Annotated in this window: 44 protein-coding genes, 1 other RNA gene and 3 pseudogenes (2 of these 48 cut by a window edge); 34 read left to right on the forward strand and 14 right to left on the reverse strand. The window is 71.4% G+C overall.

Translation table 11 applies throughout. The features are described 5' to 3' along the window. Positions 1 to 725 carry the 5' portion of a hypothetical protein gene (locus ACZ6TU_RS08155; protein ID WP_467680680.1) on the reverse strand. Its footprint begins 589 nt before the window's first position, so only the first 725 of its 1,314 coding nucleotides appear in the window; the start codon lies at positions 723 to 725; its stop codon lies off the left edge, out of view. Positions 726 to 935: 210 nt separating this feature from the next. Between ACZ6TU_RS08155 and ACZ6TU_RS08160 the strand changes: the two genes are divergently transcribed. From ACZ6TU_RS08160 to ACZ6TU_RS08170, 3 genes are read left to right on the forward strand one after another with little or no spacing between them, the layout of a single operon-like run. Then, positions 936 to 1,790: a Nif3-like dinuclear metal center hexameric protein gene (locus ACZ6TU_RS08160; protein ID WP_467680682.1), complete on the forward strand. Its 855-nt coding sequence runs from the start codon at positions 936 to 938 to the stop codon at positions 1,788 to 1,790. Further along, on the forward strand, positions 1,787 to 2,530 hold the full coding sequence (locus ACZ6TU_RS08165) for a zinc ribbon domain-containing protein (protein WP_469547845.1): 744 nt from the start codon (positions 1,787 to 1,789) through the stop codon (positions 2,528 to 2,530). The genes ACZ6TU_RS08160 and ACZ6TU_RS08165 overlap by 4 nt, the downstream gene beginning before the upstream one ends. Positions 2,531 to 2,549: 19 nt before the next feature. Then, a complete protein-coding gene (locus ACZ6TU_RS08170) occupies positions 2,550 to 4,121 on the forward strand; it encodes a bifunctional RNase H/acid phosphatase (protein WP_469547442.1) in 1,572 nt (523 codons plus the stop codon). On the opposite strand, the gene ACZ6TU_RS08175 is transcribed toward ACZ6TU_RS08170, so the two are convergent. The 4 genes from ACZ6TU_RS08175 to ACZ6TU_RS08190 form a co-directional block, all read right to left on the reverse strand. Continuing rightward, a complete protein-coding gene (locus ACZ6TU_RS08175; protein ID WP_467680686.1) occupies positions 4,096 to 4,743 on the reverse strand; it encodes a bifunctional 4-hydroxy-2-oxoglutarate aldolase/2-dehydro-3-deoxy-phosphogluconate aldolase in 648 nt (215 codons plus the stop codon). The two genes, ACZ6TU_RS08170 and ACZ6TU_RS08175, sit on opposite strands and share 26 nt — an antisense overlap. A 74-nt stretch (positions 4,744 to 4,817) precedes the next feature. Further along, on the reverse strand, positions 4,818 to 5,600 hold the full coding sequence (gene yaaA / locus ACZ6TU_RS08180; RefSeq protein ID WP_469547445.1) for a peroxide stress protein YaaA: 783 nt from the start codon (positions 5,598 to 5,600) through the stop codon (positions 4,818 to 4,820). A 43-nt stretch (positions 5,601 to 5,643) separates the two neighbouring features. Next, positions 5,644 to 6,222 carry a hypothetical protein gene (locus tag ACZ6TU_RS08185; protein WP_467680690.1) on the reverse strand — a complete coding sequence of 193 codons (579 nt, stop codon included), beginning with the start codon at positions 6,220 to 6,222 and terminating at the stop codon, positions 5,644 to 5,646. After that, positions 6,219 to 6,974 (reverse strand): MerR family transcriptional regulator, encoded by a 756-nt coding sequence (locus tag ACZ6TU_RS08190; protein ID WP_469547447.1) that lies wholly within the window; start codon positions 6,972 to 6,974, stop codon positions 6,219 to 6,221. Before ACZ6TU_RS08190 ends, ACZ6TU_RS08185 begins: the two co-directional genes overlap by 4 nt. 132 nt (positions 6,975 to 7,106) lie before the next feature. On the opposite strand from ACZ6TU_RS08190, the gene ACZ6TU_RS08195 reads away from it, so the two are divergent. The 18 genes and pseudogenes from ACZ6TU_RS08195 to ACZ6TU_RS08280 all read left to right on the forward strand — a co-directional run bounded on the left by ACZ6TU_RS08195 (position 7,107) and on the right by ACZ6TU_RS08280 (position 24,591). Further along, positions 7,107 to 7,673 carry a Uma2 family endonuclease gene (locus ACZ6TU_RS08195; protein WP_469547449.1) on the forward strand — a complete coding sequence of 189 codons (567 nt, stop codon included), beginning with the start codon at positions 7,107 to 7,109 and terminating at the stop codon, positions 7,671 to 7,673. A gap of 29 nt (positions 7,674 to 7,702) precedes the next feature. Next, positions 7,703 to 8,542, forward strand: a complete 840-nt coding sequence (locus tag ACZ6TU_RS08200; protein ID WP_469547451.1) for a helix-turn-helix domain-containing protein — start codon at positions 7,703 to 7,705, stop codon at positions 8,540 to 8,542. An 82-nt stretch (positions 8,543 to 8,624) separates the two neighbouring features. Continuing rightward, positions 8,625 to 9,341 (forward strand): annotated as a pseudogene (locus ACZ6TU_RS08205) (DMT family transporter); the annotation flags it as partial. Between the two features lie 115 nt (positions 9,342 to 9,456). Continuing rightward, positions 9,457 to 9,874: RNase P RNA component class A (rnpB, locus tag ACZ6TU_RS08210), an RNA gene on the forward strand. Between the two features lie 391 nt (positions 9,875 to 10,265). Continuing rightward, positions 10,266 to 10,440 (forward strand): annotated as a pseudogene (locus ACZ6TU_RS08215) (transposase); the annotation flags it as partial. Positions 10,441 to 11,331: 891 nt separating this feature from the next. Further along, a complete protein-coding gene (locus ACZ6TU_RS08220; RefSeq protein WP_467680907.1) occupies positions 11,332 to 12,351 on the forward strand; it encodes a lytic transglycosylase domain-containing protein in 1,020 nt (339 codons plus the stop codon). Positions 12,352 to 12,405: 54 nt separating this feature from the next. Next, positions 12,406 to 13,497, forward strand: a complete 1,092-nt coding sequence (locus tag ACZ6TU_RS08225) for an RNA polymerase sigma factor (RefSeq protein WP_469547453.1) — start codon at positions 12,406 to 12,408, stop codon at positions 13,495 to 13,497. A 119-nt stretch (positions 13,498 to 13,616) separates the two neighbouring features. Beyond that, positions 13,617 to 14,546 carry an ABC transporter ATP-binding protein gene (locus tag ACZ6TU_RS08230; RefSeq protein ID WP_467680700.1) on the forward strand — a complete coding sequence of 310 codons (930 nt, stop codon included), beginning with the start codon at positions 13,617 to 13,619 and terminating at the stop codon, positions 14,544 to 14,546. Beyond that, positions 14,543 to 15,313 carry an MlaE family ABC transporter permease gene (locus ACZ6TU_RS08235; protein ID WP_010036858.1) on the forward strand — a complete coding sequence of 257 codons (771 nt, stop codon included), beginning with the start codon at positions 14,543 to 14,545 and terminating at the stop codon, positions 15,311 to 15,313. The genes ACZ6TU_RS08230 and ACZ6TU_RS08235 overlap by 4 nt, the downstream gene beginning before the upstream one ends. Positions 15,314 to 15,316: 3 nt before the next feature. Next, positions 15,317 to 16,132, forward strand: coding sequence for an MlaE family ABC transporter permease (locus ACZ6TU_RS08240; RefSeq protein WP_467680702.1), 816 nt, complete (start codon positions 15,317 to 15,319; stop codon positions 16,130 to 16,132). 8 nt (positions 16,133 to 16,140) lie between these two features. After that, positions 16,141 to 17,388 (forward strand): MCE family protein, encoded by a 1,248-nt coding sequence (locus ACZ6TU_RS08245; protein WP_467680704.1) that lies wholly within the window; start codon positions 16,141 to 16,143, stop codon positions 17,386 to 17,388. Further along, complete coding sequence (locus tag ACZ6TU_RS08250; protein WP_467680706.1) at positions 17,385 to 18,422, forward strand: MCE family protein; 1,038 nt, start codon at positions 17,385 to 17,387, stop codon at positions 18,420 to 18,422. Before ACZ6TU_RS08245 ends, ACZ6TU_RS08250 begins: the two co-directional genes overlap by 4 nt. Next, positions 18,419 to 19,579: an MCE family protein gene (locus ACZ6TU_RS08255; protein WP_467680708.1), complete on the forward strand. Its 1,161-nt coding sequence runs from the start codon at positions 18,419 to 18,421 to the stop codon at positions 19,577 to 19,579. The genes ACZ6TU_RS08250 and ACZ6TU_RS08255 overlap by 4 nt, the downstream gene beginning before the upstream one ends. Continuing rightward, positions 19,576 to 20,691, forward strand: a complete 1,116-nt coding sequence (locus tag ACZ6TU_RS08260; RefSeq protein WP_467680710.1) for an MCE family protein — start codon at positions 19,576 to 19,578, stop codon at positions 20,689 to 20,691. Before ACZ6TU_RS08255 ends, ACZ6TU_RS08260 begins: the two co-directional genes overlap by 4 nt. Then, entirely contained in the window at positions 20,688 to 21,992 is a 1,305-nt protein-coding gene (locus ACZ6TU_RS08265) for an MCE family protein (RefSeq protein ID WP_467680712.1), read from the forward strand. The genes ACZ6TU_RS08260 and ACZ6TU_RS08265 overlap by 4 nt, the downstream gene beginning before the upstream one ends. Then, entirely contained in the window at positions 21,989 to 23,266 is a 1,278-nt protein-coding gene (locus tag ACZ6TU_RS08270; protein WP_467680714.1) for an MCE family protein, read from the forward strand. Before ACZ6TU_RS08265 ends, ACZ6TU_RS08270 begins: the two co-directional genes overlap by 4 nt. Continuing rightward, complete coding sequence (locus tag ACZ6TU_RS08275; RefSeq protein ID WP_469547847.1) at positions 23,263 to 23,751, forward strand: hypothetical protein; 489 nt, start codon at positions 23,263 to 23,265, stop codon at positions 23,749 to 23,751. The genes ACZ6TU_RS08270 and ACZ6TU_RS08275 overlap by 4 nt, the downstream gene beginning before the upstream one ends. Before the next feature lie 57 nt (positions 23,752 to 23,808). Beyond that, entirely contained in the window at positions 23,809 to 24,591 is a 783-nt protein-coding gene (locus tag ACZ6TU_RS08280) for a hypothetical protein (protein WP_467680718.1), read from the forward strand. Positions 24,592 to 24,600: 9 nt separating this feature from the next. Here ACZ6TU_RS08280 and ACZ6TU_RS08285 read toward each other — a convergent pair whose 3' ends face one another. The 4 genes from ACZ6TU_RS08285 to ACZ6TU_RS08300 all read right to left on the reverse strand — a co-directional run bounded on the left by ACZ6TU_RS08285 (position 24,601) and on the right by ACZ6TU_RS08300 (position 37,779). Beyond that, a complete protein-coding gene (locus ACZ6TU_RS08285; RefSeq protein WP_467680720.1) occupies positions 24,601 to 35,253 on the reverse strand; it encodes an amino acid adenylation domain-containing protein in 10,653 nt (3,550 codons plus the stop codon). Then, positions 35,213 to 36,694 carry an MFS transporter gene (locus ACZ6TU_RS08290; RefSeq protein WP_467680722.1) on the reverse strand — a complete coding sequence of 494 codons (1,482 nt, stop codon included), beginning with the start codon at positions 36,692 to 36,694 and terminating at the stop codon, positions 35,213 to 35,215. Before ACZ6TU_RS08290 ends, ACZ6TU_RS08285 begins: the two co-directional genes overlap by 41 nt. Positions 36,695 to 36,798: 104 nt before the next feature. Next, positions 36,799 to 37,167, reverse strand: a complete 369-nt coding sequence (locus tag ACZ6TU_RS08295; RefSeq protein ID WP_467680724.1) for a MazG-like family protein — start codon at positions 37,165 to 37,167, stop codon at positions 36,799 to 36,801. A 54-nt stretch (positions 37,168 to 37,221) separates the two neighbouring features. Beyond that, a complete protein-coding gene (locus tag ACZ6TU_RS08300) occupies positions 37,222 to 37,779 on the reverse strand; it encodes a DoxX family protein (RefSeq protein WP_467680726.1) in 558 nt (185 codons plus the stop codon). 148 nt (positions 37,780 to 37,927) lie between these two features. Between ACZ6TU_RS08300 and ACZ6TU_RS08305 the strand changes: the two genes are divergently transcribed. The 3 genes from ACZ6TU_RS08305 to ACZ6TU_RS08315 all read left to right on the forward strand — a co-directional run bounded on the left by ACZ6TU_RS08305 (position 37,928) and on the right by ACZ6TU_RS08315 (position 40,518). Beyond that, a complete protein-coding gene (locus ACZ6TU_RS08305) occupies positions 37,928 to 38,254 on the forward strand; it encodes a nuclear transport factor 2 family protein (protein WP_467680728.1) in 327 nt (108 codons plus the stop codon). Positions 38,255 to 38,314: 60 nt separating this feature from the next. Then, positions 38,315 to 39,301, forward strand: a complete 987-nt coding sequence (locus ACZ6TU_RS08310; RefSeq protein WP_467680730.1) for an aldo/keto reductase — start codon at positions 38,315 to 38,317, stop codon at positions 39,299 to 39,301. Between the two features lie 74 nt (positions 39,302 to 39,375). Continuing rightward, on the forward strand, positions 39,376 to 40,518 hold the full coding sequence (locus ACZ6TU_RS08315) for a D-alanyl-D-alanine carboxypeptidase family protein (protein ID WP_467680732.1): 1,143 nt from the start codon (positions 39,376 to 39,378) through the stop codon (positions 40,516 to 40,518). A 295-nt stretch (positions 40,519 to 40,813) separates the two neighbouring features. Here the strand turns inward: ACZ6TU_RS08315 and ACZ6TU_RS08320 are convergent, their stop codons facing one another. Further along, complete coding sequence (locus tag ACZ6TU_RS08320) at positions 40,814 to 41,572, reverse strand: SDR family oxidoreductase (RefSeq protein WP_467680734.1); 759 nt, start codon at positions 41,570 to 41,572, stop codon at positions 40,814 to 40,816. Positions 41,573 to 41,705: 133 nt separating this feature from the next. Between ACZ6TU_RS08320 and ACZ6TU_RS08325 the strand changes: the two genes are divergently transcribed. After that, on the forward strand, positions 41,706 to 43,346 hold the full coding sequence (locus ACZ6TU_RS08325) for an alkaline phosphatase D family protein (RefSeq protein WP_467680736.1): 1,641 nt from the start codon (positions 41,706 to 41,708) through the stop codon (positions 43,344 to 43,346). Here ACZ6TU_RS08325 and ACZ6TU_RS08330 read toward each other — a convergent pair. After that, positions 43,333 to 44,367, reverse strand: a complete 1,035-nt coding sequence (locus ACZ6TU_RS08330) for a Gfo/Idh/MocA family protein (protein ID WP_467680738.1) — start codon at positions 44,365 to 44,367, stop codon at positions 43,333 to 43,335. The two genes, ACZ6TU_RS08325 and ACZ6TU_RS08330, sit on opposite strands and share 14 nt — an antisense overlap. 85 nt (positions 44,368 to 44,452) lie before the next feature. Here ACZ6TU_RS08330 and ACZ6TU_RS08335 point away from each other — a divergent pair, with 85 nt between their 5' ends. Beyond that, a complete protein-coding gene (locus ACZ6TU_RS08335; protein ID WP_469547462.1) occupies positions 44,453 to 45,868 on the forward strand; it encodes a multidrug effflux MFS transporter in 1,416 nt (471 codons plus the stop codon). 11 nt (positions 45,869 to 45,879) lie between these two features. Continuing rightward, on the forward strand, positions 45,880 to 46,995 hold the full coding sequence (locus tag ACZ6TU_RS08340; RefSeq protein WP_467680909.1) for a serine hydrolase domain-containing protein: 1,116 nt from the start codon (positions 45,880 to 45,882) through the stop codon (positions 46,993 to 46,995). Positions 46,996 to 47,149: 154 nt separating this feature from the next. Here the strand turns inward: ACZ6TU_RS08340 and ACZ6TU_RS08345 are convergent, their stop codons facing one another. Both ACZ6TU_RS08345 and ACZ6TU_RS08350 read right to left on the reverse strand, forming a co-directional pair. Further along, positions 47,150 to 47,710 carry a DUF6415 family natural product biosynthesis protein gene (locus ACZ6TU_RS08345; RefSeq protein ID WP_469547464.1) on the reverse strand — a complete coding sequence of 187 codons (561 nt, stop codon included), beginning with the start codon at positions 47,708 to 47,710 and terminating at the stop codon, positions 47,150 to 47,152. After that, the gene (locus ACZ6TU_RS08350) at positions 47,707 to 48,009 is read right to left on the reverse strand and encodes a hypothetical protein (RefSeq protein ID WP_469547466.1); all 303 of its coding nucleotides are present in this window, start codon (positions 48,007 to 48,009) and stop codon (positions 47,707 to 47,709) included. Before ACZ6TU_RS08350 ends, ACZ6TU_RS08345 begins: the two co-directional genes overlap by 4 nt. 366 nt (positions 48,010 to 48,375) lie before the next feature. Here ACZ6TU_RS08350 and ACZ6TU_RS08355 point away from each other — a divergent pair, with 366 nt between their 5' ends. The 5 genes from ACZ6TU_RS08355 to ACZ6TU_RS08375 all read left to right on the forward strand — a co-directional run bounded on the left by ACZ6TU_RS08355 (position 48,376) and on the right by ACZ6TU_RS08375 (position 55,790). Then, positions 48,376 to 49,623 carry an XRE family transcriptional regulator gene (locus tag ACZ6TU_RS08355; protein WP_467680746.1) on the forward strand — a complete coding sequence of 416 codons (1,248 nt, stop codon included), beginning with the start codon at positions 48,376 to 48,378 and terminating at the stop codon, positions 49,621 to 49,623. A gap of 138 nt (positions 49,624 to 49,761) precedes the next feature. After that, positions 49,762 to 50,067 (forward strand): trypco2 family protein, encoded by a 306-nt coding sequence (locus tag ACZ6TU_RS08360; RefSeq protein ID WP_467680748.1) that lies wholly within the window; start codon positions 49,762 to 49,764, stop codon positions 50,065 to 50,067. A 7-nt stretch (positions 50,068 to 50,074) separates the two neighbouring features. Continuing rightward, on the forward strand, positions 50,075 to 53,809 hold the full coding sequence (locus ACZ6TU_RS08365; RefSeq protein WP_469547469.1) for a trypsin-like peptidase domain-containing protein: 3,735 nt from the start codon (positions 50,075 to 50,077) through the stop codon (positions 53,807 to 53,809). A 192-nt stretch (positions 53,810 to 54,001) separates the two neighbouring features. Continuing rightward, on the forward strand, positions 54,002 to 54,280 hold the full coding sequence (locus ACZ6TU_RS08370) for a hypothetical protein (RefSeq protein WP_467680752.1): 279 nt from the start codon (positions 54,002 to 54,004) through the stop codon (positions 54,278 to 54,280). Positions 54,281 to 54,521: 241 nt separating this feature from the next. Beyond that, a complete protein-coding gene (locus ACZ6TU_RS08375) occupies positions 54,522 to 55,790 on the forward strand; it encodes an MFS transporter (protein ID WP_467680753.1) in 1,269 nt (422 codons plus the stop codon). Between the two features lie 535 nt (positions 55,791 to 56,325). On the opposite strand, the pseudogene ACZ6TU_RS08380 reads toward ACZ6TU_RS08375, so the two are convergent. After that, positions 56,326 to 56,505: pseudogene (locus tag ACZ6TU_RS08380) on the reverse strand (IS256 family transposase); the annotation flags it as partial. Positions 56,506 to 56,566: 61 nt separating this feature from the next. Here ACZ6TU_RS08380 and ACZ6TU_RS08385 point away from each other — a divergent pair. Both ACZ6TU_RS08385 and ACZ6TU_RS08390 read left to right on the forward strand, forming a co-directional pair. After that, positions 56,567 to 57,553, forward strand: coding sequence for a small ribosomal subunit Rsm22 family protein (locus tag ACZ6TU_RS08385; protein WP_469547471.1), 987 nt, complete (start codon positions 56,567 to 56,569; stop codon positions 57,551 to 57,553). An 83-nt stretch (positions 57,554 to 57,636) separates the two neighbouring features. Further along, positions 57,637 to 57,671 carry the beginning of a hypothetical protein gene (locus tag ACZ6TU_RS08390; protein ID WP_467680915.1) on the forward strand. The gene runs 319 nt beyond the window's last position, so 35 of the gene's 354 nt are visible here — the first part of the coding sequence; it begins with the start codon at positions 57,637 to 57,639; the stop codon falls past the right edge of the window.

A 57,671-nucleotide genomic window follows, 5' to 3' on the forward strand; every position in this document is an offset into this window, starting at 1 on the left:
CTGCCCAGGACACCCCAGCCCAGCCGGTCCTGCCCCGGCGAGGGCGCGTCCGAGCGGATGAGCAGCAGGCCGCTGTCGTGGTCGGCCAGCAGCAGCCGGTCATCGCTGTCGGCGGAGATCTGGAGCAGCGGCGACATCTCCCCGCCGCGCTCCAGGTCCACCACGACTGCCTTGGTGGGCCCGCCGGTCTCCCGGTCCAGGGCGAGCAGCCGCCCCGTACGGTCCAGCCAGACCCCACCCGAGCAGCGGCCGGGCAGCTCGGCCAGCGGCTCGGGCCCGAAGGCGCCGCCCGCCACCAGCCACACCGTCGTCGAACGCGGGCCGACGGCCAGGGCGTACGCCCGCTTGCCGCCGGGGGCGGGCGGCAGCAGCCGCAGCCGGGCGGTGCCGTCCGGGCACTCGATCACGCCCAGAGGCAGCTCGCCGGTGCCGGGCCCGGTCGGGTACAGCAGCGAGAAGGCGTGCCGCCCGGCCACCAGACGGTGGATGAGGACCCGCCCGTCGCCCAACGGCTGCACCTCGGTGCCGGGCTCCTCGGGCTGGTTGCGGGGCAGGGGCACCGCGTACGGCTCGGGGCCGTCCAGGGTCCAGCGCTCCGGGAACCAGGAGTCGCCGGCCGACGCGAGGCGCGCGGCGTAGGCGCCGTCCGCGGTGAGTGTGCATCCTGCCGGCGCGGCCGCGTCGTCCTCGTGTCCCGCCGAAGGCTCGATCGCACACGCTGTCATCGTTCGGTCACCTCCAGTGACGAACGTAGTTTCGTGCGCGCGGGCGGGGAATCCGCAGGCTCCCGACTTCACACATAAGGGTGTTCCAGGAACGATTCGCCTGAGGATGTGGGGGCTTCTGTGCTCGGCGGGGCGACAACCGGCCGACGGGGCATGGGGCGGCGGCGGTGGCGGTTCGACGTCACAGATCAGCCGGGTAGCCTTGCACCCGTGCCCCGTCTGTCTGAAGTCATCGCCGCGCTGGAGAACCTGTGGCCCGCCGAGCGGGCCGAGTCCTGGGACGCGGTCGGCACCGTCGTGGGCGACCCGGACCAGGAGGTCACGCGCGTCCTGTTCGCCGTCGACCCGGTCCAGGAGATCGTCGACGAGGCGCTGAAGCTGGGCGCCGACCTGCTCGTCACCCACCACCCGCTCTATCTGCGCGGCACGACGACGGTCGCGGCGACGCACTTCAAGGGTCGTGTCGTCCACACCCTCATCAAGAACGACATCGCGCTGCACGTCGCCCACACCAACGCCGACACCGCCGACCCCGGCGTCTCCGACGCTCTCGCGGCCGCCCTGGACCTGCGGGTCACCGGGCCGCTCGTGCCGGACCCCACCGACCCCGAGGGCCGCCGGGGACTGGGTCGCGTCTGCGCCCTCGACCACCCGCTGACCGTCCGCGAGTTCGCCGCCCGTGCCGCCGAGCGACTGCCCGCCACCGCGCAGGGCATCCGGGTCGCCGGCGACCCCGAGGCGGTGCTGCGTACCGTCGCCGTCAGCGGCGGCTCCGGCGACAGCCTCTTCGACCAGGTGCGCGCGGCGGGCGTCGACGCCTTCCTCACGGCGGACCTGCGCCACCACCCCGTCTCCGAGGCCCGCGCCCACAGCCCCCTCGCGCTGCTCGACGCGGCGCACTGGGCCACCGAGTGGCCCTGGTGCGAGCTGGCCGCGAGCCAGCTCGACGAGATCTCCGACCGCCACGGATGGGACCTGCGCGTCCACGTCTCGAAGACGGTCACCGACCCCTGGACCGCCCACGCGGCCTCTGCCACTTCTGACCCCCTGGGAGCCCCGAACTGAACGCCGCGCCCGCCGACCAGATCCGACTCCTCGACGTCCAGGACCTCGACGTCCGCCTCCAGCAGCTCGCCCACCGGCGGAGGTCGCTGCCCGAGCACGCCGAGATCGAGTCGCTCACCAAGGACCAGACCCAGCTGCGCGACCTGCTCGTGGCCGCGCAGACCGAGGAGAGCGACACCGCCCGCGAACAGACCAAGGCCGAGCAGGACGTGGACCAGGTGCGCCAGCGTTCCGCCCGCGACCAGCAGCGCCTGGACTCCGGCGCCGTCACCTCCCCCAAGGACCTGGAGAACCTCCAGCGCGAGATCGCCTCGCTCGCCAAGCGGCAGGGTGATCTGGAGGACGTGGTGCTGGAGGTCATGGAGCGCCGGGAGTCCGCGCAGCAGCGGGTGGCCGAGCTGACCGAGCGGGTCGGATCCGTCCAGTCGAAGATCGACAACGCGACCGCACGCCGCGACGCCGCGTTCGAGGAGATCGACGCCGAGGTCGCCACGGTCACCAAGGAGCGCGAGGTCATCGCCGGTTCGATCCCCGCCGACCTGCTCAAGCTCTACGAGAAGCTGCGCGAGCAGCAGGGCGGCGTCGGCGCGGCGAAGCTGTACGCGCGCAGCTGCCAGGGGTGCCGGCAGGAGCTCGCCATCACCGAGCTGAGCGAGATCCGCAACGCGGCGCCCGACACGGTGATCCGCTGCGAGAACTGCCGCCGCATCCTGGTGCGCACGTCCGAGTCCGGTCTCTAGGTCGCTGGGAGCCGTTCCGGTGCGGGAGTTCATCGTCGAGGCCGACGGCGGGTCGCGGGGCAACCCGGGGCCCGCGGGCTACGGGGCCGTGGTGAGCGACGCGGCGACGGGTGGGACGCTGCGCGAGGCCGCCGAGTACATCGGCGTCGCCACGAACAACGTCGCCGAGTACCGCGGCCTCCTCGCCGGCCTGCGTGCCGCCCACGAACTGGACCCGACCGCGACGGTCCACGTCCGGATGGACTCCAAGCTCGTGATCGAGCAGATGTCGGGCCGCTGGAAGATCAAGCACCCCGACATGAAGCCACTGGCGGCGGACGCGGCCCGGATCTTCCCGCCCGGGCGCGTGACGTACGAGTGGATTCCGCGGGAGCGGAACAAGCACGCGGACCGGCTGGCCAACGAGGCGATGGACGCCGGGGCCAGGGGTGAGCAGTGGTCGGCTTCGGCTTCGACGGCGGAGCTGGACACCTCCGCCGGGGCTGTCACCCCGCAGGGCCCGCCGGGTGACGCGGCGGCGGGCGCCGCGAGGGCCCGCGAAGCCCTGGCGGCAGGTCGCGCCTCCGCCACGCCGACCGGCTCGTATCCGGAAGCCGGGCCTTCTCCCGTGCCGCCTTCCGTCCGCGGAGCGACGGAGCAGCCGGGCGGCGACGGCACGTCGGCCGGGGCGGATGCGGGCTCGGTGAAGGCGGATGCCGACGTTCGTGTTGCCGGGGCGGATGCTGATGCTCGCGCTGCGAGGGCGGATGCTGATGCTCGTGCTGCCGGTGCGGGTGCCGACGTTCGTGCTGCCGGGGTGGACGCTGATGTTCGCGAGGCCGGGGCGGATGCCGACGTTCGTGCCGCCAAGGCGGACTCTGACACTCGTGCAGCCGGGGCGGATGCCCACGTTCGCGCGGCCAAGGCGGATGCCGACGCCCGTGCCGCCAAGGCCGTCGCCACCCCCGGCTGGGCCCCCGCCGACATGGGCGCCCCCGCCACCTTCGTGCTGCTGCGGCACGGGGAGACGCCGTTGACGCCGCAGAAGCGGTTCTCCGGCAGTGGTGGCACAGATCCCTCACTCTCCGACGCCGGCCGGGAGCAGGCCGAGCGGGCAGCCGCCCTGCTAGCCCGGCGTGGCACGATCCAGGCGGTCGTGTCGTCGCCCCTCACCCGCACCCGGGAGACCGCCGGTATCGTCGCCGCCCGGCTCGGCCTCGACGTCAGCGTCGACGACGGGCTGCGCGAGACGGACTTCGGTGCCTGGGAGGGCCTCACCTTCGCCGAGGTGCGCGAGCGCCACCCCGACGACCTGAACGCCTGGCTGGCCTCCCCGGACGCCGAGCCCACCGGCGGCGGCGAGAGCTTCGCGGCGACCGCGACCCGGATCGCCGCCACCCGCGACAAGCTGATCGCGGCGTACACGGGCCGCACGGTCCTGCTCGTCACGCACGTGACCCCCATCAAGACGCTCGTCCGGCTGGCCCTCGGCGCCCCGCCGGAGTCCCTGTTCCGGATGGAACTGTCGGCCGCGTCCCTGTCGGTCGTCGCGTACTACGCGGACGGAAACGCCAGCGTCCGGCTCCTCAACGACACGTCCCACCTGCGCTGACCGCCGCCGCCTCGCGGGCCAGCGCCTCGACCCGCCCCCAGTCGCGGGCCGCGACCGCGTCCTGCGGAAGCATCCAGCTCCCACCCACGCAGGCGACGTTGGGCAGGGCCAGATACTCCGGTGCGGAGGCCGGGCCGATCCCGCCCGTGGGGCAGAACCGGGCCTGGGGGAGCGGCCCGGACAGCGACTTCAGATACGCCGTACCGCCCGCGGCCTCGGCCGGGAAGAACTTCATCTCCCGCACCCCGCGCTCCAGCAGCGCCACGACCTCCGAGGTGGTCGACACCCCCGGCAGGAACGGCACGCCGGAACCCCGCATCGCCTCCAGCAGTACGTCCGTCCAGCCGGGACTGACCAGGAAGCGGGCGCCCGCGGCCACCACCTCCGCCACCTGCCGGGGGCTGATCACCGTCCCGGCACCGACCACCGCCTCCGGTACCTGCCCGGCGATCTCCCGGATCGCCTCCAGAGCCGCCGGCGTCCGCAACGTCACCTCGATCGCGGGCAGCCCACCGGCGACCAGTGCCCGCGCCAGCGGCACGGCGTCGTCGGCATCCTCGATGACGACGACAGGGACGACGGGCGCGAGGTCCAGCACGGAGGGGGGCAGGGGAGAGGCCATGGCCGTATCCTGCCGCCGACTCAGCAGCATGCGCAAAGCCCATTGCGCATGCTGCAACACTCTCGGTGGAACCCTCAGTGGACCTCGGTCACCAGCACATCCAGCGACCACGCCTGCCCCGCCTTCGCAGGCGCTTCCGCCTCCACGACGTACCCGAGATCCCGCAGCGCCTCCACCAATTCGGCCGGCCCCTTCGGGGCGGCCCCGGTGGTCAGCAGGCTGCGCACGAGACGCCCCTTCGTCGCCTTGTTGAAGTGGCTGACGACCTTCCGGGTCGGCGCGTGCAGCACCCGCACGGACGCCGTCCGCCCGGCGACCTCGCCCTTCGGCTTCCACGCGGCGGCGTACGCGGCGGACCGCAGATCCAGCACCAGCCCGTCCCCGGCCACCTCGGGAAGCACCGACGCCATCGGCGCACGCCAGTGCGCGCCCAGCGCACCGAGACCCGGCAGTTTCACCCCCATCGAGCAGCGGTAGGACGGAATCCGGTCCGTCACCCGGACCGCACCCCACAGGCCGGAGAAGACGAGCAGCGACCGCGCGGCACGCCGCTTGGCGGAGGCGTCCAGGGACGCCAGGCCGAGGGCGTCGTAGAGCACCCCGGTGTAGATCTCCCCGGCCGGCCGGGCTCCCGCCGTGCGCAGCTCCGCGTTCTTCGCGACCTCGCCCCGCAGCCCCTCGCTCAGCCCGAGCACCTCGCGCGCCTTGTCCTCGTCGCCGGCGCACAGCTCGACCAGCTCGGTGAGGACGGCCTCCCGGGCGGCGGTCAGCCCCGGCAGCGAAAGGGACGCCGGCTTCAGCGGGGCACCGCGGCCGGAGGAGGCCTTGCCTTCGGACGGCGGCAGCAGGACAAGCACGCGTACTCCTTCGATCGAACTCCGCCGACAGCGTACGGGGAGCTCAGACACGCGCCCGGCCGAGGGCACGGACGAGCCCGTCGGCGTCATCGGCGTGCAGGCGGACGACCCGTACCTCCCTCCGACGCCCGAAGACGGTGACGTGCGTGACCGGCTCCGTCAGTTCGAGCGTGACGGTGGTCTGGGACCCCACCCCGACGTCGAGCTCGCCGTCGGCCCGCTCGTGCGTCATCCGCAGCTCGTGCCGCACCGAGGCGATCCGCTCCAGTGGGACCCGCAGGTCGACATAGACGTACTGGCGGACCCGCAGCGAGCCGTCGTCCGGATCCAGCACGTGCGGACGTACGACGGACGAGGCGTGCAGCGCGACGACGAAGACGATGCCGTACACGTCCAGGAAGAGGAACACGGCGTGGACGGTCGGCCAGTCGCGCAGCAGCACGGACATCGTGACGGTCTCGACGAGACACACGAACCCCAACCCGAACATCATCGCGCCCTGTCCGCGCGCGTATCCGAAAGTCCGCCCACTCCTCGCCCCGTGCGTGCGCCGCGTCACCCACAGCACGAGGCTCACGAGCAGCCGCGCCTCGTGCCGGACCAGCAGGCGCGCGGTCCTCATCGCCGCTCCTCGGTGAGGATGCGCAGTGTCCGGCGGATCGCCTCCGCCTGGGCCGGGGCCATGTCCTCGTAGAAGGCGCGCAGGACGCTGTCGTCGTGGTCGAGGTCCCCGATCTCCGGGAACAGGGCCGGGGGAATGCAGTCGGCGAGGACCCGGGCGGCCTCGGCGACGCGTGGATCGTCCGGCTCCGCGTCGGCGAGCGCGTCGAGCAGGGCATACGCCTCGTTGGCCCGCGTCATGGCTTCGGGCGGGCCGAGCACCTCACCCAGCGACGACACGAGCTGCTGCCGGGCCTCGTCAGGCATGGCCGTCTCCAGGAAGGCCATGATCTCGCGGTCCTTGGCCGCCATGGGTGAGTCCGACAGATGCGCCGCCCCCGCGAACAACGCGGCCAGCTCGGGCGACACCGGTCCTTCGGCCGGCAGCCCGCCCTCCGCCTCCAGCAACGCCCGCAACCGCCCCCGCCGCTCCCGGATGGCCTCCTCCTGCCGCGCCAGATCCTCGTCCAGCTCGGTCAGCACCTCGACGAGGTCCTTCCCCGCGTCGTCGGCCAGCACATCCCGCACCTCCGCGAGCCCCAGCCCCAACTCGGTCAGCCGCCGGATCCGCGCCAGCACGACAGCGTGCCGCAGCCCGTACTCCCGATACCCGTTCGAGCGCCGCTCCGGCTCGGGCAACAGCCCCAGATGGTGGTAATGCCGCACGGCCCGCGTGGTGACACCGGCAACGCCGGCGAGTTCTCCGATCCGCATGGGACCAGTAGAGACGTTGACGCTGCGGCAAGGTCAAGGGACCACGATCGAGGGAACGGTCCTCGATCCTGCGGACGGGTCCGCGCCGCTGTCCCAGTCTGGTCGGTGATCACGGAAGGGGAGCGGCACGGCATGGCGCAGGATCCGTACACGCAGCAGTCGCCGCTGGACTGGTTTGTCGAGCTGGACACTCCGGAGGGCTTTCGTGCGGAGCTGATCGAGGGCGAGTTCATCCTCACCTCGCTGCCGGACGGTCACCACGAGCACTGCATCAGCAGGATCGTGATTCAGCTCCATCGGCGCTCCGAGCTCGACCTCCAGTTCTCCGGCAACAAGGGCCTGAAGCTGGGGAATCGGGACGGCTACCCCCAGGACCATGTGATCCCGGATGGAACAATCGTCGCCCGCGCACCACGGCTCTTCCGGGGCGCGCCGCCCTGGATGCCCGGCGAGGGAGTCACCATGGTGCTGGAGGTGACTTTCACCAGGCCGGAGATCGATCGCGTGACCAAGCGCCGTTGCTACGCCCGTGGCGGTATCCCTCTGTACCTGCTCGTCGACCGCGACACCTCCTCGACGACCCTGTTCACCGAGCCGGAGAACGACGACTACCTCCGCTTCACCACCGTGGCCTTCGGCAGACCGATCGCCCTCCCGGAACCCTTCGCCGTCGACCTGGACACCACCGACTTCCTCTGATCCCCTGTGAGGCGGGGAGGTAGTACGAGGTGAGCACACGGGGGCGGATACGGGAACAGGCCCGCTGGGCCAGGGCGCGGCTGGGGCGTGAGGGGCCGCCCCTCGACCTGCTCACCGCCCACTTCGATCAGCATGTCTACGCTCCGCACGCCCACTACGAGTTCACCATCGGCGTCACGGTCGGCGGCTCGGAGGTCATCGCGTACCGGGGCGGTCTGATCCACTCCTACCCCGGCTCGATCGTCGTTCTCGAACCGGGCGAGATGCACACCGGCGGTCCGGCCGCCCGCGAGGGCTACGCCTACCAGGCCCTGTACGCCGAGCCGTCCCTCCTCACCGACGGCACGCTCGGCTGCACCCCGCACTTCCGCGACCCCGTCCTGCACGACCCCGAACTGGCCACCGCCCTTCGCGCCGCCCACACCGACATCAGCGCCTGCCCCGACCCCCTGGAGGCCGAGTCCCGACTGCCCTGGCTGCTCACAGCCCTGGCCCGCCGGCACTCCACGGCCCGGGCGAGCGAGGACACCGTGCCCGGCACCGGCCACATCGCGCGGGCCGTGCGCGACCGCCTCGCGGACGAGCTGCTGGAACCCCCCTCCCTGGCCGACCTCGCCACCGACCTGGGCCTGTCCCGCTACCAGCTGCTGCGCGCCTTCCGTACGACGATGGGTGTGCCGCCCTACGCCTGGCTCGCCCAGCACCGTGTGGCCAGGGCCCGCGGCCTCCTGGAAACCGGCCTGCGCCCCGCCGAGGTCGCGGGCCTCGTCGGCTTCGCCGACCAGGCGCACCTCACCCGCTGGTTCCGCCGGGTGCTGGGCGTGACCCCGGCGGCGTACCGCAACAGCGTTCAAGACGCGGCGGGGTGAGGGGACCGAGACTCGCCGTATGACTGCACGCGGCTGGTTCCTGTTCTCCCTGATGGGAGTGGTCTGGGGCGTCCCCTACCTGATGATCAAGGTGGCGGTGGACGCCGTGTCCCCGTCCATGGTGGTGTTCACGCGCTGCGCGCTGGGCGCCGCGCTCCTGCTCCCCTTCGCGCTCCGCCAGGGCGGCCTCGGCCGTACCGTCCGGACCCACTGGAAGCCGATGCTGGCCTTCGCCGTCATCGAGATCATCGGCCCCTGGTGGACCCTGACCGACGCCGAACGCCATCTGTCCAGCTCCACCGCCGGACTCCTCATCGCGGGCGTGCCGATCGTCGCCCTCATCCTGGCCCGCTTCTTCGGCGCCGAGGAACGCGTGGGCGCCCGTCGTGTCGCCGGACTCGCCCTCGGTCTCGCGGGCGTCACCGTCCTCACCCTGCCCCACCTCACCGGCGGCGATGCCCGCTCCCTGGCCGAGGTGCTGGTGACGGTCGTCGGCTATGCCACCGCCCCGCTGATAGCCGCCCGGCATCTCAAGGACGTCCCGACCCTCCAGCTGATCACCCCCTGCCTCACGCTCGCCGCCGTCGTCTACGCCCCAGCCGCTTACCTGACCCGGCCCGCCACCATGCCCTCGGCCGAGGTCCTGGCCGCCCTCGCCGGCCTCGGCATCGTCTGCACCGCCATCGCGTTCGTGGCCTTCCTGGAGCTGATCAAGGAGATCGGCCCGACCCGGGCCGGCGTGATCACCTACGTCAACCCGGCGGTCGCCGTCGCCGCGGGCGCCCTTTTCCTGGACGAGGAGCTGACCCTCGGCATCGGCGTCGCCTTCACCCTGATCCTGGCGGGCTCGGTGCTGGCCACGGCCGCGGCGCCGAAACGGGAGATCCGCCGGGTACCATGGTCGACACGGCAGACGAGCCGGGCGGACGGCCGCGTGGAGTCCCCCTGACGGGGAGCTCCCCGAGGAACGTCCGGGCTCCACAGGGCAGGGTGGTGGCTAACGGCCACCCGGGGTGACCCGCGGGACAGTGCCACAGAAAGCAAACCGCCGAGGGCTCCGGCCCTCGGTAAGGGTGAAACGGTGGTGTAAGAGACCACCAGTGCCTGGGGTGACTCAGGCAGCTAGGTAAACCCCACCCGGAGCAAGGTCAAGAGGGAGCGCCTCTTCGAAAGAATGGGTGCTCCTGCGCGGACGATCGAGGGCTGCCCGCCCGAGTCCGCGGGTAGACCGCACGAGGCCGGTGGCAACGCCGGCCCTAGATGGATGGCCGTCGCCGAAGGGCCCGTGAGGACCCCTCGGAACAGAACCCGGCGTACAGCCCGACTCGTCTGCCGCCACCTGCGGCTTTGCCTCGGAAAGGGCCTCTGACCTGCGTCGGAGGTTCTTTCCGATCTTTCAGGGGCTTGCCGCGTTAGGCCGCGAAAAGTCCCTCGGAAGTCCCTCAGACAGCGCTGGAAGTCCCTGAGAAGTCCCAGGAGCAGAGGAGCGGGCGACGCCTCTCAGCTGGTTCGGATTGATCGGACACAGCGTTGTTGATCTGCCTGCGGCTCTGCAACTGCCGTGAGGTAGGACGCGGTCTGCGGTGGAGTGGTGGAGGTCTGGGCACCGGTGTACTCGTAACGCTTAGGTCTCGGGTTCGAATCCCGAAGGCGGCTCAGTAGGCGAGCCGTGGGTGCTCCCACGGCAGTGCCGGCGGGGCATGGACTGCCAGGGGGCGTCGGGAATGGCATCGAGTCCCGCGAACGGTCGGGCCGCCGCAGGTGGGTGATCGAGCGGACGATCTAGTGGTTGTCCGGCTACCGCCGGCTCAGCCCCCCGCTACGAACGCCACTCTCGCAACTACCAGGCCTTGCTCGGCCTCGCCGCAGCCCTGTGCTGCTGGAAGCGACTGGCCAGAAGGCGGCGAAGCCCCGCGCAAGTCGGCGTCATCGGCCGTCTTGCGCGCCAACTGGGAGACCTTGTCCGTGGAGCGCTCGTCACCGTCGCTGCCGGTCTCGCGTGCCAGACGGACGGCATGCTTGCCGCAGAGGAATACTCCTTGTCCGTCCGTCAGCCCCCAGCGTGTTCATCAAATCCACTTGCGCGCCGCCTCGTCATACCGCACCCAGCTGTCGGAATTCATGCGAAGCGCGGGGGAACATGGACGAGAGGATGCTCGAATGCAGCTCTCGGTCGAGGGAAGAGGCGAGGAATTGCGTGCAGGATACGGGGAAATGCTCCCAGCGGTCGCCGCGCGCCTCGTTCACCATGACAGTCCACTGGTCCGGCTCGCGGCCAGGCCGAACAAGCCAGTAGAGGAATTCTCCGTTGTCCGTGGTCGCCCATGGGATGACTCTGGACCCCTCGACTTCCAGTTCCGCAGGCTTTTTTCGAATTCCCACTGATCTTCCAGGTCTTCGGCCTGATGCTCTGCCCATTCGATGAGGTCGTAGTTCTCATCAGGGCAGCCAGGCTCCAGGACGTACAGCGGCTTCCGGCTGCCGCTGCTTCGGCCGGCCGGCCGGCGCCCATCTGATGTGCGGCGTGGCCGCCGGGCGAGACGCTGCGGACCGGCCGGGAGCCGTGCACCGGCTCCCACTGGTGGCGGGCGATCACCGGCTTCGCCTGCCGCTCGGCACGGCGGTGCCGGCCACGCTCGCCGGAATCCGGCTCGCCTTGCGCAACTCCCGCGACGGACCCGCCCCCCTCCCCCGTAGAGCAGACGACAGACAGCTCACAGGGAGGGGAGCCGGACGTGGCAGGGCACAGGGGCAAACGTGTCAGAGGTGTGGCGGCCGCGGTGGCGGCGATGGCGGCGCTCACCGCGTCACAGGCGCCGGGGGCGGTCCCTGCGCGGGCCTCCGCACCGGCGCCCGGTCAGGCACCTGCCGAGGACGGACCGAGCGTGTCCGGCGACGCCCCGTACCGCACCGAGTTTCCGCCGCTGCGGACCGGGAAGCGCGCGGGCGGCGGGGCGGCGGTGGAGGAGGTGGGCGGCGCGCTGCCGGCGAGTGTGTTCGCCGCCTATCGGCGGGCCGAGGAGCGGCTCGCGCGCGAGGCGCCCGGCTGTCGGCTGCGCTGGCAGCTGCTGGCGGCGATCGGGCAGGTGGAGTCGGGGCAGGCGCGGGGCGGCAGGGTGACGTCGGACGGTACGACCGTGGCGCCGATCCTCGGGCCGCGGCTGGACGGCGTGGCCTTCGCGCTGATCCGGGACACCGACGGCGGCGCCCACGACGGGGACACGGCGTACGACCGCGCGGTCGGGCCGATGCAGTTCATCCCGTCCACCTGGGCCCGCTGGGGCGCGGACGGCAACGGCGACGGGCGCAGGGACCCGAACAACGTCCTCGACGCGGCACTCGCCGCCGGACGCTACCTGTGCGCGGGCGGCCGGGACCTGTCGGACCCCGCCCAGCTGGACCGGGCGATCCTCGGCTACAACCACTCGGCGGCGTATCTGCGCACGGTCCGGGCCTGGTACACGTACTTCCTGGGAGGGCACCGGGTGGTACCGGACAGCACCGTCGCGCCCTCCGCCCGCCCCGAGCCGTCGCGGTCTCCCTCGAAGCCGAAGGAGGCCTCGCCGGCTCCCTCCGCCCGCCCGAGCACCCCGCCTTCCCGCATCCCGTCGCCCCCCGCCTCCCCGGCCCCGGCCAGAACCCGCCCGGCCCCCGACCCCGGGAAGCCGCAGGAGCGTCAACTCCCCGTCCCCGACCCGGACATCGAGCTCCCCGGCGACGACCTGCTGCCCAGCGGCGCCTCACTGACCAGTAACAGCGCGGACTCGATGACCGTCTCCCCCTCCACAACCGCCGATACTCGGCGGTAATGTCGCCACCCGCCGGACAGCACGAGACCGGCGGGTGAGCGCGAAGGGGTCCTCATGGCGACGGACATGCCTGCGGACATGCCCGCAGAGATACCTGCGGAGGTGCACGCGGCCGAAGAGCGGTGGCGGCGCATGTGGAGCCACCGCGAGCACTTGCTCAAGGTGGCCCGGCGCAGGTCGATGAGCCCGGAGGACGCCGAGGACGCGGTGCACGAGGCGATGCTGCGCGCCGCCGAGCGGCCCGACCTGGACGAGGAGCGGCTCGCGGCCTGGCTGACGACGGTGACGATGCGGCTGTGCGTCGACCGCTACCGGCAGGTGAACCGCGAGGCCGAGGTGCGTACCAGCCCGACGCTCATCGCCCCCGGTCCGGTGCCCGTCGAGGAGGCGGTGTGCGACCGGGCCGAGGCGAAGTGGCTGGCGGTGCGCAGTGGTGAGCTGCCCGCGCGGCAGGCCGAGGCGCTGCGGCTGAAGTCGGAGGACCTGGACGTCGGCCAGGTCGCCGTCCGGATGGGGCTGAGCTACCGGACCGTCGAGTCGTTGCTGGCCCGGGCCCGGCGGACGCTGCGGCAGTCGCTGGCTGCCACGTTCGGGGTCGCGCTGTTCCTGATCGGGTGGGGACGGCCGCGCGGAGTCGGCAGGGTACAGGCCGTGGCGGTCGCCTCGACGGCGTCCCTGGTGGTGGCGGGGTTCGTGCTGCCGTACGCCCTCGACGGCAGCGGAGGCGGGGGCGGGGGCGGTACGGCGCCTCGGCCCGCGGTCGCCTCGCCGGACGCGGAGACGCTGCGGCCGGACGGCGGTGGCGGGGGCGGTACGCCTCGGGGGACTGAGTCCGGGGCTTCGGCAGCCGAGCGCGGAGCGGTCGAATCCCCCGCCGGTGAATCATTCCTCCCACTGTCCGTGCCCTCACTGCCGGAGGTCCCGGACGTTCCCGAGGTCACGGTGTCGCCGCTGCCCGTGCTGTCCACGCCGGAGATCCCGCAGGTGCCCGACGTCCCGAAGCCCGACGTCCCGAAGCCCGACGTTCCCGACCTGCCGGTGGAGCCCTCCGCCGTGCCGACGGACACGGCGGTCCCGGAAGCTCCGGAGGCTCCCGACGCACCGTCCGCCTCACTCCCCGTGCCCACACCGAGCCCGCTTCCGTAGCGCCCGGAAACACGCCCGGAAACCCGCCCGAAAAAAATCCGCCACTCGAGCGACGGACGCCCCGCCCCTCCCCGTAGAGCAGATGTCGGAGCTGCTCCATGGGCTGAAGGGTGGACCGGATGGGTGTCGAGATCTGTGTGGAAGGGCTGACCAAGTCCTTCGGTCACCAGGTCATCTGGCAGGACGTCTCGCTGACGCTGCCCGCCGGGGAGGTCTCGGTCATGCTCGGCCCCTCCGGCACGGGCAAGTCGGTGTTCCTCAAGACGCTCGTCGGCCTGCTCAAGCCGGAACGCGGCTCCATCACGATCCAGGGCCGGGACATCACGAAGCTCCGCGAGCACGACCTGTACGAGGTGCGCAAGCTGTTCGGCGTGCTGTTCCAGGACGGCGCGCTGTTCGGCTCGATGAACCTGTACGACAACATCGCCTTCCCGCTGCGCGAGCACACCCGTAAGTCCGAGAGCGAGATCCGGCGCATCGTGCTGGACAAGATGGACATGGTCGGGCTGATCGGCGCGGAGGGAAAGCTGCCCGGCGAGATCTCCGGCGGCATGCGCAAGCGCGCCGGGCTGGCCCGGGCCCTCGTCCTCGACCCGGAGATCATCCTCTTCGACGAACCCGACTCGGGCCTCGACCCGGTCCGCGTCGCCTACCTCAACCAGCTGATCGTCGATCTCAACGCCCAGATCGACGCGACCTTCCTGATCGTCACGCACGACATCGCCTCGGCCCGCCAGGTGCCGGACAACATCGGGCTGCTGTTCCGCCGCGAGCTGGTGATGTTCGGGCCGCGCGAAGAGCTGCTGACCAGCGACGAACCCGTCGTACGGCAGTTCCTGAACGGCCGGATGCAGGGCCCGATCGGCATGGCGGAGGAGAAGGACGCCGCCCAGGTCGAACAGGAGCTCGCGCAGGTCGACGACGGCGTGCGCGGTCAGGAGCTGGCTCCGCGCCTCCTGCCGGGACCGGGCATCACCCGGCCGCCCCGCTGGCAGGCGATCGCACGGCGCGAGGCCCAGCTCCATCAGAAGGAGGTGGCCGGCGCATGAGCCTGTCACCGGTCGGAGCGCTGCGGCACTCGGGCAGCCTCTTCGCGATGGCGCTGGACGTCGTCCGGACGATCCCCCGACGGCCCTTCCAGGCGCGGGAGTTCATCCAGCAGACGTGGTTCGTCGCGAGCGTCACCATCCTGCCGACAGCCCTGGTCTCCATCCCCTTCGGGGCGGTCATCGCGCTCCAGATCGGCAGCCTGACCCGGCAGCTGGGCGCCCAGTCCTTCTCCGGGGCCGCCTCCGTGCTCGCCGTGCTGCGCGAGGCCTCGCCGATCGTCACCGCGCTGCTGATCGCGGGCGCCGGCGGCACGGCGATCTGCGCCGACCTCGGGGCGCGGAAGATCCGCGACGAGATCGACGCGATGCAGGTACTGGGCATCGACCCCATCCACCGGCTGGTCGTCCCCCGCGTGCTGGCGTCGATGCTGGTCGCGGTGCTGCTCAACGGCCTGGTGTCGGTGGTCGGCGTGGCGGGCGGCTATTTCTTCAACGTCGTCCTGCAGAACGGCACTCCCGGCGCCTACCTCGCCTCCTTCACCACCCTCGCCCAGCTCTCCGACCTGTGGGCAGCCGAGGTCAAGGCGCTGGTGTTCGGCGCGATCGCCGGGATCGTCGCCTCCTACAAGGGGCTGACCGCGAAAGGCGGACCCAAGGGTGTGGGAGACGCCGTGAACCAGTCGGTGGTGATCACCTTCATGTTGCTGTTCGTGACCAACTTCGTGATGACCGCCGTGTACTTCCAGGTCGTCCCCCAGAGGGGTTAGCCGATGAGACTCATCGACCGCCCACTGAAGTCCCTCGAGGCGCTGGGCACACAACTCTCCTTCTACGGCCGCTCGTTGGCGTGGACCGGGCGCACCCTGCGCCGCTACAAGAAGGAGATCCTGCGGCTGCTCGCCGAGGTGAGCTTCGGCCGGGGAGCGCTCGCCGTCGTGGGCGGCACGGTCGGGGTGATCGCCTTCCTGTCGTTCTTCACCGGCACGGAAGTGGGGTTGCAGGGGTACGCCGCGCTCAACCAGCTCGGCACCTCCAACTTCGTCGCGTTCCTCTCGGCGTACTTCAACACCCGCGAGATCGCCCCGCTGGTGGCCGGGCTCGCGCTCTCCGCGACCGTCGGCGCCGGGTTCACCGCCCAGCTCGGCGCGATGCGGATCAGCGAGGAGACCGACGCGCTCGAAGTGATGGGCGTGCCCTCGCTGCCGTTCCTGGTGACGACCCGGATGATCGCCGGGTTCGTCGCGGTGATCCCGCTGTACGTGATCGGCCTGCTGTCCTCGTACCTGGCCGCCCGCACCATCACCACCGGCTACTACGGGCAGTCGGCGGGCACGTACGACCACTACTTCCAGCAGTACCTGCCACCGGTGGACGTCCTGTGGTCCTTCGGGAAGGTGCTGGTCTTCGCCGTCCTGATCATCCTGGTGCACTGCTTCTACGGCTACTACGCGAGCGGCGGCCCGGCGGGCGTCGGCGTCGCGGTGGGCCGCGCGGTGCGGACCTCGATCGTGGCGATCAACGTCCTGGACTTCTTCCTGTCGCTGGCGATCTGGGGCGCCAGCACGACCGTACGGATCGCGGGGTGAGCCGCCGTATGAGGGTGCTGAGACTGCGGTTGTACGGTGTCGTCTTCATCGCCGTGCTCGCGTTGCTGCTGTCCCTGTCCGTCGCTGTCTACCAGCAGGCGTTCACGCCGGTCGTGCGGATCACGCTGGAGGCCGACAGCCTCGGCAACCAGCTCGATCCGAGGGCCGACGTCAAGCTGCGCGGGCTGCTGGTCGGCGAGGTGCGCGAGGTGCGGGCCGACGGTACGAAGGCGACGCTCGACATCGCGCTCAAGCCGGAGCATGTCGCCCACATCCCGTCCGACGTGCACGCGCGCCTGCTGCCCAAGACGCTGTTCGGCGAGAAGTACGTCGACCTGGTCCCGCCCGCTGGTGCCGGGTCCTCGTCAGCTCGCCCCATCCGCGCCGGTGACGTCATCACCCAGGACCGCACCCGCGTCGGCATCGAGGTCCAGCAGCTGATGAACGACCTGCTGCCGCTGCTGCGGACCGTGCAGCCCGGCAAGCTCAACGCCACGCTCTCCGCGTTCGCCACCGCCCTGGAGGGCCGCGGCGACCGGATCGGCGACAACCTCACGCGACTGGAGGCCTACCTGCGCCGCCTCAACCCGCACCTGCCGTCCCTGAAAGAGGACATCGCACGCTTCGCCGACGTCGCCGAGGTCTACGGCGACGCGGCGCCCGACCTGATGGAGATCCTGCGCAACACCGTCACCACCAGCCGCACGATCGTCGAGAAGAAGGACCAGCTGGCAGCGGCGCTGAAGAGCACGGCCACCGTCGCGGGCACCGCGGAGGACTTCCTCGACGCGAACGGCGACCGGCTGATCACCCTCGGCCGGGTCTCCCGCCCCACGTTGGAGCTGTTCGCCCGCTACTCCCCGCAGTACCCCTGCCTGCTGGCCGGCCTCGTCCGGCAGGAGAAGGTGTCCGAGGAGGCGTTCCGGGGCGGCAAGATGCACATCACGCTGGAGGTCGTACGGCCGCAGGGCGCGTACGAACCGGGTGAGGAACCGCGCTACGGCGAGCGGTCCGGTCCCGACTGCCGTGACCTGCCGCACCCTCCGGTGCCGGCACCCGGGGCCCGCCTCGACGACGGTTCGAAGCCGGGGAGCGCCTCCTCGGGTCCGCACGGAGTCTCCGCCACCCGGGCCGAGCAGCGGGCCGTCGGCTCGCTCGTGGCGCCGGTGCTGGGCGTGCCCGCGGACGAGGTGCCGCCGGTCGCGACGCTGCTGTTCGGGCCGATGGCGCGCGGGACGGCGGTGAGCGTCGCATGAGCACCACAGGAGCCCGGCAGACCGCCGCCCCGCTGATCAAGTTCAGTCTCTTCGCGCTCGTGACGGTGCTGGCGACGGCCCTGCTCGCCGCCACCATCGTGAACATCTCCTTCACCCCCGCGCACGAGTACCGCGCGGTCTTCAGCGACGTCACCGGCCTGGAGAAGGGTGACGACATCCGGGTGGCCGGAGTGCGGGTCGGCGAGGTCGAGGGCATCCGGATCAAGGACCGGACGCTGGCCGAGGTCACCTTCACGGTCAGCCAGGACCGGCCGCTGCTCACCAGCACGGGCGCCGTCATCCGCTACCGCAACCTGGTCGGGCAGCGGTACGTCGCGCTGACCGAGGGCGCCGGCGACGGCACCCGGCTGCGCCCCGGCGGCACGATCCCGCTCGCGCGCACCCAGCCCGCCCTCGACCTGAACGCGCTGCTGAACGGCTTCAAGCCGCTGTTCGCCGCGCTCAGCCCGAACGACGTCAACCAGCTCGCCACCGAGATCATCAAGACCCTCCAGGGCGAGGGCGGCACCGTCAACAGCCTGCTGACGCACACGGCGTCGCTCACCACGACGCTGGCCGGCCGCGACAAGCTGATCGGCTCGGTGATCGACAACCTCAACACCGTGCTGAAGACGCTCGACAAGCGCGGCGCCCGCTTCTCCGGACTGCTCAAGCAGCTGCGCCGGGTCATCTCGGGCCTGTCCGCCGACCGCAAGCCCATCGGGGAGTCGCTGGTGAGCATCGGCGATCTGACGGAGGCCACCTCGGGCCTGCTGAAGGACGCGCGTCCGCCGCTGAAGGACGACATCGCGGAACTGACCGACCTCACCGGGACGCTGAACGACAACGAGAAGACCGTGGAGGGCGTGCTGAAGAGGCTGCCGAACAAGCTCAACGAGCTCACGGGGACGGCGTCCTACGGCTCGTGGTTCAACTTCTACCTGTGCGACTTCGACGGCCGGATCGTGCTGCCGAAGACGAAGCAGGTGCTCACGCCCGAGATGCACGTGGCGAGGGCGAGGTGTGGGGCATGAGCCGCGGGAAGCGTCCGGAGCCGCTGTTCAAGGTGCGGGTGGAGCCGCCGAAGCTGCCTCGCGTGCGACTGCCGAAGGTACGGCTCATGCCGCGCCGCAAGCCGCGCCCGCAACCGCTGATCAAGGTCCGTGTCGAGCCGCCGAAGCTGCCGAGGATACGGCTCAGCCGCCCGCACCTCGGCCCCTTCCGCGATCGAAACCCCGTCGTCATCGGTGCCGTCGGACTCACCGTCCTCGCGCTGCTGACCGTGGCCGCGTTCAACGCCGACCGCCTGCCGGTGATCGGCGACGGCGAGACGTACAGCGCCGCCTTCGCGGAGGCGGGCGGTCTCAAGCCGGGTGACGAGGTGCGGATCGCCGGGGTCAAGGTCGGCAAGGTCGAGGAGGTCGACCTGGACGGCGACCACGTCAAGGTCACCTTCAAGATCAAGGGCGAGCCGGGGTTCGGCACCGAGACCGGCGCGTCGATCCGGGTCAAGACGATCCTCGGCGCGAAGTACCTCGCCCTGCACCCCGAGGGGCGGGGCCAGTTGGAGCCCGGCAGCGAGATCCCGCTGAAGCGGACCGTCTCCGCGTACGACGTCGTGCAGGCGTTCAGCGATCTCACCACCACGACGGAGAAGGTCGACACCGACCGGCTGGCGAAGGCGCTGGACACCATCTCGACGACCTTCGAGGACTCCCCTTCCGAAGTACGGGCGTCCATCAAGGGCCTGTCGCGGATCTCCCGGACGGTGGCCTCGCGCGACAAGGCCCTCAAGGAGCTCCTCGACCACGCGAACGGCGTGACGGGCGTCCTCGCCGACCGGTCGAGCGACTTCACCGCCCTGGTCGAGGACGGCGACAAGCTGTTCAAGGAGATCAGCAAGCGGCGTACGGCGATCCACAAGCTGCTGAAGACCTCCGCCGCGCTCGGCATCCAGCTCTCCGGCCTGGTCCAGGACAACGAGAAGGAGATCGGGCCCGCGCTCAAGGGCCTCAACACCGTGGTGAAGATGCTCGAACGCAACCAATCCAGCCTGGACCGGAGCATCAAGCTCCTCGCCCCCTACGTGCGGGTCTTCACCAACACCCTGGGCAACGGCCGCTGGTTCGACTCCTACGTCCAGAACCTGGTCGCCGCCCCGGTGGTACCGCGGACGGGAGGCGGGCAGTGAACAACCGCTGGAAGAAGAGTCTGGCCGTGCTGACCGCCCTGGCCCTGATCGCCGCGCTCACCTACGTGCTGTGGCCGCGGACCGAGCCGGCCCGCGTCACGGCGTACTTCCCACGCACCGTCGGCATCTACCCCGGCTCGGACGTCCGCGTGCTGGGCGTGCGGATCGGCGAGGTCAAGAAGATCACGCCGGAGGGCGGCCGGGTGCGGGTGGAGCTGGAGTACGACGCGGACCGCAAGGTCCCGGCGGACGCGCAGGCCGCCATCATCAACTCCTCGGTGGTCAGCGACCGTTACGTTCAGCTGCTGCCGGTGTACCGGAGTGGTCCGGTGCTGCGGGACGGGGACGAGATCCCCGAGTCGCGTACGGCCGTACCGGTCGAACTGGACCGCGTCTTCGACAGCCTGCACACCACGGCCGAGGCGCTCGGCCCCCAGGGCGCCAACAAGGACGGCGCCCTGTCGCGGTTGCTCGGCGTCAGCGCCGACAACCTCGACGGCCAGGGCGAGAACCTCCACCAGATGGTGGAGGACCTCTCGGGGGCGGTCACGACTCTCTCCGACGGCCGCACGGACCTGTTCGGCACGGTCCGCAACCTTCAGGTGTTCACGGCGGCGCTGGCGGCGGACGACAAGAGCGTGCGGTCGTTCAACAGCAGCCTCGCCAAGGTCGCCGAGCAACTCGCGGGCGAGCGCAAGGACCTGGCGGCCGCGCTGAAGAACCTCGGCACGGCGCTCGGTGACGTGTCCGACTTCGTGAAGAAGAACAAGAAGTCGCTGACCTCGAACGTGGCGGGCCTGAGCAAGGTGACCAAGGTACTCGTCACGCAACGTGCGGCGCTGGAGGAGCTGTTGGAGGTCGCGCCGACGGGCATGTCGAACCTGAACAACGCCTACAACCCCTCCGCGGGCACCCTCGACACCCGCAACAACCCCGACCATCCGCAGGATCCGGCGTCGCTGCTGTGCTCGATCCTGAAGACGACCGGGGAGAAGACCGACTGCAAGGACCTGAGGGACCTCTTCGACTCCCTGCCCGAAGTGCCCCAGGGCACCGCGGCCACCGGCACGGTCGACCGCACCCTCGGCGGAATCCTGGGGGCGAGCGCATGAGGCCACTGCGCAAGGGCGGGGCCGTCGCCTGGGCGGCCGTCGGGACGCTGCTCCTGTCCGGCTGCGAGTTCAACGGCTGGTACGACGTCCCGCTCCCCGGCGGAGCCGCCGCCGACGGCCACGCCTACCACGTCACCGTCGAGTTCCGCGACGTCCTGGACCTGGTGCCGCAGTCGGCGGTCAAGGTCGACAACGTCACCGTGGGCGCGGTGGAGAAGGTGGAGCTCCAGGGCTGGCACGCGAGGGTCCGCCTCCGGGTCGCCGACTCGGTGAAACTGCCCGCCAACGCCATCGCCGGGCTGCGGCAGACCAGCATGCTCGGCGAGAAGTACGTGGCGCTGTCCAGGCCGCTGGACAACACGCCGGTCGGCCGGCTCGGCGAGGGTGATGTGATCCCTCTGTCCCGCAGCGGCCGCAACCCGGAGGTCGAGGAGGTGCTGTCCGCGCTGTCCGCCCTCCTCAACGGCGGCGGCGTGGCCCAGCTCAAGACGATCACCACGGAGCTGAACAAGGCCCTGGAGGGCCGGGAGAACCGGGTCAAGTCCCTGCTCAAGGAGCTCGACACCTTCATCGGCGGCCTGGACGACCAGCGCCAGGACATCGTCCGCGCGCTGAAGGCCGTGGACCGGCTGGCCAAACGGCTGGGCAAGGAGAAGACGACGATCGCCGAGGCCGTCGACACGATGCCGCCCGCCCTGAAGGTCCTGGCCGACCAGCGCCGCGACCTGACGAGGATGCTCACCGCCCTGTCCAAGCTGGGCAAGACCGGCACCAAGGTGGTCAACGCCTCGCACGACGACACGGTCGCCAACCTCAAGCAGCTGCGGCCGATCCTGCGACAGCTCAACAAGGCGGGCAGCGACCTGCCCAACTCCCTGGAGCTGCTGACGACCTACCCGTTCCCGCGCAACGTGGTGGACGCCATCAAGGGTGACTACGTCAACCTGCACATCACGGCGGACCTCGATCTGGCCGGCATCTACGGCAACCTGACGGACGAACCGGGAGGCGGGAACGGCGGGGACACTCAGGTACCCGAGCTTCCCGAGCCCCCGGACCTGCCGGACGTACCGGACCTCCCGGACGGGCCGGACGTGCCGGGCGCGCCGACGCCCACCGCACTGCCGAGCAGACCGAACCTGCCGTCGTCCCCGTCGGCCCCCTCGGGCGGCGACGACCCGCTGTGCCCGCCGGTGTGCACCGCCGACTACGGCTCCAGCGGCTCCCGCACCGGGGGCGGCTGGCCCGAGGGGATCAACCTCGAACTCGCCGAGCTGATGCTGAAGGGGGTCCAGCCGTGATCACCCGCACGGTCAAGGCGCAACTGATCGCCTTCGCCACCCTCACCGCCGTAGGTGTGTCGTACGTCGGCGCCGAGTACACGGGCCTGGTGGACGAGGTCCTGGACCGCGGCTACACCGTGCGGGCCGACTTCGCCGACTCCGGGGGTGTCTTCCCCGGCGCCGAGGTCACGTATCGCGGGGTGCCGGTGGGCAAGGTCGGCGCACTGCGCCTGGCCGGCCCGGACGGGGTCTCGGTCACGCTCGACATCGAGGACGGGGCGCCGCGCATCCCGGCGGACACGCTGGCAGTGGTGGCGAACCGTTCGGCGGTGGGCGAGCAGTACGTCGACCTTCAGCCCCGCACCTCCCACGGCCCGTACCTGCTGAACGGCAGTTCGATCCCGCGCGAGAGCACGCGGGTGCCGCTGTCGACGACGGACATGGTCCTCAGCCTGGACCGCCTGGTGAACTCGGTCGGCAAGGACGACCTACGGGTCACGGTCGACGAGTTGGGCAAGGCTTTCGCCGGCACCGGCCCGAATCTGAGTCGCCTGGTGGACTCGGGCAACACCCTGGTCGGGTCGGCGTCCGAGGCGCTGCCGGAGACGATCGCCCTGATCGAGGACTCGCGGAAGGTCCTGAAGACGCAGGCCGACCAGGGCTCGTCGATCAAGTCGTTCGCGCGCGATCTGGCGGCACTCTCGGCTCAGTTGAAGACCAGCGACGGGGACCTGCGCAAGCTGATCGGCAACGCGAGGCCGGCGGCGCAGGAGCTGAACTCGCTGCTGAAGTCGACCGGGCCGCAGCTGTCGGTCCTGCTGGCCAACCTGATCAGCGGCGGCCAGGTCACGCTGGCCCGCCTCCCCGGCGTGGAGCAGGCCCTGGTCACCTTCCCGCTGATGGTCGAGGGCAGCTACACGGTCGTCCCGGGCGACGGCACCACCCACTTCGGCCTGGTCCTGAACGCCGACGACCCGCCGGCCTGCACCCAGGGGTACGGCACGGCACGCCGCGACCCCGCGGACACCAGCACACGCGAGGCGAACACCGGCGCCCGCTGCACGCTCCCGCGCGGCAGCGAGTCGTCGGTACGGGGCGCGCAGAACGCCCCGGGCGCGTCGACCGCCGACCGCGGCGCGAACCAGGCGACGTACGTCACCCCGTACGACCCGGAGACCGGCACCACCACCGGCCCGGACGGAAGCAACGTCGAGATCGGCTCGACGGGCGGCCAGCAGGCCGTGTTCGGAAAGGAGTCGTGGCAATGGCTGCTCGTTGGCCCCATGGCATGAGGCCGGTGCGCCCCGGAGTGATGACGGCGGGACTCGTCGCGGCGACCGTCATCACCACAGCACTGTCACTCTGGCTGACCCTCGGCCTCTACGAACAGCGCGAGGCGGACCAACGACGCCAGGGCGTCCTGGCCGCGGCCCGCCAGTCGGCGCTGAACTTCACCTCCCTCGACTACCGGCACTACGGCCGCGACAGCGCGAACGTACTGGCGGGCGCGACCGGCGACTTCAAGAAGCAGTTCACCGCACAGACCGACCAGTTGACGAAGCTGGTGGCGCAGAACAAGTCCGTGTCGGAAGGCCAGGTCCTGGAGGCGGGCATCGTCCGCTCCGACGAGAACTCGGCCCGTGTGCTGGTGGTCGCCGACAGCAAGGTGACCAACACCGCCGTGCCCGAGGGAGAGGCGCGCACGTACCGGCTCCAGCTCGACCTCGTACACAAGGACGGCCGCTGGCTGACGTCCGACGTCGAGTTCGTCGGCTGATTCACGGGCCGATCCGCCGACCGACAAGCACCGACGAGGAGTACGAGGAGTACCAGCATGCCGAAGACGACCACCGGCCGCGCCCCCGGTCCCGGCACCCGCCGCACCATGACGGCGGCCGCCCGCGCGGCGGCGAAGCGCGCCGAACGCGGCCACCGCGAAGCGGGCGAGGCGACGGCCGGCGACGAGGAGTCGCCGCGCCGGGCCGACCGGCCGTTCGCCGGACGCACCGTCCTCATCGAGGCCCCGAAGGACGGCTGGGACGACCCGCCGGAGCCGTCGCCGGAGTCGTTCGAGGAGGACGGGCCGGAAGAGCGGAGCGAGCCCGGCCCCGGCGGCCGTCGGAGGCTGCTCACCTCGGTCCTGGCCGTCCTGCTCGTCGTCGGCCTGGTCGCGCTCGCCGCCCTGGGATGGCAGTACCGCGACGGCCGCCTGACGGAGACCGCCCGGACCGAGGCGCTCGCGGCCGCGCGGAAAGCGGCCCCGATCGTCCTGTCGTACGACTACCGCCACCTGGACAAGGACTTCTCGAGGGCCCGCGCCCACCTGACCGGCGACTTCCGGGACGAGTACGGCAAGACCACGAAGACCGTGGTCGCCCCGACGGCCGAGAAGTACCACGGCGTGGTGAAGGCAAGGGTCGCCGCCCCCGGCTCCGGCAGCGCCCCCGCCGCCTCCGTCGTCTCGGCCTCCCCCGACAAGGTCGTGGTCCTGCTCTTCGTCAACCAGGTCACCGAGAGCACCCAGGTAACGGGTTCCCGCGTGGACCAGAACCGGGTGCGGATGACGATGGACCGCACGGGCGACGGGTGGAAGGTGAGCGCGGTGGACGCGCTGTGAAGGCAGCGATCAAGCTCCCGAGTCCACCGCGGACCTCAGCGCCTCGGTGAAGGACCTGGCCCACGCCTCGACCGTCTCGTGGGTGAACAGGTCCGTCGAGTACTCGAAGGTGACCGTGATCGTGTCGGCCTCGGGGGCGATCACGACGTAGAGCTCGTTGCGGGCCACGCCCTGGACGGGGAGGGCGCGGATGGTGGTGGAGACCTCCTGGAGATTCAGGGTCGGGGGCTCCGTGGTGATCACTGTGAACAGGACCGTGGGGAAGAGGGCGTCCTTCAGCTCGGGCGAGACCAGGGACACCACGTCCGTCAGGGGGAGTTCCTGGTGGTCGAGGGCCGTGAAGAGGGCGGTGCTCAGCTGGGACACCAGGTCGGGGAAGGTTCCCGCTTCGGACAGCCGGGCCCGTAGGAGTACGGCGTCGCCCAGGATGCCGACGATCTCGGAGCGGTCCCGCTGGACGCGGTTCGCGCTGGAGGCCGCCAGGACGATGTCGTTCCGCTCGCCGCAGAGGTCGCCCAGCCAGGTGGCGAACGTGGCCGCGAGGACCGTGTAGGCCGTGGTGCCCAGGCGGGTTGCCGTGCTGGTGAGGCGGGCCGGTGTGTCGTCGGTGATGGTCCAGGTGTGCAGGGCGCCCCGGCCGGAGAGCTTGCCCGGGTGCGGGTGGTCGTAGGGGAGGGGCGGGCGTAGCGGGATGGTGTCGAGTTCCGTGCGCCAGAAGTGTTCCAGGGCTGTCCTGCGGTGGTCCGGCAGGGAGTGTTCCGATCGGGCGAAGTCCGTGAACTGAGCGACGGTGGCCGGCAGTTGTGGGGCCTTACCGGACCGTCGCGCGTTGTACAGCTCCTCCAGGTCGCGCCTGATGAGGCTCAGGGACCAGCCGTCACACACCGCGTGGTGGAAGACCGTCACCATGACCCAGTGCTCCTCGGCGAGACGGGCCAGGCGGAAGCGGAAGAGAGGGATCTGGTCCAGCGTGAACGGGGCGCGGACCTGCTCGCGGCACCAGCGGTCCACGTGCTCCGCATCGCCGGCGTGGGCACGGAGGTCGGTGATCGGTAGCGTCACGGGGACGTGGGCCAGGGCTTCGACCTCGTACCGTCCGTCCGCTCGGCGGACCGGCCTGCTGCGGAGGGCGTGGTGGCGTGCCACCAGGTCCATGAGGGCCTGGTGCAGGATCTCGGGGTCCAAGTCGCCGTTCAGGTCCATGCGGTGGGCGATGTTGTAGACGCTCGGGTCGGGGAGTGCGTGGTGGCGCCGCCACAGGCGGCGCAGGGTCGAGGGCATCGGCGCGGTGTCCACGACACGGTGACGTGTCGCGATGCCCCGGATCGTCGGATCCAGGAAGAAGTCGGCCATCGTGAGATCGACGTCCGCCTCCTCCCGCATGCGGTTCAGCAGCCGGATCGCGTTCAGGGAGTGGCCGCCGAGTTCGAAGAACGATGTGGTGACCGGTATCGGCCGCGTGCCCAGTTCCTCGCCCCACAGGTCGCGCAGCGTCTTCTCCAGGGCTGTCGTCGGCCCGGTCTGCGACGGCTCGGCGGGCTCGTCCACCGGATCCGGCAGGGCCGTGCGGTCCAGCTTGCCGGAGGCGTTCACCGGGAGGCGGTCGAGGGCCACCCAGCGGCGGGGCACCAGATGGTCCGGCAGTTCGGCGACCAGTTCGGTGCGCACGGAATGCCAGGACGCCGTCGGTTCGGTGGGCACCACGTACGCGACCAGCTCCATGTCACCGTGGCGGTCCCGGCGTGGGAGGACCGCCGCGTCCCGGACCCCGCTCAGCGCTGTCAACGCCGACTGGACCTCGCCCGGTTCGACGCGGTAGCCACGGATCTTGACCTGGTCGTCCGCCCGGCCCCGGTACTCCAGCGTGCCGTCCGTGCGCCGGCGGGCCAGGTCGCCCGTGCGGTACAGCACCCCGCCCTCGCCGTCGTCGAGGAACGCCGCGGCGGTCTCGGCGGGGCGGTTGTGGTAGCCGTGCGCCACCGGTATCCCGCTTACGTGGATCTCGCCGACGGCGCCGACCGGGACCTGCCGGCCCGAGTCGTCCAGCAGCAGGATGCGCGCTCCCGGCACCGGTGTGCCGATCGGGGGCCAGTCCTCGCCGGCCGGGTCGACGCGGTGCGACGTGACGATGACCGACGTTTCCGTGGGGCCGTACTGGTTGTGGAGCGCGCAGTCCGGGTGCGTGGCGAGGAAGCGGCGGAAGGCGGGCGTGAGCTGGAGTGCCTCGCCCGCCGAGAACAGCTCGCGCAGGGAGGGGAGGCGGGGGGCGGTCTCCATCAGGTACTTCAGGGGGGTGCAGGGCATGAACATGCGCTGTACCCGGTGGTGGCGTACCGCCTGCGCCAACGCCGCGGGGTCGTGCCGTACGGCGTCGTCGACGAGGACGAGCGCGGCTCCCGAGGCCAGCGTCGTGAAGATCTCCTGCACGCTGACGTCGAACGCCGGTGACGTCCACTGGAGGGTGCGGAGCGCGGGGTGGCGGCGCAGATGGCCGTGGACCAGGTTCGCCGGGCCGCGGTGGGGTACGACGACGCCCTTCGGGCGGCCGGTCGAGCCCGAGGTGTGAATGCAGTACGCCGGGTCCTCCGGGCCCGCTCCGCCCGGGAGGGGGGTGGACGGCAGTGTGTCGTCCGTCTGTTCCATGCGCAGGACGGGCAGTTCCGGCGCGAGGTCCGGGTGCCCGGTGAGCGCGGTGCCGGAGGTGAGCAGGAGCACGGGTGTGCCGTCGGCGAGCAGCAGCGACAGACGCGGGGTGGGGAGTGACGGGTCGAGGGGGAGGTATGCCGCCCCGCTCTTGAGCACCGCCAGCAGGGCCGTGATCAGGTGCGGGCCTCGCGGCAGGAGTACGGCGACCCGTTCTCCGCGTGCCGCGCCCCTGGTGCGGAGCTGCCGGGCGAGGCGGTTGGCCGCCGCGTCCAAGTCCGCGTAGGAGACCTGTTGTTCCCCGCTGATCAGCGCCGCGGCGTCCGGAGTGCGGTGGGCCTGTTGTTCGAACAGGCCGTGCAGAGTGGCCGGGGCCCCTTCGCCGGGGTGCTCCGGGTGGGACAGGGCCGCGCGGTCCGCGGCCGTGAGTGCGGTCAGATCCGCGAGCGGCGCGCCCGGTGTGTCCAGCGCGCGGCGCAGGACCTGTTCGACGTAGTCCACGAAGCGGCGCACCGTGGCCTCGTCGAAGAGGGCCGTGTCGTACTCGACCATGAAGCGGACGCCGCCCGCGTGGTGGGTGAGGTAGACGCTGAGGTCGAACGGGGCACGGGAGCTCGGGACGTCGAGCAGGGCGGCCGTCAGGCGGGGCGGGTCGAAGAGGGCCTCGCCCTCGTTCTCGTACTCCACCATCACCTGGAACAGCGGATTGCGGCCCGGGTCGCGACGCGGGTTGAGCGCGCCGACCAGTTCGTCGAAGGGGACAGCGCGGTGTTCGTACGCCGATGTGCTGCTTTCCCGGACCCGGTGCAGCAGCGTCGGGAAGTCCGGATCGCCGGTCAGGTCCAGGCGCAGCGGCACGGTGTCGAGGAACAGGCCCACGTGGTCTTCCGCGCCCGCGGGGCGGGCGGCTACAGCGGTGCCGATCACCACGTCCCGTTGCCCGCTGAAACGGCCCAGGACCGCGCCGATCGCGCCGGTCAGCGTCATGAAGAGGGTGGCGCGGTGCCCGGCGGCGAACTTCCGCAATCCGGCCGTGAGTTCCGCGTCGAGGGCGTGTGTGAGGCTCGCGCCCGCTCCCGTCCTGACCGGCGGGCGGGGGCGGTCGGTGGGGAGCGTCAGGTCATGTGCGTCGCCGAGGTGCTGTCGCCAGAAGTCGAGGGACGCGGGATCCGGCTGGGTGGCCGCCGGCAGTTCGGACAGAGGTCGCGGTTCCACTCCTCCGCCCCGGCGTGCGCGGTAGTACGCGGCCAGGTCGCGCGCCAGCACGGCCGTGGAGGAGGAGTCGAACACGATGTGGTGGGCCAGGAAGAAGAGCAGGTGGTGGTCCGCGGAGAGGCGAAGCAGGCGGGCCGCGACCAGCGGGCCCGTGGAGAGGTCGAGCCCGTGGTTGTCCGCGAGCGTCGACCGCAGGACCTCCTCCTCCGTCGAGCCCGTGTGGTCCTCCACCGGGCAGTCGAGCGGCATACGGTCGCGGATCTCCTGGTACGGGACACCGGCCGTGTCACCGAAGACCGTGCGCAGGGCCGGGTGCCGGTCCGCGACGCGGTGCAGCGCCCATTGCAGCGCCTGGACGTCCAGGGGGCCGTCCAGGCGGATCGCCTTGGGCTCGTGGTACATGGCGGTGCCCGGGTGCAGTTGCTCCAGGAACCAGATGCGGCGCTGGGCGGGGGTGAGCGGCCGTCGGCGCGGCTCGGGCAACGCCTGCGGCCCGGTTCCCGGACTCGTCCTGCGGACCCGGTCCAGTAGCGGCAGCGCCGCCAGCACCTTCTCCTTCGGTACGCCGAAGTCCACGAAGCAGGCGATCTCGTCCGCTCCGGCCTCCCGCAGTCGCCGTACGGTCTCCGCGGCCGTCTGCTCGTCGCCGATCAGCGCGCGGGAGTCGCAGTAGCGCTCGTAGGCGCGACCGAGGAGGAACTCCACGTCCTCCTCGGGCGTGTTCTCCAGGTCCACCTGGAAGCCGAGACTGTTGGTGACCTGGTCGAAGAGGGAGAGCGAGGAGCGCAGATACGACAGGAAGGGCCGGTACGCCTCGGCCCGCGCCCGCTCCGCGTCGTCCTCCAGGTAGGTGTGCACGAGCACCACGACCCGCCCGGCCGCCGGGTCGAGACCGTGCTCGGTACGGCAGCGCCGGTACAGCGCGATGTTCTCGGCCAGTTGCTCCACCGTCTGCGTCATCAGGTTCGTGACCACGCCGAGGTCCTCGGCGGCCGCCCGGCGGTAGCTGTCCGGGTTCCCGACGACGGCCACGTACATCGGCGGCCGTTCCTGTACGGGGCGAGGGTGCAGGCGGAGCTCGACGGGGGTGCCGTCGCCCGCCGTCGTCTTCACCGGCTGTCCCGACCAGAGGTCCCGTACGGTCGCCAGGTGCTCGTACATCACCTCCCGGTGCCGGCCGAAGTGCTGCGGCGCGAGCGCGAAGTCGGTGGCGTGCCAGCCGCTCGCGAAGCACAGGCCCGTCCGGCCGCCGGAGATGTTGTCGACCACCGACCACTCCTCCGCGACCCGGGCGGGATGGTGCAGCGGCAGCACCACGGAACCGGCGTGCAGCCGGATCCGGCTGGTCCGGGCGGCGAGGGCCGCGGCCAGTACGGAGGGGTTGGGGAAGAGCGCGCCGAAGGAGTTGAAGTGCCGCTCGGGGAACCACAGGGCGTGGAAGCCGTGCTGGTCGGCGAAGTCCGCGGCGGCCATGATCAGGCCGTATTTGTCGTGGTCGGTGTCCTGGGGGTAGTCGCCGAAGAAGTAGAGGCTGAAGTCGAAGGCAGCAGGGGAGGGGGCGGAGGGTGTGGGCGCGGGTCGGGGGACAAGGGGTGCCGTCCGTGCCGGAGTGGGCGGTGCCGTCGTGGTGCCGGACGTCGCGAGCACGTCCAGTTGGCGGGAGATCATCTCGCCCACCTGGCCGACGAGTTGCTCCGCCAGCCGTAGCTGCTGACCGAACAAGGCGTGCAGCCCTTCCGGGGACTCCGACGGAGCAGTGGGCACCGCCGGCTGCTCGGCCACCGGTTCCTGGACCACTGGTTCCTGGACCACTGGTTCTTGGACCACTGGCGCATCTCCCCGCAGTTGCGTGACCCGTTCGGCCAGCCGGCGCGGTGTGTCGGCCGAGTCGAACACCTCCCGGACCGGGACACGGGCGCCGTACCGCTGTTCCAGCTCCGTCGTCATGCTCATCAGAGAGAGCGAGTCGGCGCCCAGGTCGAAGAAGGAACTGTCCGGTGCGACGTCGGCGGTGGGGCGGCCGAGCCTGTCCGCCGCCAGTTCCCTTATGACGAGCAGGACTTCGCCGTCCGGTATGACGAGCAGGGCCTCGTCGTCCGGCCCCGACTTCCCAGGAGCCGGCGCCGGCACCGACACTTCCGCCCGGTACGGCACCGCACGCCGCCGCAGCGGATGCCCCGGGAGCGGCATCCGTCCCCCGTCACCGGTCAGCGCCTGCCAGTCCAGGTCGGCGCCCCTGCCGTACAGCGAGCCGAGCGCCGTCAGGAACCCCTGTGCCTGCTCGGCTGCCCCGTCCCCTTCGCCCTGCCCGCTCAGCCAGCGGCTGTCGGGTACGCAGTGCCGGCCGAGGCCGGTGAGGGTCCGCCCGGCGCCGATCTCCACGAAGTCCCGGCAGCCCTGTTCGACGGCCGTGTCCATGGCGAGGTCGAAGCGAACCGGCTGCCGGGCCTGCCGGCAGAGGTACTCCACGTCGACCGTCCAGCCGGCGAGGCGCAGCTCACCGTCGGCCGTGGTCACCAGCGGGGTGCGCAGCGGACGGTACGTCGCGCCGCGCGCACGGGTCCGGAACTCGTCCAGGGCGTGGTCGATCCCGGCGGAGTGGAACGCCCGGTCGACCGGCAGCGCACGCCACCGCAGGCCCTCCTGGTCGAGCAGCCCCGCCGCCTCCTTCAGGGTCTGCGGCGGGCCCGAGAGCACCTGGGCGTGGGGGCCGTTGACCGCGGCGAGCTCCGCACCCGCGGCCAGCGCGATGCGCCGCGCGGTGGCCCGGTCGGCCCGGACGGCGAGCATGCCCCCGGCCGGGCAGCGGGTCTGCATCAGCCGCCCGCGCCAGGCGGTGAGCCGCAGCCCGTCCTCCAGCGTCAGGGCACCGGCCGCGTACAGGGCGGCGTACTCGCCGACGCTGTGCCCGAGCAGGAGCCCGGGGCGTATCCCGGCCGCGCGCCAGGCGTCCGCCAGGGCCGCCTGGTGGGCGAAGAGGGCGGCTTGCGCCGTTTCGGTGGGCCAGATCTCGTCGTCCGCGGGGCGGTCGGCGGGAGCGGGGGCGGTCAGCAGCCGGGCGAGCAGGCTGCCGCCCAACTCCTCGGCGTAGACCTCCTCGCACCGGTCGAGCGTGGCCCGCGCGGCCGGGTGCGCGGCGTACAGGCCGTTCGCCATGCCGCGACGGGCACTGCCCTGGCCCGCGAACGCGAAGGCGATGGGGCCGAGAGGGGAGGGCGTGAGGTGGTGCTGTTCCCCCAGCGCGCGGGCGAGTTCGCCGGCCGTGCGGCCGGCCACGGCGGTGCGTGCCGCGCGGTGCGGCCTGCCGAGGGCCAGGGTGGCGGCCACGTCGGGGGCCGGGAGGCCGGGCCGGGCCAGCAGCTGGTCGCGCAGCCCGGACCTGAGCTCGTCCAGGGCCTCGGGGTCGCGGGCCGACACGGGGACGAGGACGGGCAGTTCGGGGGCGGGGCGAGGGCGTGCGGGCGGGGCCTCCTCCAGCACCACATGGGCGTTGGTGCCGCCGACGCCGAGCGCGCTGACCCCGGCCCGGCGGGGCACGCCGTCCGGCACCTGCCACGGCCGCAGCTCCGTGGCGAGCGCCAACGGGCCATCGGACAAGGGCAGTTCTGGGTTCGGACGGGTCAGGTGCGGTGTCGGCACCAGGGTGCGGTCGCGCAGCATGAGGACCGTCTTGATGAGCCCGGCCATTCCGGCACAGCTGTCGAGATGCCCGATGTTCGGCTTCACCGAGCCGACCACGCAGGGGCCGGAGCGAGCTGATCCCCCCGTGCCCTCGCCCAGCGCCCGCCGCAACGCCGTCAGCTCCACCGGGTCCCCGAGCCGCGTTCCCGTGCCGTGCGCCTCCACGTACGAGATCGTCTCGGCGGGAACCTCCGCCCTGCGCAGCGCCTGACGTACGACCTCGGCCTGTCCCTCGACACCGGGCGCGCTGAAGCCGACCTTGGAGGCGCCGTCGTTGTTGACCGCGGAGCCCAGGATCACCGCGTGCACGGTGTCGCCGTCGGCCAGCGCCCGGTCGAGGCGCTTGAGCAGGACGGCGGCGACGCCGTTGCCGCCGACGGTGCCGTCGGCCTCCGCGTCGAAGGCGCGGCAGCGTCCGGTGGGGGAGAGGATCGATCCGGGGTGGCTGTGATAGCCGGTCTCCTGGGGCAGGTGCACGGCCGCGGCGCCCGCCAGTGCCAGGTCCGTCTCCCCGGTGAGCAGCGCCTGGACCGCGAGGTGCACCGCCACCAGGGATGTGGAACAGGCCGTCTGCACACCGATCGCCGGGCCGGTGAGGCCGAGCCGGTAGGCGACGCGGGTGGCGAGGAAGTCCGGCTCCTGACCGATGGCCGACTGCATGCCGGCGGCCGGGTCCGCCGGGTCGAACGGTGAGCCGGTCGCGGGCCGCTGCTGGTGGTCGTAGAGGTTCATGCCCGACCCGGCGAACACCCCCACCCGGACGCCGGGCGCGGTCGCCGCGTGGCCGCCGTCCTCCAGGGCCTGGTGGCAGCACTCCAGGAACAGCCGGTGCGCGGGATGCGTCAGTCCGGCCTCCTTGGGGCTCATCCCGAAGAAGTCCGCGTCGAACTCCTCCACGCCGTCGAGGATCCCGGCGGCGGGCACGAGGCCGGGCGCGCGGCGCTGCTCCGGCGACAGGCCCGCCGCCGCGAGCTCCTGCTCACCGAAGACCCGGACGCTGTCGACACCGTCCCGCAGATTGGCCCAGAACTCCTCGACCGAGTTCGCGCCGGGGAAGCGCAGCGACAGTCCGATGACGGCGATGCGGCGGTCGGGGGAGTCCGCGGGGGAGGCGCCCTCGGTCACCGTCTCGGGCCCGGTCGTCGTCGCCGGTGCGCTCGCCAGGTGTGCCGCGAGTGCCGTGACCGTCGGGTGCTCGAAGAACGCGGTCTGGGCGATCGGCGTCCCCAGGCGTTCCGCCAGCCGGTTGCGCAGGCGCACCAGCAGTACGGACGTCAGGCCGAGTTCGTAGAACGGCACGTCCGCGTCGGCCGGGCGGCCCAGTACGGCGCTCAGTTCCTCGCGGACGGCCCGGGTCACGGCGTCCGCGTCCGCCCGGGCGGCCGGTGCCGCGGTCGGCGCGGCGTCGAAGCCACCGGCGACCAGGCGGCTCTGGAGTTCCGCGCGGCGCACCTTGCCCGCCGGCGTCCGCGGGAACTCGCCCGCCGGGACGGGCAGGACGTGCGCGGCGGTGAGCCTGAGGCGGGTGAACAGCGCCGCCTTCACCTCCGCGGCGATCCGCGTGTCCTCGGCGGCGCCTCGGCTCACGAAGAACACCGCGAGGTCCTCCGTGCCCCGCTCCGGGTGCGGGATGCCGCAGGCGGCGACCTCGCCCTGGCGGACGCCGTCGACGGCGGTGGCCGTCTCCTCCACCTCGTGGCAGTAGACGTTGTGGCCGTTGAGGACGATCACGTCCTTGCGGCGGCCTGTGATGACGACCTGGCCGTCGTCGAGGAAGGCCAGATCGCCGGTGTCGAGCCAGTCGCGTCCGGCGGGGTAGGCGGCGGCGTCCGCCTCGGGGTTGTTCACGTAGCCGGGGGTGAGCCGCGCGGCCGAGTGGACCTGGAGCCTGCCGATGCGGCCCGGCGGGGCGAGGTCGCCGCGGTCGTCGACGATGCGCAGGGTGACGCCGTGCGCGGGCGAGCCGGAGGCGACGAAGGTGACGCAGTCGGCGTCCGGGGTGTCTTCGCCGGCCCGGACCAGGTCGCCGCCCAGGCTGTTCTTGAGCAGGCGGTGCACGGTGCCCGGCCGGTCCAGCCGGCCGTAGGTGACGGCCGTGACCGTCTCGGCCATGCCCCACACCGGGGCGATGTGCTCCTCGCGCACGCCGTACGGGGCCGTCGCGTCGAGGAAGCGGCGCAGCACCGGCAGCACGACCCGCTCGCCCCCGCACACCAGCGACTTGAGGCCGCTCAGGTCCCAGAGGCGGTCGGCCCGCTCGGCGAGCGCGTCCGCGACCAGCCGGTAGGCGAAGGTCGGTGCCCAGCCGTGCTGCGCCCGGTGTTCGTGGAGGAGGTCGAGCCAGCGCAGCGGGTCGCCGAGCACCCGCTCGGTGGGCGCGTGGACGTTGGTGCAGCCGGTGAAGACCGCGAGCAGGTGGTAGAGCAGGAAGGCGCCGCTGTGGTCGACGGGCAGCCAGTTCACCATCGTGTCAGCCGGGCGGACGTCGAGGATCCGCCGGCTGCTCGCCGCGAAGTCCGCGAGCCCGGCGTGCGTCAGCCGGGCGGCCTTGGGGGCGCCGGTGCTGCCGGAGGACAGCATCAGCAGGGCCGTGTCGGAGGGGGCCGGCTCGACGAGGTCGTCGTGGCCGTCCGCGGGCGGCGCGTCCAGGCAGGCCGCGGCGAGGGCGACACGCGGCGCGGGCGTGGCGTGGGCGAGGGCCGCCGCGCCGGGTGCGTCGGTCAGGACCAGCGGCTGGTCGAGCAACGCGCAGGCCTGCCGTAAGCGTTCGAAGGCCGGGGAGCCCGGCGCGGGATGCTCGGCGATGGCCACCGGTGAGGCGCCGCCGAGCACACACGCCCAGAAGGCGGGGAAGAACTCGGCCAGCGGCAGCCCGCACAGCACCACCGTGTCGCCGCGCCGCAGCCCGTGCGCCCGCAAGCCGGTGAGCATACGGCGTGCCGCGTCCAGCAGTTCGGGATACGACCGTGAGCTCGCCGTGCCGTCGGCGGTGACGGTGACGACGGCTCCGCCGGGAGCGGACCGGGCGGCGCCCAGCAGCGCCCGCACGGCGTCGACCGGATCGCCCTCCGTGCGTTCGGGTTCAGGGCCCCGGCAACTGGCTTGCCCCCGCAGACGTTCCATGCGCGTGCTCTCCCTTTTCTTCGCCGGACGGCGGGTGATGTGAGTGGTCCTCGCCTGTGGACGTGTGGTTCTCGCCGGTGGGCGGGTGGTTCTCGCCGACGGATGGGTGGTTCTCCTCGGTGGACGGGTGGTCCTCCCCGGCGGACGGGCGGCTCTCGCCGTTGGGCGGGCGGCCGTCGTCGGCGTGCGAGTACGAGTCGCCGTCGGCCTGGCCCGGCCGGCCCGTCCCCCGTCGACCCCCCGTGAACAGCAGCAGCGCCAGCGCCCCGCACACCGCCGCTCCATGGAAGGCGCCCACGACGGCCAGGGCGGGCAGCGCCTCCAGGGCGGCCGCCGCGGCCATCGTGCCCAGGGCGAATCCGGACTGCTCGGCGGTGGCGGACAGGCCGAACAGGCGGCCGCGCTGCCGGTCGGGGGCCGCCTGGAGGCGCGACGTGTAGACGATCTCGGTCCAGCCGTCCGCGAACCCCGCCGCCACGGCCGCCGCCATCAGGGCCGGGGCGGGCAGCCCGGTGAACGCCGCCACGAAACAGAACGACATCGCGCAGGTGCCCGCCGCGAACGCGCGCTCGCCCCAGGACGCCCCGTGCGACCGGCGTTTGAGGACCTGGTGGGCGAGCAGGGTGCCCACGGCCCACGCCGACCAGAACCGGGTCATGAACACCGCCGGATCGGACGGTTCGGCCGCGTGCGCCGCCAGCGGCAGCGCGACGTTGTGCGACGCGGACGCCAGCGCGTCGAGACCCCGCAGCGCGATCATGCCGAGGGTCGCTCCGGCGAGGCCCGCCAGACGCAGGCGCTGCCGCAGCCGCTTGCCGTGCCCCGGCGAGGACCCGGCGCCGGCCCGTTCCTCCCCGGACACGTCACGCGGTTCGTCGTCCGTGCGCGGCCGAAGCACCAGCACGGCCACCGCGGACACCGCGAAGCTCGCGGCGTTGACGGCGAAGGCGACACCGAAGCCGCCGAGGGCGATGACCGGCGCGGCCGACGCGAAACCCAGCACCGTGGCGACGGAACGGGCCGTGACCAGCACGCCGTTCGCCCGGGCGTGACTGTCCTGCCCGACCATGACCGGCACCGCGCTGCGCAGGGCGACGTTGAAGAACGTGTTGCCCGCGCCCAGCACGACCACCGCCCCGAGCAGCACCCACAGCGGTGTGTCCGACGCCTGGAGCGCGAGCACGACCATGGCGAGGGTCTGGGCGAGGTCCGTGACCACCATGACGGTCCGGCGCGTGACCCTGGCGGTCAGCGCCCCGGCGGCGAGGCCCGCCGTGACACCGGCCAGCAGCCGTACGGCCATCACGACGCCCACGCCCAGCGCGGTGCCCGTGACCTCGTACGAGAACAGGCTGAGTGCGATCAGATTCAGATAGGTCCCGTACGCCGACACGGCATGCGCGGCCACCACGGCACGAAACCGCCACTCCACCCCCGTCACCGGACTCCTCAACCTGGTTGGGCCAGGGTCGGCCGCTCGGCGCTTTTCACCGCAGCGTAACCCGACGGGGAAAGGTGAACGGGCTCTTGTGCGTTATCCGTTGATCAGAGCGACGGACGCGGCACGTCCGCATGTGTCGACTGCGCCGTGGACCGTCGGGTCACCCGCTCCAGATGCCGGGCGAAGACCTCCCGCGCCTCCGGCGTCAGGGTCCGCAGCACCACCAGTGCCGTGATGACGACGTCGCACAACTCCGACTGCACGTCGTCCCAGGTGTGCGTCACGCCCTTGCGCGGGTTCTGGCCGGTCGCGCCGATGACCGCCTCGGCGACCTCCCCGACCTCCTCGGACAGCTTCAGGATGCGCAGCAGCATGCCCTCGCGGCCCTCGATCGGGCGGTGGGAGTCGAGCCACTCCCACAGGGTGTCGATGGTGGCCCACAGCTCGGGCGCGGACGGCGTGTGATCGCTCATGGGGGCAGCCTGCCACGCGGGTACGACAGCGCCCCCGCCCCTTCCGGTCCCGCTCTACTCCATGTACTCCTCTTCGAACAGCGGGTCCTGCTCGCCTTCCTTCGCCTTCCGCAACCGCCGGGCGCGCGCTCCCACGACCAGCGCCGTCCCCGCCGCCGTCGCCGCGAACGCCGCCGGAATCATCCAGCCCCGGTTCACCGCGTGCCCGAGCACATGGTCCAGGGAGAGCCTTCCCGGGCCGGTGACGGCCAGGCCGGCCGCCGTGAGGCCCAGCGTCGCCGCGTACTCGTAGCCGCCGCTCTGGTTGAAGAAGCCGTTCGGCGTGTGCACCGCGGCCGCACCGGCCATCGCACCGGCCGCCGCGGCACCGGCCGCCGGTGTGGCGAGGCCCAGGGCCAGCAGCGCGCCGCCGCCGGTCTCCGCGAGGCCCGCTCCCGTCGCACTCGCCTTGCCGGGGACGTAGCCGACGGACTCCATGAACTGGCCGGTCCCCTCGATGCCGTGCCCGCCGAACCAGCCGAACAGCTTCTGCGTGCCGTGCGCGGCCAGCACACCGCCCGTCCCCAGCCGAAGCAGCAGCAGGCCCAGATCACGTCGGTCGTAACGCCTCACGTCGTCTCCCGGAGCAGACAGCAGGAACAGAGAACCACTCCCCGTCGCGTTTCCACCGTCGCACCCCTGACACCCCCCGGACCCGCCCGGGACGCCGTTCGGGTGGCACGGGTGGCGTGGCCGAGTGGCCGGTACGAGGCTGACTGCCATGACGATTCAGACCACGCGACTCAGCGATCCGGCCGTCCGTGCCTTCGTGACCGCCGTGAACAACCACGACCGCGAGAGCTTCATGGCGCTCCTCGCGCCGGGCGCGACCATGGCGGACGACGGCTCCGACCGCGACCTCGCCGACTGGGTCGACCGGGAGATCTTCTTTTCCCACGGCCACCTTGAGGTCGACAACGAGTCCAACGGCGGCCGCGCCCTCCTCGCCCGCTACAGCAACGACACCTGGGGCGAGATGCGCACCCGTTGGAGTTTCACCGTGGACGACGACGGCAGGATCACCCGTTTCGAGACCGGGCAGGCCTGAGAAACCCGCCCCGCCGGGGGGCTTGTGTTCGAGTGCACTCCAACTCCTAGCCTCCCGGACATGGAAACCACACGGCAGCTCGGACGCAGCGGCATCGAGGTGAGCGCCCTCGGCTTCGGCTGCTGGGCCATCGGCGGCGAATGGCAGGGGACCGACGGGCAGCCGCTCGGCTGGGGCAGGGTCGACGACGAGGAGTCGGTGCGGGCGGTGCGGCGCGCCCTCGACCTGGGCGTCACCTTCTTCGACACCGCCGACACCTACGGCACCGGACACAGCGAACGCGTGCTGGGCCGGGCCCTCGGCAAGCGCAGGGCCGATGTCGTCGTCGCCACCAAGTGGGGCAACGTGTTCGACGAGAGCACCCGGACCCGCACCGGCGGCGACGCCTCTCCGGCCCACCTGCGCCGCGCCCTGACCGCGTCCCTGGACCGGCTCGGCACCGACTACGTCGATCTCTACCAGTTCCATCTCTCCGACGCGGACACCGAGCAGGCCGCCCCGCTCCGGGACGCCTGCGAGGAGCTGGTCCGCGAGGGGCTGATACGGGCCTACGCGTGGAGCACCGACGACCCCGCACGCGCCGCCGTGTTCGCCGAGGGGCCGCACTGCGCCGCCGTCCAGCACACTCTCAACGTCCTCCAGGACGCGCCCGAGATGATCCGGCTGTGCGAGGAGGTGGGCCTCGCGAGCATCAACCGCAGTCCGCTCGCCATGGGGCTGCTCACCGGGAAACGCCGGGGCGGGCAGCCGTTGGAGGCCGGGGACATCCGCAGCAGGCCTCCGGCCTGGCTCCAGGGCTTCGGTGACGGATCCGGCGCCGACCCGGAGTGGCTCGCCCGCGTCGACTCCCTCAGGGACGTCCTCACCAGCGAGGGCCGCACGCTCGCCCAGGGCTCCCTGGCCTGGTTGTGGGCACGCAGCTCGTGCACGATTCCCATCCCCGGATTCCGTTCGGTCGCCCAGGCGGAGGAGAACGCGGGAGCACTGGAGAAGGGGGCACTGACCGGCGAGCAGCTGGCCGAGGTCGACCGGCTGCTCGGGCGGTGAGCATTGCGGGAGCTTGGGCGAGTCTTTGAACGTTCCGTGCACGCCGACGTGGTTTCGCTTCGTAACGTCGCGGGATGTGTGACTCCGCCCGGCTGTCCAGACGTTCCGTGCTCGCCCTGGCCGTGGCCGCCCCGGTGGCCGTCGCGGCACCGGCCCGGGCCTCCGGGCCGGTGCTCGGCGGTGACCGCCTCGGCGGCGACGCGGTACAGGTGGGCAGCACCACCGGACTGCCCAGGGGACTCACCGCCCGGTCCTGGCTGGTCGCCGATCAGGACAGTGGCGAGGTGCTGGCCGCCTACCGGGCGCACCGGCGGCTGCCGCCCGCGTCCACGCTGAAGATGCTGTTCGCCGACACGGTGCTGGACCGGTTCCCGCCCAGCAGCCGGCACCCCGTCACCGCCGCCGACCTCGCCGGGATCCCGGCGGGCTCCAGCCTCGTCGGGATCCGGGCCGGGACCACGTACACCGTCGGCCAGCTCTGGCAGGGCGTCTTCCTGCGCTCGGGGAACGACGCCGTGCACGTCCTCGCCCATATGAACGGCGGTGTGGCGAAGACCGTGGCCGAGATGCGGGCCAAGGCACGGGAACTCCAGGCCCTGGACACGCACGTGGTCAGCCCGGACGGCTTCGACCACCCGGGTCAGCTGTCCTCGGCGTACGACCTGACGCTCTTCGCCCGGCACGGGCTGCGCGACCCCGGCTTCCGCGCCTACTGCCGTACGAGAACGGCCGACTTCCCGGCCGGGGGCGGGAAGACGTTCCAGATCCAGAACACCGACCGGCTGCTGGGCGGGGCGTGGGGCCTGCGGGCGTATCCGGGGCTGATCGGAGTGAAGAACGGCTACACGACCCAGGCCGGCAACACCTTCACCGGCGCCGCCACGCGTGCCGGGCGCACCCTGCTCGTCACCGTCATGCACCCCGGCAACAGCGCCGACGCCGTCTACGAGGAGGCCGCCGCCCTGCTCGACTGGGGCTTCGCGCACGGGGCGTCGGCACGGGCGGTGGGCACGCTGGTCGAGCCGGTGAGCGAGGGGCGGGGAGCGGAGCCGCCACCCGTGCGCGGGCCCGCCGCCGCCGGCAGGGCCGCGCGCGGGCCCTCGGCGGGGCGGCTGGTGGAAGGTGCCGGGACCGCGGTCGCGCTCTTGGCGGGCTGCGCCTGGGCGTTGCGGCGGTGCAGGGCGTCCGGGCCCGCGAAGGGACGGCACCGCGAATGATGTCCACCGGCCGCCGTACGGCACCCGGCCCTTGACGTAAACGGCAGTCGTTCCACACGCACCGGTGCGTACCCCGCGGTCCCACGCGGGGTCCACCCCCACCCGGTGCCGTGGAACGACTGCCGTCGCCCCCCTGGACATGGCCTACGGAAGCCCTCAGATGGAGGTTCTCTGCTCCAACTGTGAAGCTTTCGTGTAGGAGAGTTGAGCATAAGCGTCCGGCCGGCCGCAATGGGGCGGACGTTCAAATTCCGTTTGTGCAGGTTGACGAGTTGACGAGTTCGCGCTCCCTGACTCAACCCCGCCCGACGTACGGCATCGCGGTGGCCAGTACCGTCGCGAACTGCACGTTCGCCTCCAGCGGCAGCTCCGCCATGTGCCGCACCGTGCGGGCCACGTCGGCGACGTCCATCACCGGTTCCGGGGCGACCTCGCCGCTCGCCTGAAGCGCTCCCGTCCGCATACGGGCCGTCATGTCCGTCGCCGCGTTGCCGATGTCGATCTGCCCGACGGCGATGCCGTACGGCCGCCCGTCCAGCGACAGCGACTTGGTCAGGCCGGTCAGCGCGTGCTTGGTCGCGGTGTAGGCCACCGAGTGCGGACGGGGCGTGTGCGCGGAGATCGAGCCGTTGTTGATGATCCGCCCGCCCTGCGGCTCCTGCTCCTTCATCTGCCGGTACGCCGCCTGCGCGCACAGGAACGCCCCGTTGAGGTTGGTGTCCACCACGTGCCGCCACGCCTCGTAGGGCAGCTCCTCGACCGGCACGCCGCCGGGCCCGAACGTGCCCGCGTTGTTGAACAGCAGGTCGACCCGCCCGAAGCGCTCGACGGTGGCGGCGAACAGGGCGGTCACGTCCTCGGGCCGTGAGACGTCCGTCCGTACGGCGAGAGCCGCGCTCCCGGGCACCAGGGCCGCCGTCTCCTCCAGCGCCTCGGCGCGCCGTCCCGCCAGTGCCACCGACCAGCCGGCGCGGAGCAGTTCCACGGCGACCGCCCGGCCGATGCCGGAGCCCGCCCCGGTCACCACCGCGATCGCATTTTCCTTGGCATTCATGGGCCCGCAGCGTACGGGAGGGCCCGCCATGCGGAACTCACCCATCCGTCACGCGAGTGCTGTGTACGTGTCAACCAGGTGTCGTCCCCGGCCACTCCAATGCCCCCTGAGCCATTCGTCAGGGGAGGACCGGATGACACCCACAGCACACCCGTCCCAGCACGCCCCCGAACTCCGCGCGGCCGCCCGGCACATCGGCCGCCGCCGCTTCCTCACCACCACCGGCGCCGCCGCCGCGCTGGCCTTCGCGACCAACCTGCCGTCCCCGGGAATCGCGGCCGCCGCCGAACTCGACGCCGCGCGGATCAACGAGAACCCGTTCACGCTGGGCATCGCCTCCGGCGACCCCCAGCCGGGCTCGGTCATCCTGTGGACCCGCCTCGCACCCGCCCCGTTCCAGGCCGACAGCGGACTCCCCGCCGAGCGCGTCACCGTCCAGTGGGAGCTGGCCCACGACGAGCGGTTCCGCCGCGTCGCCCGGCGCGGCACCGCCACCGCGCACCCCGAGTTCCACCACACCGTCCACGTCGAGGTCAGCCGCCTGGACGCCGGCCGTGTCTACTACTACCGCTTCCGCGTGGGCCGTTGGATCAGCCCGACCGGCCGCACCCGCACCGCCCCCGACCCCGGCAGCCGCGTCCCGGAACTCACCCTCGCAGCCGTCTCCTGCCAGGCCTACCACGACGGCTACTACACGCCGTACGCCCATCTCGCCACCGACGACGTCGACCTCGTCCTCCACCTCGGCGACTACCTCTACGAGTACGCCGTCAACGCCGTCGGCGGCCAGCGCAACTACACCGACCGCACGCTGCCGGACCTCTTCGACCGCGAGACCCTGACCCTGGACGACTACCGCCTGCGGTACGCCCTCTACAAGTCCGACCCCGACCTGGGCGCCGCGCACGCCGCGCACCCCTTCGTCGTCACCTGGGACGACCACGAGACCGAGAACAACTACGCCGACGACATCCCCGAGAACAGCGTCCCGCCGGAGGAGTTCCTGCTGCGCCGCGCCTCCGCCTACCGCGCCTACTGGGAGAACCAGCCGCTGCGGCAGCCGCAGCGCCCCGCCGGACCCGACATGCGGCTCTACCGCCGGCTGCACTGGGGCCGGCTCGCCCAGTTCGACGTCCTCGACACCCGCCAGTACCGCTCCGACCAGGCCTACGGAGACCAGGCGCACGTCCCCGGGCCCGAGTCCGACGACCCGGCGCGCACCATGACCGGGGCGACGCAGGAACGGTGGCTGCTCGACGGCTGGCGCTCCTCGCGGGCGCTGTGGAACGTCGTGCCGCAGCAGGTCCTGTTCGCCCGGCGGCACATGGACGCCACCACCCCGTCGCGGGTGTCGATGGACGCCTGGGACGGCTACAGCGCCTCACGCCGGCGCGTCCTCGACGGGGCGAAGGCCGCCGGCGTCGAGAACCTGATGGTGCTCAGCGGCGACGTGCACGCGGCGTACGCCTTCGACATCAAGGACGACTTCGACGACCAGTCCTCCGCCACGCTCGGCACCGAGATCGTCGCGACGTCGGTCTCCAGCGGCCGGGACGGCGCCGACAGGCCCGCCACCTGGGACACCTACATGTCCGCCAACCCGCACCTGAAGTTCTTCAACGGGCGGCGCGGCTACGTCACGGTCGCCCTGGGACGGGAGTCGGCGCGGGCCGACTTCAAGACCGTGCCGTACGTGACCCGGCAGGGGGCGCCGGTCACGACGGCCGCGTCCTTCGTGACGGAGGTGGGGGAGCAGGGGCTCAAGCCGGCGTGAGCTCGGCCGTGAGGTCCTCGTCCGGGGTCTCGCCCGGGTAGCGGACGCCGACGCGGTCCCGGATCGCGTCGAGCGTCCGCATCACCGCGAGCGTGCCGTCGAGCGGGACGAGCGGGGACTCGGTCTCACCGGCGCGCAGCGCGCGCATCACCTCGGCCGCCTCGTGACGGAGGCTGTTGCGGGGCCCGTCCGCCGGGTCGGCCGTGAACTCCTCGGGGTCACGGCCGTCCCGGTGCAGCACGAAGCGGTCCGGGAAGAAGAAGCCGTCCGGGATGTCGATACGGCCCTGCGAGCCGGTGACCGAGGCGGAGGTCGCCGTACCGCCGACGATGGAGCAGTGCACCGAGCCTAGAGCGCCGCTCTCCCAGGAGAGCAGTGCTCCCGTCTGGAGATCGACGCCCTCATCGGAGAGCACCGCTCTCGCGGCGATGTCCGACGGCTCCCCGAGCAGCAGCTGCGCGAACGACACCGGATACACGCCGAGATCGAGCAGCGCGCCCCCGCCCAGCTCCGGGTTCCGCAGTCGGTGCGAGGGCGGGAACGGCCCAGCCAGCCCGAAGTCGGCCTGGACGGTGCGCACTTCACCGATCGCGCCGTCGTCGACCAGCGACTTCAGCCGCCGCACCAGCGGATTGCAGTACATCCACATCGCCTCCATCAGGAAGCGCCCGTGCTCCCGCGCCAGCGCGACGAGTTCCGCCGCCTCGCGCACGTTCAGCGTGAACGGCTTCTCGCACAGCACGTTCCGCCCGGCCGCCAGACACAGACCGGCGGCGGTCCGGTGCGCCGTGTGCGGGGTGGCGACGTAGACGACATCGATGTCCTCGTCCCGGGCGAGCGCGTCCCAGTCGCCGTACGCCCGCGGAATCCCGAACCGCTCCGCGAACGTCTTCGCCGACGCCTCCGACCGGGACGCCACCGCCACGACCTCGGCGTCCGGCAGGTCGATCAGGTCCGCGGTGAACGCCGCCGCGATACCTCCGGTCGCCAGGATCCCCCACCGCACCGTGTCCGCCGTCATTCCCGCCCCGCCTTCACCTCGTAACCCGAGCAGTCCGTACGAGCTGAGAGCATAGGTGGCGATCGACTCGAAAAGGGAGGGACTCATGCCCGAGGGTGGGGCGTCCATATCGAACACCGCGCAGGGGGCCGCAGCCGGGGCGGAGCCCCCCGGCCTCACAGCGCACCGCCGCACCGGGCTCCTGGTCACCTTCCTCCTCGGCAGCCTGACCGCCGTACCCCCGCTGGCGATGGACATGTACCTCCCGGCCCTGCCGGAGGTCACCCGCGCCCTGCACGCCCCCGCAGCGACCGTCCAGCTCACCCTCACCACCTGCCTGGCCGGCATGGCGCTCGGCCAGCTCGTCGTCGGGCCGATGAGCGACCGCTGGGGACGCCGTCGCCCCCTCCTCGCCGGACTCGGCGTCTTCGTCGTCGCCACCGTCCTGTGCGCGCTCGCGCCCACCGTCGAACTCCTCGTCGCCTTCCGGCTGGCCCAGGGCCTCGCGGGCGCGGCCGCCATCGTCATCGCCCGGGCCGTCGTCCGCGACCTGTATGACGGCATGGCCATGGCCCGCTTCTTCTCCACCCTCATGCTGATCTCCGGGGTCGCCCCGGTCGTGGCGCCGCTGATCGGCGGGCAGGTCCTGCGCGTGACGGACTGGCGGGGCGTGTTCGTCGTCCTCACGGTCATCGGCATCCTGATCGGGGCCCTGGTCTGGACGAGGCTGCCCGAGACCCTGCCGCCCGCGCAGCGCCACAGCGGCGGCGTCGGCGAGGCCCTGCGCTCGATGCGCGGCCTGCTCGCCGACCGCTCCTTCGCCGGCTACACCCTCACCGGCGGCTTCGCCTTCGCCGCCCTGTTCGCCTACATCTCGGCGTCCCCCTTCGTCATCCAGGAGATCTACGGCGCCTCCCCGCAGACGTTCAGCCTGCTGTTCGGCGTCAACTCGGTCGGGCTGGTCCTCGTCGGCCAGATCAACGGCAAGGTCCTCGTCGGCCGGGTCAGCCTGGACCGCGTCCTGGGGACCGGCCTGACGATCGTCATCACCGCCGCGATCGCGCTGCTGCTGATGTCCCTGGGCGTGTTCGGCGAGGTCGGTCTCGCGCCCGTCGCCGTCGCGCTGTTCGTCCTGATGTCCGCGATGGGCATCACCCTGCCCAACACCCAGGCTCTCGCCCTGATGCGCACCAAGCACGCCGCCGGCTCGGCGTCCGCCCTGCTCGGCACGTCGTCGTTCCTCATCGGCGCGATCGCGTCCCCGCTCGTCGGCGTCGCGGGGGAGGACACGGCCGTCCCGATGGCCGTCGTCCAACTGGCCGCCGCCCTGGTGGCACTGGCCTGCTTCGTGGGAATGTGCCGACCCTGGAAGACGGACGGAAAGACGGACGGGAGGCCGGACGGAAATACGGCCGGGAAGCCGGACGGGCACACGGCCGGGAAGTCGGACGAGAAGACGGCCGGGAAGTCGGACGAGAAGACGGACGGCAGGCGCGCGAGCGTGGAGGGAGCGGACAGCTGAGCGCACCAAGACTGCGCGACGGCACGCCGGAACGGGCCGGACTCGATCCCGGGGAACTGCGTCACCTGGTCCGGGAGGTCCACGTCCTCACCACCGGGCAGCGCCCCTGGGCGCCCGGCGCGGTCGTGGTCGTCGGACGCGGCCCGGTGATCGCCGTGGAGGAGGCGGCGGGCTGGGCCGTGCGGTACTCGGCCTACGACGAGGACACCGACGCCGGCGTGGAACTGCCCGTCGAGGACCGCGTCCCGATGACCGTCGGCACCCCCTTCGACCTGGCATCCCTGACGAAGCTGTTCACTGCCGTGGCCGCCGTGCAGCAGATCGAGCGCGGCACCCTGGGCATCGACGCGAAGGTGGGCGCGTACCTGCCCGACTTCACGGCGGCCGCCCGCCACGGCATCACCGTACGGCAGCTGCTCACCCACACCTCCGGGCTGCGGCCCGAACTCCCGCTGTACGACTGCGCGGACGCGGCCGGGCGGCTGGCGGCGCTGCGCACGGAGGCACCGACCGGCGCACCGGGCACGTACGGCTACTCCGACCTGAACATGCTGCTCCTCCAGCACGTCCTGGAACGCATCACCGGCCGCACGCTCGACGTCCTCTTCCGCGACGGCATCACCCGGCCGCTGGGCATGACGGCGACGGAGTTCGGGCCGCGCCCCGGGGCGGCGGCGACAGAGGACCAGCGGCGGCCGTGGGCCAAGGCGGACCGGGGGATGCTGCGGGGCGAGGTGCACGACGAGAACGCCTGGGCCCTGGGCGGCGTGGCGGGCCACGCGGGCCTGTTCTCCACCGGCCGGGACCTCGCGGTGTTCTGCCGCACCCTCCTCGCCGGCGGCTCCTACGGCCCGGCCCGCATCCTCGGCCCCGACTTCGTCGACCTCCTCTTCACCCCACCCGGCCTGGCCTTCTCCCTCGACCAGCCCTGGTTCATGGGCGACCTGGCGGGGCGCGGCGCCGCGGGCCACACGGGCTTCACCGGCACGTCCCTCGTCCTCGACCCGGCGACGGACACGTTCCTGATCCTCCTCACCAACGCGGTCCATCCCCGTCGTCGCCACCCGGACAGCGCGCCGAGGGCGGCGGCGGGGTCGCGGGTGGCTCGGGCGGTGCGGGGGATGTGAGAGGGGGAGCGATGGTGTGCGGGGCGGTCATGAGGGGGCGGGCGCGAGCATCGCTCTCCTAATGAGGGTGTGGCCGGTTCGAATCCTGCCGGGGGCACCAGTGAGTAGGCCGCCTATGGATCTCCGTAGGCGGCCTTTTGTCATCGCACTGACCTCACAGCTGGCTCAATGCCCGGTCCCCCATGAGGCGTCTCGGTCGAGGGGAAGGCCCGCGCCGCGCTCGCCGGTACTCCTCGTAGAGCCGGTGGCCGGTCAGGCATCTGCCGATGGCCTCGCCGCTGTCGTCTGCGGTCCGGCAGTCCGGGCACCCGGGGAAGTGCAGGAGCATGCGCAGGTAGGCGGCTCGCTCGGGGGCGTTCGGGCACTGGTGTTCGTTCTTCTCGTAGTGGTCGCACAGGGCGCGGACGGATCGGGCAAGACGTTGCGAGTGGGCGATCCGGGCGGACGGGGTGCGGTCGAGCTCGGCTCTCAGCCGCAGCCGGGCTTCCCCGACGCAGAAGAGCCCACAGGCCCGCGCCACAGTGTCCTCGGGCAGTGCCTGCACGACGGTCTCGACCTCGGGAACGGCCAGCGTGAGGTGCCCGCGCAGTTGGAGTGTGAGCGTCTCCAGCCCGTCCGGTGAGAGCTCCTCGGCGTCGTTGGCGAGCGTGCTGTCCGCACAGGCACGCATCGTCTCGAGGTCCAGCGGCACAGCCTTGCTCGCGGGCGCGGTCATGACTCGTCCTCTTCGCCCGGGCAACCACCCGCCCAAACGAGCGCCTGCACGTCGGCTGCCGCGCACAGTCGGCCCGGCCGGAGCATGGGGACAGCCCAGTACGACTCTTGCGTCTGCTCGTCGAACTCCGTGCGGTCGCGTCGCGGTAGGCCGAGGCAGGTGCCCTCGCCCAGGCACTCCGCGATCGGCTCGCACCACGTCTGTGCGGTGCCGGGCGGTACGAGGGCGTAGTAGCGGCGGAATTCGGGGTCATGGATGACCGGGGCACCGCCGAGGCACCGAGCCGGCCGATCGGTCACGGTGTACTGCTCAACGCTGGCGACTGCCCGATGCACGATCCGCTCGGGCAGACGAACCGCCTCGAAGGCCTTCCCCAACGGGATCACGGCGAGCTTCGCGGCGCCGCTCCCCTCTCTACGCGCGGTGTCGGGTGACGGATGCGCCGATGCCAGCCACCGCCCAACAGTCCCCCATTCCGGCGCATTCGCCGGGGATGGGCAAGAAGTCCCCGGGAACCTAGTCCCTCTCATGTCGACGCTCCTCAGCAGCGTTGGCCACGCCCCGGGGCCGGTCGCACGGTCGCCGGGGTCCTTGCGGGAAGACCCTTGCGCCAAGCACCGCTTACTCCCATCCCAAGCCCCATAGGGCCGCCCTATATTGGGGTTATGGGGGACTTCCGCACGGACCTCTGGTCCCATCCCGTACTCGCCACAGCGGTCACCGACGAAGACTGGGGCCAGGTCTTCCGCACCTACCGGAAGCTCACCGGCCTGAGCCAGACCAAGCTCGGCGAACTCGTTGGCCTGGTCCAACCCGACGTCTCCGACAACGAACGCGGCCGACGCCGAGTGACCTCGCGAGAAGTGCGGCAGCGCATCGCCACCGGGCTCGTTATCCCACCGTCCCTTCACACCCCAGGGGCACAAGCGAAGACGGCACCGGTCCCCGCACTCGCGATTACCGGTCCCGGCCCCGACGAGGACCTCCTGGCCCGCGTGACAAGCGTCGTCGACACAACACACCACGTCGACGCCCCCACCCTGGACTGGCTGGACCGCCTCCTCGCCGAACACCGCCGTGCCGAGGACGTGATCGGCTCCCGCCCCCTCGTCGACGTCATGCGCAACCAGCTCCACACCGTCGTCGACCTCTACGCGGGCGCCCGAGGTCCTCTCGCCGACCGCGTGGTGCGCCTCGCCTCCGAACACGCCCAGTTCCTCGCCTGGATGGCCCAGGACCAGGGCCGGACGGCAGCGGCACTGGCCTGGTACGACCGCAGTCACGAATGGGCCCTGGAAGCCGGCGACCCCAACATGGCCGCCACCACCCTCAGCATGAAGGCCCACATGGCCTGGTCCGGCGGACGCGGCACCCGATGCGTACGTCTCGCCGAAGCCGCCCGCTGGTCCGCGCCCGGCACCTCCCTCGGCGTCCAGGGTATGGCCGCCCAGATGGCTGCCCGCGGCCACGCCATCAATGGCGACGCCGACGACGCCCAACGCCTCCTCGACGAAGCACAGACCCTCATCAACCGCGCCGCCGAACACCCGGAGAACGAACCACCGTGGATGTACTTCTACGGCGAAACCTGGTTCACCCTCCAACGCGGCATGGCCGCACTGCACCTACGCCACTGGCAAACAGCCATCGACCACCTCACGACCGGGCTGGACGCCCTGCCGCAGGAGTACCGACGCGACAGAACCTGGTACCGCGCGTGCCTCGCACACGCCCTCGCCGGCGCCGGCGAAGCAGCTCAAGCCTTCTCAGTAGCCGCGACAACCGTCCCCGACGCCGCAGCCATCGGCCGCCCCCACTCCTGGAATGAACTCCACAGCACAGCAGCCGTACTCCTGCGGCACGGAGCCAAGGAAGGACCCCAACTGGTCGCCGCACTACGAGAACACGACTGAACAGGCCCTCCACCACAGTGTGCCGCTCACCTCCAGCCGGACACACCCCGAGCGGATCGGACCGGATCGCACAAGCGGGGTACACAACACCTCCTTTTCTGCGACACTTCACTTTCGCTCGTTCATCTCGGGGGACTCATGGACATCGAACTCGCCGACCTGCTCGCATCCCTCCGGTCGGAGATCCACCGCGCGCGGCTCGAAGCGGACAGCCAGGACGTCAAGTTCCGTATCGACTCCATCGATCTTGAACTCCAGGTCGCCCTGGAGAAGTCCGCCGAGGCCAACGCAGGCGTGCGGTTCTGGGTGGTATCGCTCGGCGGCAAGGGCAGCGCGAAGTCCGCGCAGACCCACACGGTCAAGATCAGCCTGACAGCCGAGACGGACACGGGTGAGCTGGTCCGGACCAGTGACGACGTTTCGGACCTGCTGGCGACGAACTAACCGCTGAATGAGCCCTGTCGACACGGCCCGGGTGGCCGAGGTCCTGGTCAGAGGCAGCGACAAGGCCGAGTACGGGTCCGGTTACCGTGTCGCGTCCCAGCTCGTCCTCACGGCGGGCCACCTTTTCGGCGACGAAGCGGAGGACGTCGTCTGCACGGTCCTCCTCGGGGGACGTGACGACCAGTACCCCGCTACGCAGGTGTGGCGGAGCACCACGCAGGATCTGGCGCTGCTGCGCCTCGACGAGCCCGTGCCGGACAGGGTTCCGGCCGCCGTCTTCGGGCGTCTGCCGGAGGGCGCGGGCAGCGTCCCTTTCGCCTCGGTCGGGTTCCCCGCCTTCGCTCTGCGGCCCGAGTCGAAGGGCAGGGAGGGACTGCAACGACGCGAGAGCAAACAAGTCACCGGGTTCGTGCAGCTCGGCTCGAACATGAAGTCGGGGTTGCTGGATCTCACATTCACCACCACCCCGCCCCGTGAACCGGCGCGAGGCATGCCGGACCCCTGGCTCGGCATGTCCGGCGCCGCCCTGTTCGCCGAGGGCAGCGGGACGCTGATCGGAGTGCAAGCGCAGCGACTGCCAGCGGCGGGCACCAACAGCTCAGAGGCCGAGCCGATCGCCACGGCGCTGGCCGATCCGGAGTTCTGCGCCGTGCTCGCCCGCAACGGAGTACCGACCTGGACCGTACCGGTCGGTCTGCCGCAGGACGACGAACAGGGGCCGCTGCGCCCGGTCATCCCGCAGCACGAACTCATCGACGGCTTCCCGGACTTCAAGAAGAACCTCACGCCGGACCGGCTGGCCTTCGTCTCGCCGGGCAGCGACCATCCGGCCGAGCCCGAGAATCTGTTCGTGCGGTTGGTCAACGCGCGGGACACGGGCGTGCTCCTGGTGGGCGCGGCGGGCACCGGCAAGACTCGGACCTGCCTGGAAGTGGGCCGGCTCGCCCTGGACGCGTGCTGGCGGGTCCTGCACGTGGTGCCCGGCGAGGAAGAGTCGGTGACCGTGCGAATCGCTCAGGAAGTGTTCGCGGAGCCGACCCCCGTCCTGGTGGTCGTCGACTACCTGAACGAGGCGCAGCTCGATCTGACGGCCCTGCGGCACCAGCTGCTGCCCGAGGCCCGACGCCGCCATGTTCACGTTGCGCTGCTCGCCTCCGTGCGTCCGGGCTGGCTGAAGCTGAAGAAGTCCAACAGTCCCCTGCTGAACGAGCTGTTCGAGGAGGTGGAACTGCGGCAGGACGACGAGTTCCAGCGGCTGGTGGCGAGCAATGCGCTGACAACCCTGGCGCCAACGGCCATCCGCCGCCTGGGCATGGACCGCATGCTGGCGATCTGCGGGCGCCGCCCGATTGTGGCCCTGCTGGTCGCTCGGGAGATGGAGCGCCGGATGGAGGCGAGGCTGTCCCTGCCCGAGACGGCAGGCCTGCGAGAAGGCGGCGAGCTGCCCGTCTGGCTGGTCAACCGACTCCGCGAGGACGAGCTGACCGTGCCCGGACGTCCGAACACCTACTCCCCTGCCCGCGCCTCCTACGTCCTGGTGGCCGCCGCGGCGGCCGCCGCGGCCTGCCCCCAGTCCCGCGCCCCCGTCATGGCCGCTGCCCAGGCGGCCCTCACCGAGGCCATGCCGACCGGGGAGGCGGTGGCCGACGTACCGGGCGCCGAGGCCGTGGTGACGACCCTCGTGTCGCTGGGCTGGCTGGAGTCCGACAGCGAGGGCGTGCTCTCCGTCGCCCACGACATCGTGGCGGACCAGCTGATGGAGTCCGTTCTCCTGCCGGAGCGGGACGCCACCCCGGATGTGGCCGGCTCGTACGCCATGCTCGCCGGCTGCCTGACCAGCCCCCGCACCGTCGGGCGCTTCGCGGTCAACGTGACCCGTCTCGTCAACGACATGGCGCTGGTCGACCGCGCGGGCCCCGTGACCGCCGTACTCAACGACTGGTTCACCGACCATGCCGACACCGTCGGCCGCATCATGCGGTACGACTCCAACGTCGGCAGCTACGCCCTCGGCGCCGTCTGTTCGGGATCGCCCTGGTCCGCCGCCGCGGTCCACTGTTGGGAACAGATCGTCGGCCCCTGGCTCGCCGACTTCGGCACCGATGTCAACGCCCGCCACCTCCTCTACCGCGGACTGCGGTATCTACCGGACGACAGTGCCCAGCGCCTCGTCCGCACCGCACTGGCGTGGCTGAGGTTCCACGGGCAGACGAACGAGGCGAAGTTCGTGCTCCGGCCCCTGCTGTCCCGGAACATTCTCAGTGCGGGTGACGCCCGGAAAGCCATCACCACCGCGCTCGCCTGGCTCAGCACCGACGACCACATCGCCCACCTCGACGCCCAATTCGTCCTCAGCCCGCTACTCGACCGCACCGACCTCACCCACGACAACGCGCGCGAAGCCATCGCCACCACCCTCGCCTGGCTCGACACGGACAACCACAAAGCACACTCCGACGCCCAGTTCGTCCTCAACAGCCTGCTCGACCGCACCGACCTCACCCACGACGAGACGCGCCGAGCCATCACCACCGCCCTCGCCTGGCTCGACACCGACGACCACATCACCACGGCCCAAGCCGGCTACGTCCTCGATCCGCTCCTTGAGCACACCGACCTCACGCCGAGCCAGGTACGGCAGGCCATCGCGTCCACGTTCGCCTGGTTCAGAGCGGACGATCGCGGCATCCACCTCGACGCCCAGTTTGTCCTAAACTCACTTCTCTCGCGCGACGACCTCACCCTCGACGACGCGCGCAAAGCCATCACCACCGTGTTCACCTGGCTCGACACCGACAGCCACGCCACGGCTCTGGAGGCGCAGTTCGTCCTCAATCCGCTGCTCGACCGCACCGAACTCACCCCCGGAGAGGCCGGGAAAGCCATAGCTGCCGCCCTCACCTGGCTCGACACCGACCACCACGCCGCCATCGTGGGGGCCGAGTTCGTGCTAGGCGCGCTGCTCAGGCGGCTCCCGAGCGAAGAAGTGCCCGCTCAACTGACCGGGTTCATCGAGAAGTGGCTCGACGCGCGGATGCCGACGCCGGACTTCTCGTTCATGAGCAAGTGGGTGCTGCGCAAGAGGCTCATGAATCCCAAGATCCTCAGGGCGCTGCTCTCCTGGGTCCAAGCCAACCCCGATCACGAGGATGTCGTCCCGCGTATGGCCGCGGCCGCCCCGCAGGTGGGCCCCCACCTCACGTCGTGGGAGAGCACCCGCGACTGGTTCCGCGCCGTCGAGCTCTGTCTCGATCACGCCGAAGGGCGCGGGGCGGCGAGCAATCTCAACGGCGTCCTCGACGTCCTCATGTGCCAGCTCGCAATCGGATTCACCACTGGGGTGGGGGCCGCCTGGGTGGACGACTGCATCCAGCGCTGGATCGCCCTGCCGTTCTCCATGAACGCCGCCGTGTTCCGCCCACGCGTCACCATCATCGCGCGCTGCCATGCCATGGTGCTCAGCGGCCGGATCACCGGGACGGAAGCGAGGGAATTGGCCGAGCGCCTGCGCCGGTGGGCTTCCGGGTGGCCCCCCGACGAACGTAAGGACGAGGCCCTCCATTTCATCGACACCCACATGCTGTTGAATCCCGACCACCACCACCACAGGCACCGGCCGACATCACTCCCTGAACCGCGCCCCGGGTCGTCCGTCGACCGTGCGGCGCTGAGTCCCGCACCACAACCGCACCATATCGAGCGGGGAACAGCGGGGAATCACGGTGAAAGCAGTCGATCCTGACGAGGCGATGGCCCGGCCGTTCGTCCAATGCAGCGCGCTCAGCGGGCGCAGAGTTCCGCAGCTCCCAAGCTGAGGGCCTGGCCTTGGGCCGAGGTGCAGAGGGGTCGAGCCTCAGAGGGCCAGCACGCACTTGGCGCGAGCCCTTGAAATACTCGATGCCTTGGACAGCAGACGTACGCGAGACTTCCATCCATGGCAGAACGCAGGGACATTGCACAGTACCGCCGCCTCTGGGAAATGCACCCAGAGCAGAAGGAGCTTGACCTAGCGCTTGGCTTCATGGTCCACCAAGCCGCGACGCTGGAGTTTTTCCTGCATCAGGCAGTTCGACGGTTGGTCGGGGGACGGTACGCAACCCTCGTGACCGCTGGCATGCAGGCTTCCGGCCTGCTCGACGCTATCAAGCGGATCGTGGACGTAGGAGCGGTCTCGGAGGAGGCCGCGAGAGAGATGGCCGAGCTTTCTCAGTGACGAGGTCTGGGATCTCCCTGACTTCACGCCCACGCTGGCTCCAAGATGTACGCAACCGTTTCCAGGAGATGCACGCTACTGCTCTCAGCATTTGACACCTCCACCGAGGAGGGCCGCGGCGCTGGCAACGGTTCCCGGATGGCCGGCCCGATATCCTGCGCGAAGTATGGACTGGAGGTTCCGGTCGGCGGCGGAGACCCAACACTAATGATCACCGGAGTCACCAGGGGGATCCCGCAGCATGACCGGCACCACGGAGGCCCTTGGCGGGTCGGCTGCAGTCGACGATGCAGCACGAAGTGTCACGCGCCCGTTCTACGTATACGCCGTGCTCGCCAACACGCTGTTCCAGCGCGGCGTATTCGTCCTCTTCCTTTATCAGCGCGGCTTCTCCGTCGGGCAAGTGGCCATACTGCAGACACTGCTCTACCTGGTCAGTGGGATTGCGGAGTTGCCGACGGGAGTCATCGCCGACCGAATCGGCAGGCGTGCCGGCATCGTGATCGGCCAGATACTGATAGCTGGATGTCTGCTCGGTCAGGTGGCGTTCTCCAACTACTGGGTGTTCCTGGCGCTGTTCATCGGGCAGGGCGTGGGCATGGCATGTGTGTCCGGTTCGGACACCGCCCTGCTGTACGACCTGCTCGTGCGTCGTGATGCAACGGCCAGCTACGTCAAGATCAAGTCCCGGTTCACCATGCTCGGGACGGTCACCTCGGGAGCCGCCATCGTCCTCGGCGGCCAACTGCAGCAGATTTCCTGGGGAGTCGTCTACGTCGGTTCGGCGGCGTGCCTCGTCCTGGCCATGGTGGTGCTGATGTCAGGGGTGCCCGAGATCCGCGGCGCGGACGCGGTGGACGAGCAGGACGGAGCCGAGGAGCACGGCGACGCCACAGCATGGCGGGCGATGCTTCGGGTCGCCACGCCGGCGCTCGTGACGCTTGTCGTGGTGTCCGGATTGATGCATGCGACTTTGACGCCGTACATCATTTTTACGCAGAAGACCCTCTCCGATCAGGGAGCGGGCACCGCATTGGTCAGCGTGGTCATAGCGGCGGGATTCTTCGCCGGCGGGCTCACTCCATTGCTGTCAGACCGCGCGGACCGGCGCATCGGGTATCGGGTCATCGTCCCGGTGTCTCTCCTCACGCTCGCCGTGGCGCTCGGCCTGAGCGGCCTCGGCCTTGTCTGGGTCACCATCGCCGCGTTCCTGGTCCTGGCCGGGATTCCCGAGATCACCGCCGTGATCGTGGACAACGTGTTCAACGAGGCAGTGCCGTCGCGCCACCGGGCGAGCCTGCTGTCGATGATCGCATTCGTGGAGTCGGCGCTCATCGGCATCGGCTATCTCGTCCTCGGCGCGCTCATGGACGGGTTGGGCTCCAGTGTGGGCATGGCCACCTACGCCGCGGTCCCCCTGCTGGCATGTCTCCTGTGGCTCCCGGTGCTCTTCCGAGGGGCACGGGTGACCACCGAGATCGAGAAGCCCGCCGACCAAAAGGCATCCTGAAACAGACCATCTCGCGCAACGTCCTACCCGATGGCAGGGGCGCTGCTCGTTGACATGTCGCTCCCAGTCAGCGACGGAGCTGTCATCGCGACGATCAGCGCCAAACGGGATGGGAAGAATTTCGCCACTGAGAAAACCTCAGTGACACCGGGGTACCGGGGCCGGCCGCTGATAAAGCGCGCCCGAACGCCGAACGCCGAACGCCGAACGCCGAACGCCGAACGCCGATGTGGGAGATCCACGGTCCGGACGTGCGTGAAGCCCTACTCGCAGTACCGAACCAGGCTGGCGTTCGTCGTCCATGATGAGGATGCAGGTGAACTTCTGCCTGGAGGGCAAGGACCACAGCAAGCCCGCCACCTCGTGCCACAGTCGTGCCAGATCTGGGGGTCCGGCATGGTCAAGAGGGGTTACTGGCGGACGAAGCCGCGCGTGTCAGCTCGGTCAAAGAAGCCCAGGTCAACCGCCCGGCGCCCCAGCCTCTCTCCTGAAGCGGGTGTCGTGTTGAGGTGTGTCAGGCTGCATGGGCTTCAGGGCGTTCGCGAGGTGGCCGCGTCAAGACCTCCGCGAGGGGCTTCCAGAAGCCGAGCGCTCCGTCACCGACGGCCAGAAGCGGGGTGCGCATCCCGCGCCGGGCGCCATCGCGTAGCAGGTCGGCCCGGGACTCGGCCGATTCGCGGTAGCCGTCGGCCATCGCGATCAGCTCCATCCGACCGGTCTCTCCGTCACGGCCGGACGGGTGAGTCCCCGGGCTCGGGGCCTCGTAGAATCGCCGCGTGAACGCCCCCGCACCCCCGGCCGAAACCCTCCGCGCCGCCCTCGCCGGTCTGCTCGACGGGTTGCCGCCCCGGCAGGCCGCGCAGGCGGTCGAGCGACTGATCGCCAGCTACCGCGGGGCCACCCCGACCGACGCCCCGATCCTCCGCGACCGGGCCGATGTCGCCGCCTACGCCGCTTACCGCATGCCCGCGACCTTCGAAGCGGTCCGCTCCGCGCTGGAGGCGTTCGCGGAGGCCGTGCCCGGGTGGGGGCCGGGCGGGCACACCGACGTCGGTGGCGGAACCGGCGCCGCCGCCTGGGCCGTGAGCGCGACCTGGGGCGGGAAGCGGCCCGTCACCGTGCTCGACTGGGCCGAGCCCGCGCTCGCGCTCGGCCGGGAGATCGCCGCGGCCGACCCGGCGCTGCGGGACGTACGGTGGCAGCGCTCTCGGATCGGAGCGGCGCTCACCTTGGAGAGCACTGATCTCGTCACCGTCTCCTACGTCCTCAACGAGCTGACGGCCCCCGACCGCACCGCCCTCGTCGACGCCACCGCGGCCGCGGCCCAGGCCGTGGTGATCGTCGAGCCGGGCACCCCCGACGGCTACGCCCGCGTCATCGAAGCCCGCGACAGGCTGATCGACGCCGGCTTCCACGTCGCCGCCCCCTGCCCGCACAGCGCCGCCTGCCCCATCGCCCCGGGCACGGACTGGTGCCACTTCTCCGCCCGGGTCAGCCGGTCCTCCCTGCACCGCCAGGTCAAGGGCGGCTCCCTCCCCTACGAGGACGAGAAGTTCAGCTACGTAGCCGCCGCCCGCTTCCCCGTCACCCCGGCACCGTCCCGTGTCGTACGGCGCCCGCAGATCCGCAAGGGCCAGGTCCTCCTCGACCTGTGCGAGACGGAACCGTCCCTGCACCGCACCACCGTCACCAAACGCCACGGCGATCTTTACAAGGCGGCGCGGGACGCCGACTGGGGCGACGCCTGGCCCCCGGCACCATGATCGGAGCTCCTGTCAGGTACGCATAAGATCAACTTCGCGCCCTCGGGCGTGAGCAAGGCGTACCACAGAAACGGGAGGACCCTTTGAAGAAGCTTCTGATCGCCCCGGTGGCGGTCGC

The organism is Streptomyces sp. NPDC052064 (genome assembly GCF_055585925.1).

Bases quoted from the DNA above. Each gene is read 5' to 3' on its own strand.
- ACZ6TU_RS08240 (WP_467680702.1), top strand. From the start codon at position 15,317: ATGAGACTCATCGACCGCCCACTGAAGTCCCTCGAGGCGCTGGGCACA.
- ACZ6TU_RS08265 (WP_467680712.1), top strand. From the start codon at position 20,688: ATGAGGCCACTGCGCAAGGGCGGGGCCGTCGCCTGGGCGGCCGTCGGG.
- ACZ6TU_RS08365 (WP_469547469.1), top strand. From the start codon at position 50,075: ATGAGCCCTGTCGACACGGCCCGGGTGGCCGAGGTCCTGGTCAGAGGC.
- ACZ6TU_RS08220 (WP_467680907.1), top strand. From the start codon at position 11,332: ATGGCGGCGCTCACCGCGTCACAGGCGCCGGGGGCGGTCCCTGCGCGG.
- ACZ6TU_RS08370 (WP_467680752.1), top strand. From the start codon at position 54,002: ATGGCAGAACGCAGGGACATTGCACAGTACCGCCGCCTCTGGGAAATG.
- ACZ6TU_RS08175 (WP_467680686.1), bottom strand. From the start codon at position 4,743: ATGGCCTCTCCCCTGCCCCCCTCCGTGCTGGACCTCGCGCCCGTCGTC.
- ACZ6TU_RS08280 (WP_467680718.1), top strand. From the start codon at position 23,809: ATGCCGAAGACGACCACCGGCCGCGCCCCCGGTCCCGGCACCCGCCGC.
- ACZ6TU_RS08330 (WP_467680738.1), bottom strand. From the start codon at position 44,367: ATGACGGCGGACACGGTGCGGTGGGGGATCCTGGCGACCGGAGGTATC.
- ACZ6TU_RS08255 (WP_467680708.1), top strand. From the start codon at position 18,419: ATGAGCCGCGGGAAGCGTCCGGAGCCGCTGTTCAAGGTGCGGGTGGAG.
- ACZ6TU_RS08295 (WP_467680724.1), bottom strand. From the start codon at position 37,167: ATGAGCGATCACACGCCGTCCGCGCCCGAGCTGTGGGCCACCATCGAC.
- ACZ6TU_RS08325 (WP_467680736.1), top strand. From the start codon at position 41,706: ATGACACCCACAGCACACCCGTCCCAGCACGCCCCCGAACTCCGCGCG.
- ACZ6TU_RS08315 (WP_467680732.1), top strand. From the start codon at position 39,376: ATGTGTGACTCCGCCCGGCTGTCCAGACGTTCCGTGCTCGCCCTGGCC.
- ACZ6TU_RS08235 (WP_010036858.1), top strand. From the start codon at position 14,543: ATGAGCCTGTCACCGGTCGGAGCGCTGCGGCACTCGGGCAGCCTCTTC.
- ACZ6TU_RS08185 (WP_467680690.1), bottom strand. From the start codon at position 6,222: ATGAGGACCGCGCGCCTGCTGGTCCGGCACGAGGCGCGGCTGCTCGTG.
- ACZ6TU_RS08305 (WP_467680728.1), top strand. From the start codon at position 37,928: ATGACGATTCAGACCACGCGACTCAGCGATCCGGCCGTCCGTGCCTTC.
- ACZ6TU_RS08345 (WP_469547464.1), bottom strand. From the start codon at position 47,710: ATGACCGCGCCCGCGAGCAAGGCTGTGCCGCTGGACCTCGAGACGATG.
- ACZ6TU_RS08225 (WP_469547453.1), top strand. From the start codon at position 12,406: ATGGCGACGGACATGCCTGCGGACATGCCCGCAGAGATACCTGCGGAG.
- ACZ6TU_RS08285 (WP_467680720.1), bottom strand. From the start codon at position 35,253: ATGGAACGTCTGCGGGGGCAAGCCAGTTGCCGGGGCCCTGAACCCGAA.
- ACZ6TU_RS08275 (WP_469547847.1), top strand. From the start codon at position 23,263: ATGAGGCCGGTGCGCCCCGGAGTGATGACGGCGGGACTCGTCGCGGCG.
- ACZ6TU_RS08195 (WP_469547449.1), top strand. From the start codon at position 7,107: ATGGCGCAGGATCCGTACACGCAGCAGTCGCCGCTGGACTGGTTTGTC.
- ACZ6TU_RS08375 (WP_467680753.1), top strand. From the start codon at position 54,522: ATGACCGGCACCACGGAGGCCCTTGGCGGGTCGGCTGCAGTCGACGAT.
- ACZ6TU_RS08230 (WP_467680700.1), top strand. From the start codon at position 13,617: ATGGGTGTCGAGATCTGTGTGGAAGGGCTGACCAAGTCCTTCGGTCAC.
- ACZ6TU_RS08190 (WP_469547447.1), bottom strand. From the start codon at position 6,974: ATGCGGATCGGAGAACTCGCCGGCGTTGCCGGTGTCACCACGCGGGCC.
- ACZ6TU_RS08320 (WP_467680734.1), bottom strand. From the start codon at position 41,572: ATGAATGCCAAGGAAAATGCGATCGCGGTGGTGACCGGGGCGGGCTCC.
- ACZ6TU_RS08335 (WP_469547462.1), top strand. From the start codon at position 44,453: ATGCCCGAGGGTGGGGCGTCCATATCGAACACCGCGCAGGGGGCCGCA.
- ACZ6TU_RS08245 (WP_467680704.1), top strand. From the start codon at position 16,141: ATGAGGGTGCTGAGACTGCGGTTGTACGGTGTCGTCTTCATCGCCGTG.
- ACZ6TU_RS08250 (WP_467680706.1), top strand. From the start codon at position 17,385: ATGAGCACCACAGGAGCCCGGCAGACCGCCGCCCCGCTGATCAAGTTC.
- ACZ6TU_RS08360 (WP_467680748.1), top strand. From the start codon at position 49,762: ATGGACATCGAACTCGCCGACCTGCTCGCATCCCTCCGGTCGGAGATC.
- ACZ6TU_RS08310 (WP_467680730.1), top strand. From the start codon at position 38,315: ATGGAAACCACACGGCAGCTCGGACGCAGCGGCATCGAGGTGAGCGCC.
- ACZ6TU_RS08355 (WP_467680746.1), top strand. From the start codon at position 48,376: ATGGGGGACTTCCGCACGGACCTCTGGTCCCATCCCGTACTCGCCACA.